Origin of the sequence: Staphylococcus auricularis, assembly GCF_001500315.1 — a bacterium.
GTDB lineage: Bacteria > Bacillota > Bacilli > Staphylococcales > Staphylococcaceae > Staphylococcus > Staphylococcus auricularis.
This window is the reverse complement of sequence record NZ_LLER01000004.1, coordinates 1-57671: the sequence shown is the minus strand read 5'-3', so window position 1 is coordinate 57671 and position 57671 is coordinate 1. Positions and strand designations below refer to the sequence as shown.

Sequence of the window (57671 nt, the reverse complement as noted above, 5' to 3'; positions counted from 1 at the left end):
GATTCATGTCAAATGGCTCACCGAACACAAAGATACCAAGCACGAACATAATGGTCGGACCTATGTATTGGATGAACCCCATCAATGATAATGGAATCCGACGTGCACCAGCCGAAAACAAAATGAGTGGTATCGCTGTTAACGCACCTGAAAATAAGAGTAAAAACGTAGACATATTCAGCCCGACAGCACTTTCATGTTGTTGGAATAAATAACTGATATAAATGAGTGCCACAGGTTCTGTTACAATACACTCAATCGTGATACTACTAATCGCATGAATAGGTACAAGCTTTTTAATAAGTCCATAGAGACCAAATGTAAAGGCGAGTAATAAAGAAACGATAGGAAACACGCCGACTTGAATCGTCATATAGAGCACGCCAATTAAAGCTAAGATGATTGCAAGCCATTCAGGTTTATTAAACCGTTCCTTTAAGAAAATGAACGCGAGTACGATATTAACTAATGGGTTAATATAATATCCTAAACTGGTTTGAAGTACGTGACCATTTGTGACTGCCCAAATAAAGGTTCCCCAATTGAGCGTAATGACATAGCCAGCAATAATTAAAGCGAATAGCTTTGTCGGTGTCGTAAATAAAAATCTTACATCTTCAAAAAATGGTCGTCTATAATGACCAATGGATACGACTATGAGCATAAATATCATAGATAAAATAATGCGATAGGCTAAAATTTCAAACGCATCAAATCCATGAATGAGATCCCAGTATATAGGTAAAATTCCCCATAAAACATAGGCAATAATTGAAAACAATATACCAGCTTTCATGTCGTTTGTTTCTTGTTGCATATATCCCATCCCCTTAAATTGTCTTAAAACACAAAATTACTGTGGTCGTTCTCCCCAATATTGATAATACGTACATTCAATATAACCATTAAATAATTTTCTACGTTTCGTTGCTTTACGATTCGCTAAATATTCAAATTCCTTATTGCTCGTTAAGATATAAGCAGATAAATAAGGATGTTGTTTCATCAGTTTGCCGATATAACGATACATTTCGTTAACTTCTTCTCGATCCCCAATACGCTCACCGTAAGGCGGATTACCGACTAGTGCAATGGCTTGATTATCAGGCAGTGAAAGTGTGTTAACATCTTTAACGCTAAATTGTATGATATCGGACAAGCCAACTTCAGCTGCGTTGCGTTTAGCTATCTCTACCATTTCAGGATCGATATCAGATGCATAAACTTCAATCGGTTTGTCATATTCTGCTTGTTGATCAGCTTCATCTCTTAAATCTTCATATAAATTTTCAGGCATGATATCCCACGCTTCTGAAACAAAGTCACGGTTAAAACCAGGTGCGATATTTTGTGCAATAAGGCAAGCTTCAATTGCAATTGTTCCTGAACCGCAGAATGGATCAATCAATGGTGTATTGCCTGTCCAGTTTGCAAGGCGAATTAAACTTGCTGCAAGAGTCTCTTTGATAGGTGCTTCCCCTTGTGCGATACGATAACCTCTCTTGTTTAAGCCTGAACCAGATGTATCTATTGTAAGTAGCGCTTGATCTTTATGAATCGCTACTTCAACAGGATATTTCGCTCCTGTTTCTTCTAACCAACCGGAAACTTGATAGTTACGTTTAAGGCGTTCTACGATAGCTTTTTTGACGATCGACTGACAATCAGGAACACTATACAATTTAGATTTCACACTGCGCCCTTGCACGGGGAACTGACCATCTTCCGCGATGATGCTTTCCCAAGGTAAGGCCAATGTTTGTTCAAATAAATCATCAAATGAAGTCGTATGAAATTGCCCGAGTACGATTCTTACACGGTCTGCTGTTCTGAGCCATAAATTGGCTTTTGCGATCGCAGTTTCATCACCTTCAAAGAAAATTCTGCCGTTTTCGATTGTAGTTTCATATCCTAATGATTGGACTTCCTTTGCTACGACTGCTTCTAGACCCATAGGGCATACTGCTAATAATTGAAACATTAAACTTTCTCCTTTTATTACTACTGCTTACTTATTTATAATACTAAACTTTACTCTTTAAATGTGAAGAATTTTAGAAAATCACATAAATACTTTTTGCTATTTATGGTTGAAATTGTAACACGTCTATTCAAATAAAAAAGCTCTCCTATTTAGGAGAGCTTGTAACTAGTAATGATGTTTATGTAAGCCATGTTCTGTTCCATTGTACTGCGAACGTGTCCTAGCTACACTCGTACGCTGGTGGTAATCATCTGTCTACGCTATTTCGTTACGTTAAAATAACGTCTTGTTTATACGTTGAATTCCGCTAAACAAGTGCTCCTACCTAATTTGGATTGCTCACTCGAGGGGTTTACCGCGTTCCACCTTTTACGTTTCCGCAAAAGCTACGTCACTGTGGCACTTTCAAACGATTTTAACCATATTAATTAAACTTAGGTTATTTCGTTGCCGTCATTGATATGCCTTGACTTATTGTTTCGTCAAGCACGAACACTACAGTCATCTCAGACTGTGTGAGCATGGACTTTCCTCTATATTGCTATAGCGATTACCCAAAACACCATCTTTTAAATTATAGCACTATTTTACTTCATGTACAAATCAAATATAAGCTCAATGCTTATACTTTTCATCACAAACATTGAGCCTAATTAAGTATTTGAGCTTTCATTATATACAAATTTCACTTATGCAATGTATTTATTATTATTGTTGTTTACCGAAAACTGCTTTTTCAAGATTTGAAATACGTTTCAAGATATCTACATTGCTTGAATTAGAAGAGAAGTTTTTGTTTTCTTGTGGGCGTGATGATGCGACACGTAAGCGTAAATCTTCAACTTCTTTTTTTAATTTTTTATTTTCTTCAGAGAGTTTTACAACTTCACTATTTAAATCTGCCATTTTTTGATAGTCAGCTATAATTTCATCAAGAAATGCGTCGACTTCTTCTTTACGATAGCCACGCGTAACGGTCTTTTCAAAATCTTTTTCATAGATTTCTTTAGCTGATAATTTTAATGAAACATCTGCCATTATTTTCACCTCATTCGAAACTTTGTTCTTGAGACCATTGTAAATCATTGATGAATTCAGTCAGTTCATCAAATTCCACATTGTCACAAGTATAATTTGTTTTATCCATAAAATCAAATAACTTCCTTTTGAAGTATTTTGGACTACCCTCTTGCTCTTCATCGTAAATCAAGATAGTCATATCAGTGTGATCTAACATGAATTGGTCTGTGCGTTGAAATTGAAATGAACCTTGATACTCACTGTGGTACACACTATCTACAAAATCAGCTTGTTTTTCAAGCGCGACGTATTTAGCTTGGTTATTTTCGTTCCAGCGTCCAGTATGATTTAAAAATGGTGTGATGATACCGAGTTTTAAATCAGGATATTGTGCTTTCAGTTCTACTACAACTTCCCCAGCCCACATTTCAACTCCGATTTGACCTTGGATTAACACCCATTCCAAGCCTTCATCTATGAGTTGTTCTATTTTATGCTTAATAAATTGCTTTAAATAATAGACTTGAGGGGCATCATCTTTAAAAATATTCAATTCATATGATTTATAACCTGTAATATAAATTGTTTTTACCATACTATAACTCGTTTCTTTTAATATAGTTTAAATCATAATGGGTCGCTTTGAGTTTTTCTGTAAATAATTTACGACTAGTGCGTTGAAAATGACATTCGACAGAGAGTGCTTTCATGTTTTCTATCAATAAGTCAAATTTGGTTTGATTCATATAAGGTAAGCGAACAACTTCCTTATTAAATGTTTTAAACTGATCTAGTGTTTGATCTACTTTTTCTGCAAAAGGTTGCACCACTTCGAAGAAATCAAAGTCGCCTTCTTTTTTCGCTCTTTCATACGTTTGGGACATGGTTGTTAATAATGCGAGCAGTTGATCTAAGGTTTCAATCATAGTTTACCTCCATGCATAATGTATCACAATGTGTGTTGGAGCAAAATTGTTTTGTTCTCATATCGGAGTTGAGGAATTGGTTAATATCGGGCTTAAAGTGGTATCATGTTAGTATTGTGTAAAAGATGGTGCACATGCAATATTACAATAATGTAAGGTCACAGAACACATGTGTATGTTATATTACTCAGGAACCTTGTTTCTAAGTGTTGGCACGCACGTGAAACATTGTTTATTTACACAAATCGCGTTAAAATAACGTTAAGGTGAATTCGTTTTCCTTTTATCAAAATGAGAAAACCGATATCAATGGTTGGAAATTTTACTCATTTTAGGTATAATTAATGAGGTTTTTACATCCAAACAAAAGTGGTGACATTTATGAATTATCCGAATGGCAAACCATTTAAAAGAAATAAGTCTCAAGTCCGACGTACAAAGGATGATGAATCTAGTAAGATAGATCATGGTGGCCGTGGTATGTCACTAGAATCTGATTTAGAACAGTCTAATGCACACTACTTACGGAATAATATAGCGGTTATACATAAAAAACCAACGCCCGTTCAAATCGTGAATGTGCATTATCCAAAACGAAGTAAAGCTGTCATCAATGAGGCTTATTTTCGAACACCTTCAACCACTGATTACAATGGGATTTATAAAGGATATTACATTGATTTTGAGGCAAAAGAGACGAAAAATAAAACGTCTTTTCCTTTAAATAATATCCACGATCACCAAGTAGAACACATGGATGCTTGCTACGAACAGGCAGGTATCGTTTTTCTTGTGATACACCTTAAATCATTAGATGAGGTTTACTTACTTCCCTATTCAAATTTTAAATATTTTTGGCAAAGACACAAAAATAATGTTAAAAAGTCAATTACGGTTGAAGAATTAAGAAAAAATGGTTACTATATTCCTTATCAATATCAACCACGATTGAATTACCTCAAGGCCGTTGATAAGTTGATATTAGATGAAAGTGAGGACCGCGTATGACGGAAAGTAAAGGGGCTTCTCGTAATAACAACGGAAAGTCCAATAAAAAAAAAAATAGAAATGTCAAGCGTACAATAATTAAAATTATTGGCTTTATCTTAATCGCTTGTATCATTTTAGCTTTGGTAGGAATACTCTTATTTGCATATTATGCGTGGAAAGCACCAGCATTTAATGAGTCGAAACTCAAAGACCCTATTCCAGCAAAGATATATGACAAGGATGGAGAATTAGTTAAGACGATGGACAAAGGACAGCGTCGGGAACACGTAGAAATTGACGACGTCCCTAAAACAATGAAAGAAGCCGTCTTAGCTACAGAAGATAATGGTTTCTATAACCATGGTGCGCTGGACTACAAACGTTTAGCCGGTGCGGTAGTTAAAAACGTAACTGGTGGTTTTGGTTCACAAGGTGCATCAACGCTGACACAACAAGTTGTTAAACGTTCGTTCTTAACTGATAAGAAATCGATAGCGCGTAAAGCACAAGAAGCTTACCTATCATATCGTTTAGAACAAGAATATAGTAAAGATGAAATCTTTGAAATGTATCTCAACAAGATCTACTATTCTGATGGCGTTTATGGTGTAAAAGCCGCAGCTAAATACTATTTCGATAAAGATCTTAAAGATTTAAATCTTGCAGAAAGTGCTTATTTAGCCGGACTTCCACAAGTGCCTGAAGTAAACAATGTTTATAACAATCCAGAAAAAGCAGAATCTCGTAAAGATACAGTACTATATTTAATGAACAAACATGATAGAATCACTGACAAACAGAAAAAAGAAGCGCAAGATACACCTATCGAAGAAAATCTAGTTGATCGAACTCAGGAAGAACGACAAATTTCACCTGAAGATGAAAATCCTGAATATGCGTCATATGTCAACTTTGTAAAATCTGAACTCATGAACAACAAAGAATTTAAAGGCCAAGACTTAGCCGATGTACTTAACAGTGGTATTAAGATTTATACAAACATGGACAAAGACGTGCAAGAAACACTACAATATCGTATAGACAATGGTAGTTATTATAAAAATGATGACCAACAAGTCGGTGCGACAATTGTAGATAGTAAGTCAGGATCACTTGTAGCCATTTCTGGTGGTAGAAATTATAAAGATGTGGTTACGCGTAACCAAGCCACTGACCCACATCCAACAGGTTCTACCTTGAAACCATTCCTTGCATATGGACCAGCAATTGAAAATATGCAATGGGCTACAAACCATGCCATTCAAGATGAATCTGCTTATCAAGTTGACGGTGTGACATTCCGAAACTATGACCAAAAAGGTCACGGTACGGTAAAAATTTATGACGCCTTACGTCAAAGTTTCAATATCCCTGCACTTAAAACATGGCAACAAACACGTGAAAATGCAGGTAATGATGCACCGAAAGATTTCGCTAAAAAAGTAGGTTTAGAATATGAAGGAGATATTGGCCCTTCTGAAGTTCTCGGTGGTTCATCTTCTGAATTCTCACCTACTCAATTAGCATCAGCATTTGCGGCTATCGCAAACGGCGGTGAATATAACAACGCACATTCTATTAAAAAAGTTGTTAAAGATGATGGCGAAACAATCGAATACGACCATACAAGTCATAAAGCGATGGAAGATTATACTGCTTACATGTTAGCTGAAATCTTAAAAGGTACATTTGAGCCTTATGGTTCAGCTTACGGCCATGACATTGATGGTGTTAATGTGGCAGCCAAAACAGGTACTGGTACTTACGGTGACGAAACTTATCAAGAATATAACTTGCCAGACAGCGCAGCCAAAGATGTTTGGATCAGCGGTTTCACACCTAAATACAGTATGGCAATATGGATGGGCTTCAGTTCTGTTAAAGAAGGCGGAACAAACTCATTCGTAGGTCACCAAGAACAAGACTTCCCACAATTCTTATTTGATGATGTCATGACACAGATTTCACCTAGAGACAATGCAGACTTCAAGAAACCAGATTCTGTAAATGGTAGCAGCAAAGATAGTTTATCTGTTTCAGGTCATTCAGATAATAACACAACAACTAGTACACCAAATGGTCAACCAAGCAGCAGTTCATCAAACAGTAGTTCATCATCAAATTCATCTTCAAGCAATAGCAATAACAATCAACAAGGTACACAGCAAAATAATCAACAAAATGGTCAAGGCCAACAAAATGGTAATCAACAGCAGCAACAACAAAATGGTAATTCCATAACTGGTACTTTAGGTAGATTGTTTAATGTGAATATGATATTTGATGATCAACAAGCTTCATAAATTTAATGAGCACAAACAAAACCCTCTCTATAGCATTCAACACTATAGAGAGGGTTATTTGTGTACAAAAAAGCTCTCCACCATTTATGATATATTAATATCAATATTTATTAAGTGGTGTTCTATAGATTGCTTACCTGTCCTCGCTTTCCTAGGCGCCTCACTTCAACTAATTTTGGCTAATAAAAATACCTTTAATTACTACATGTATTTGGCCAAAATGGATTTTCAGTTTCGGCTAGATGCCTCAGGAGTCTCGGACGGTGATGCAATCTAAAAAAGAGCGACTTTACCTTTTTTAGTGGAGTCGCTATTTCTTATTTCGTTTATAAAGTCTAAAGATAATAAAAGTCTTACTTTTAAATATATTAAATTTATGATAACCGTAGTATACCTGCTTAATCAACTTAATTTTATGATTGATTACTTCTATTGCCCGTTATTCAAACTTTGATAATCCATCGTATTATCTATAATTTGTTGATGCTTTTTATAAAATCTGACGATTTTTATATGTCAGATATCACTTAATTATTATTAATTGAATGGAGTGTGTTTAGAAACTTTAACTTGTCTGAAGGCTTTAAACCGACTTCAAATCAAAAACAACTTTATAAGTAACACTAAAAAGGATGACGTTTCGTCACCCTATCCTAATTATTCACTTTATGAACGTTTTTGTTGATGTTTCGTACGTATTAAATAAGCAGCGTTCATTTTAATCAATTCATTCTTCATCGTTTGCATTTGTTTAAATCCCATAAAATGATATTTGCGTTGAAGGATGTAGTCATAGCGTTCTTTAAAGTTCATCGGTACAACCGGTAACGTATCTAGTGTGTCCTCAGATAAGTTACTTAACGCTTTCTCTTCGATATGATTACATTGTTTAAAAAACTGTTCGATTGCTGACCAATATTGATCGAGCAATGCATGTGCTTCCTTTGATTTTAATTTTCGCTTTTGAACATATGGCATGATTTGTTGTTCTAAATCATTTAATGTGTCTTTTGTGATCAAGTTCTCACGCTTCTTTCAGTTGAGCACGATATCGTTTTTGTCCTTCTCTACAATCGTCTAATAACGGACAAACATCACATTTAGGTGAACGTGCTAAACAGTGATATCTCCCAAAGAATATAAGTTGGTGATGTGTTTTACTCCAACGTTCTTTCGGTACTACTTTTTTCAATTTATCTTCTACTTGCCCTACATTATCTTTCCAGCGACAAATACCTAAGCGTTTGGATACACGTTCCACATGTGTGTCTACAGCGAGTGAGGGTTCGTTGAATGCGACACTCATCACGACATTAGCTGTTTTACGTCCTACACCTGCGAGACTTTCTAATTCTTTATGTGTAGAAGGCACTTGACCGTCAAATTTATCTAAGAGTGAACGACATAATTTCATGATATTTTTCGCTTTATTTCGATAGAGACCAATTTGTTTAATGTCATTTTCGAGTTCTTCTTGTGAGACAGCTAAATAATCTTCAGGCGTCTTATATTTTGAGAATAAATGTTTGGTTAGCTTGTTTACAGAACGGTCAGTGGTTTGCGCTGAAAGTAACACTGCGATCGTCAGTTCAAACGGATTATCATGCGTTAATTCGCAATGTGCATCTGGAAACATATCCGCGATGACATCAATCATTTCGAGCGCCTTTTTATTACTTACCATCTGTTGTGTCACCTCCATTTAGCCAATCAATTTTAGGTACATGTGTCACTTGTTGGGTTTTTTTCGGTTGTTTATGATCAAATTTTTCACGAATTGGTTTAGCTTCTTCGACTGTTTTAACATTATGTTTCTTCCAGTTGAGCAAGATACGATCAATGTATTTCATGCTGAGTTTATCATTACTTTCTGCTTCATTAAGCGCCGCTTGTATCAATGAAAAATCAAGTTGATCCACGTCTATCCAATGATTTAAGGTTTCAATTTCATAAGGAGATAATGTACGACCAAATGTCTGTTCAATTTGTTGGAATAGCTGCTTAAATTCTAATTGTTGTTGTTCATTATCATTTTGCTTATCTAAATGTGTAAGGATATCATTAAATTGTTCGTAAAAAGGATCTAAATCCATGTATTCTGTAAATTTGCCTTCTTCATCCTTTTTGACTTGAAGATGAAGCAAATCTCGCTGGATTAAATTTTGTATAATGATTGAAATATCGCGTGCATCTAACGTACTACCTTGTTGAAGTGATTCAATTGAAGGTTGCTTGTTAGATTGTTCAGAGGCATAAATCAGTTTAATTAAGATAACCAGTTCCGTTTCATTGATGCCTAACTCACTATAATGATCTAACAGAGATTTGTGTAGTACGACTGGTCGTTGCTTTAACTGCTCGATATTCATATACGTTCGCCTCCTACTTTTTTGAATCATGCATTCTCGTTTTCAATATTTTATACAACTCGGACTATGATTTTAAACTATCGAGTTTCATAGTTTCAATAATTAAGCTTTTCTTTCATAACTGTATATCTTTATAAAGCAAGAGAGGCTGAGACAATAAGTCGCCTCAGCCTTCGAACGTGCTTTTTCTTAAAATGAAGATATTAAGGATATAAACGATTTAATAAACGTGGGAATGGTGATGTTTCACGTACGTGTTCTACACCTGAAATCCAAGCTACGGTACGTTCTAATCCAAGACCAAAACCACTGTGAGGTACACTACCATAACGACGAAGGTCTAAGTAGTAATCGTAACTATCGGCATCTAAACCGTATTCATCGATGCGTTGTTCAAGTAGTGATAAATCGTTGATACGTTCAGAACCACCGATGATTTCACCATAACCTTCAGGGGCAATCAAGTCAGCACAGAGTACTGTGTCTTCATTTTCAGGGTTAGGTTGCATATAGAATGGTTTAATTTTTGTTGGATAGTTCGTAATAAATACTGGTAAATCAAAGTGATTTGCGATTGTTGTTTCATGAGGCGCACCGAAATCTTCGCCCCATTCAATATCTTCAAATCTTTGTTCTTTTAAGAATTCAACGGCATCATCATATGTGATACGTGGGAATGGTGTCGCAACTTTTTCTAAGTTTGTCGTATCTCTATCTAATGCTTTTAATTCTAATTCACAATTTTTAAGTACAGATTGTACGATATGAGTTACATATTGTTCTTGTACTTCTAAGCTTTCTTCATGGTTACAGAAAGCCATTTCTGGTTCAATCATCCAGAATTCGATTAAGTGACGACGTGTTTTAGATTTTTCAGCACGGAATGTAGGCCCAAATGAGAATACTTTATTATATGCCATTGCCGCTGCTTCCATGTATAATTGACCACTTTGAGATAAGTAAGCATCTTGGTCAAAATATTGTGTTTGGAAGAGTTCACTTGTGCCTTCTGGTGCACTCGCAGTTAAAATTGGCGGATCAATTTTTGTGAAACCATGTTCATTAAAGAATTCATATGTTGCACGAATGATTTCATTTCTGATAATCATCACTGCGTGTTGTTTTCTAGAACGAAGCCATAAGTGACGATGATCCATTAAGAATTCAGTACCGTGATCTTTTGGTGTGATTGGATAGTCGTGTGATTCACTGATGACTTCAATAGATTTAACTTGCATTTCGTATCCAATATCTGAACGATCATCTTCCGTAATTGTACCTGTGATATAGAATGATGTTTCTTGAGTTAAATCTTTCGCAAGTTGGAATGTTTCTTCATCAAGTTCTGATTTTACAGCGACCCCTTGCATAAATCCAGTACCATCTCTAAGTTGTAGGAAAGCAATTTTACCGCTGGAACGTTTATTATGTAACCAAGCGCCAATTGTGACTTCTTGGCCAATATGTTGTTTTGCTTGTTTTATCGTTGTTTTCATAACCATACTCCTATTAATTATTATATAGTAATGTAATCCCTTATTATTTTAACAAACTAGAGATCTAACTTCTAGAGACTAAGAAAGAATCATCATGCTTGTGTTGCCTCTTCAAAAATATTATTTCTCTTTTTTTAATTTCTGTAACGTATGTCGAAATTGTTTAATATTCCCTTTTTGTCGTTTGAATTGTTCTAATGTTTGCGTGAAGAATTGTTTATATTGGCTATGAATGAGTCGATCGTCGAATGAAACAATAATACCTTTATCATTTTCATTTCGAATTAAGCGACCTAACCCTTGTCTAAAACGCGTCACTGCATCGGGTAGTACATATTCTTTGAAAGGATTATCGAATTCTGACTGCATTAAACAATATTTCGTATTATTTTGATTCATGAATGGTAGTTTTGCGATCATGACACATTTAATACCGTTGGATTGAAAATCAAAACCTTCAAAGAATGTACCCGTACCTAGTAAGATTGCTTTATCGAAATGGTTAAATTGCTGCACAATTTTATAGTTTTGATTTTGCTGTTGCGTAAGCACAACGTAGTCTTCAAATTCTGGTAAATCATTAATCAATTCCTGTACCATGTACATCATTTTATAACTTGTGAAAAGCATTAAACATTTAGATTCGACTTCATTTATATAAGCAATTAAATAATTAACGATGCTGTTTACATATTCTGTGATGTTCTTATAATTATATGCCTCGATGTCGTTTGGCGTGAATACGGTCGTTTGATTTGAAGACATCGGTGGACTATCAATTTTTACTGTGTTGAATTTAGTATCTTTATTAAACCAATTTTTAAAGTAATCAAAGGAATGATTAAACGTCAATGTGCCGGAGATAAATGTCAGTGCATTGAACTTATCTAGCACTTGAGTCGTCAGTACATCTTTCACATCGTAGTCTTTGACGTGGAGTTTAATCGTTGATTGTTGATTTAAATTTTTAATAGATAGATAGCACATATGACCCGCTAATAAACTTTGTTCAATCGCTTTAAATGAATCATTGATATAGAGCAATTGTTTACGAATTGTTTTAACTGTTTTATGACTCATGCCATTAAAATATTCTAACGTGATATTGAGTTTATGAATAATTGATTTTATGTTTGCAATAATGTCATCTGTCTCAAATTGATAGACGAAATGAATTTTCTTCACTTCATCGTCGTGAATCGTTGATTGGTGGATAATATTGAACATCGTATTAAACAGTCTTTCAACATCATCATGGATTTCGTTTACACTTATTTTCACGCCAAAGACGTCTATCGGTGGTATATCTAAGCGTTCTAATATGCGTTGTTGCTCAAGGTGGTCAATGTCATTCAACAGTTTTTCATTTTCTGTTTTTCCAATGAGGCCTAGTTGGTACTTGATATCAGAATAGCTCAATTCGTTTGTCACGCTATTTAACGCATAATCTGGTAAGCGGTGTGCTTCATCAATAATACAGTCATCAAATAGTTGATAAATAGAACTATCGCTAGAAGAATGAATCAAGTGTGCATGGTTGGTAATACCAATTTGTATATTTTGAGCATTCCGTTTTAAGAAATTGTAATAGTGGATATCATTGGGCACAGGCACGTACGTTTCACTTTTTTGTTCAAAGTACATTTTTTGCCCGCCTTTTAAGTTAAGCTCTTGAATATCCCCTGTTTCTGTTTCAGTAAGCCAGATAAGTAGCTGCATTTTTAAAATATTGACTTCGTAATTCGTCGCATCTTCTTTCAATATTTGACTAACGAGGCCTAATGATATGTAATCTTTCTTACTTTTGATCAATGCTGCATTGATTTTTATATTAAGTGCTGATTTTAAAGCTGGTATATCTTTTTCCAATAATTGATTTTGCAGTAATTTCGTATTGGTAGAAATCATCACGTGTTTGCCCGTTTCAATATTATACATTAATGCTGCGAGTAAATAAGAGATAGATTTACCACTACCGAGAGGTGCTTCAATCATTCCTTTCTCACTATGCATTAACTGCTCTAGAATGATTTCAGCAAGATATAATTGTTGAGGACGATATGTTAAATCGAGTGCCTCAGTTAACGTAGTATATAAATCTTTAAGATCTCCATCATATGTTAATGTCGGTGCTTTGAAATCTTTTTGTTTTTTATAAATCAACTGTTCAAAACGACTGAAATTTTTAGGCATGGCATCTCCATCGAAAAGCCGAACCATTTCGAAGAGTACATCTGATAGGTCATATTTAAGTGTTTTACTTAAGTAATATAATTGTTTTAATGTATCTAACGGTAGCGCATTAAATTTATCAAAAGCGAGAATCATGAGTTTAGCGGTCGTCGTCGCATCCTCATCCGCACGATGCGCATTAGTTAAAGGAATTTGGTGTGCAGCTGCTAACTCGCTCAATTGATAACTTTTATCTGTTGGAAATGCGATTTTAAATAGTTCGAGCGTATCGATGACCTTTCTAGGTTCAAAACGAATGTGACAATTGTCGAATGCTTTTTGAATAAAATTGAGATCGAATGCGACATTATGTGCTACGAAAATACAGTCTTTAAGTAAATCGTATAGTTCATCAGCGATTTCATGAAAATATGGCGCCTGTGTGAGCATATTTTCTTCAATTGAAGTTAAGGCTTGAATAAATGGAGGAATTTCGACGTCCGTATTAATCATGGAATGGTAAGAATCAATAATTTGGTTATTCTGGACAAATGTGACACCAATTTGAATAATTTCATCATAATCGATTTGATTACCTGTCGTTTCTAAGTCCACTACTGCATAACAAAGTTTAGACATTTCTTACCCTCCTTTGGTACTATAAATCGATATCCGCACTCATCAATTTTTTTAGTTCACCTGTTTGTTCATTCTCTACGATGAGATAACCGGAATCGTCTATGTCTAATGCTTGGCCTTCAAATTGCGTACCATTTTCAGTAAATCTGAGCTTTCTGTGCCACATGTTTGTAGCGTTTTTGTATTCTTCTTTAATAGTAGAAAAAGGCTGAGTCATAAATTGTTGGTAACGCTTATCGAATTGTTCAATAAGTGTAGCTAAAAAGCTATATCTATTAATCTTTTCATCTGCGTGCAAACGAATACTTGTTGCAATAGATTGCAATGTTTCATCAAAGTCATCAGCTTGGTGATTCATGTTGATACCTATCCCGCATATCACGGCTTCAATACCATCATTATTTGCCACCATCTCTGATAAAAAGCCACACACTTTTTGATCTCCAATGTAAATATCGTTGGGCCATTTCACACTGACTTCGTCATTTGAACATTGTTGAATGGCGTCTCTTATACCTAGTGCAATAAATAAATTGAATTTTGTAATCATATCAAATGATACGTGAGGACGAACGACTAAGGACATCCATAAACCTTTGCCTTTTGCCGAATCCCAAGGACGATTGAAACGTCCCTTTCCTTTAGACTGTTCATTACTCAAAATCAAAAAGTGATCTTGATTACCTACAAGTTTTTGCTTTGCAACTAACTGTGTCGATTCAATCGTATCAAACACTTCAATGTGATTGAAATAGATATCTTCAGGTAACACTGATGTTACGATACCTTGGTACCATTTGTCTGGTAACGATAATAATCTATGGCCCCGTTGATTTAATGATTCGATCTCACAGCCTTCTTCTTTCAACTTATCGATATTTTTCTTCACAGTAGTACGTGAAATATGTAGTTGATTCGCAATAAATTCACCAGAAACATAATCTGGAGCATATTGATAGAGCATTTGTATGACATTATTATTGTATTTCGACATGTTTATCCATCCATTCTAACAATAAATCTTTTGAATTGTGCACTTGATTGTTTATGACTGCGTTTTCCAGTTGGTACAAGACATCTTTGACCCAAGGGCCACCTTTTCGCTCAGTATGATCAAGTAAATCCTTACCTGTAACGACTAAATCTTGACGTTTACTTATTGGTAATTGTGATGATGTTTCCCTTATGATCTGAGTATTGATAATGAGTGTACTCGGCGTTGCAATGTTATTTTTTTCCATCACATCTTCTAAGCTCAACGCATGTAATATTAACTCTTTACCATAATCGTAAACGAAACGTTTTAAGGTTGCTTTTGTAGAAATCTCAGGTAGTTGATTGATTACTTCTACTAAACGATTGATATATTGTTTGTCTTTATTGCTTAATTTTAGCTCGGAAAGTGCAGCAAGTGGTGCTTGTTGTACGAATAAAAGCGCAATAAAATCATTAAATGTAACAGAACGGTCTACTGTGAAGGCGTCCATGTTGAAGTGCTCGAAAAATGGCATATAGTGAAAAGCATTTAGTGTAAGCATGTATTGATAACTTTCTGCTACATGTTTACCCGCTATGAGCTTTTGTAATTCAACGACGATGCGTTCTACTGATAAATAGGCTAATTGATCAATGAGTTGCGCCATGGCTTCATATGTCTCAGGTGCGATTGAAAAACCGAGTTGTGCCTGAAAGCGTAATCCACGTAAGATGCGAAGAGCATCTTCTTCAAACCGTTCTGTCGCTGGGCCTACCGTTTTGATCACACATTGTTCGATGTCTCTTTGACCATGAAAATAATCGTGTAATTGGTAATCGCTATCCATCGCAATCGCATTCATCGTAAAGTCTCTACGTTTCACATCTTCGTATAAATCGCGCACAAAGTATACTTCATTTGGGCGTCGGTGGTCATCATAGTCGCCTTCTGCCCGAAAAGTCGTCACCTCATATTGATCGTCTTCCATCACGACATTTATTGTCCCATGTTCCTTACCTATAGGCACTGTTTTGGGGAAAATGGCTTCAATTTCATCCGGTGTGGCGCTCGTTGTAATATCAACATCATGTATCTCACGTTCCATGAGATAATCTCGTACCGCCCCACCAACAAAATAAGCATCATGTCCATGTTGTTTGATAGTCTCTAGTACAGGTTTAGCTTGTTCAAATAGAGTATTCATCGTGATTACCTTCAATGAGTTTATTATAGTAATATTCATATTGATCAGCAATGAGATCCGAATTAAAGCGTTCAGCAATATCCTCTAACATTGCCTCGCGAAAGCGTTGATATAATTCATCGTCTGTCAGTAAACGAATGGCGTATTGACTCGCCTGATCACTATCACCAACATCGACAATATAGCCTGTTTTGCCATGTTGGATGACTTCTTTAATACCACCTGCATTTGAACCGATAGGAACAACACCTGATTTCATCGCCTCGAGCAATGTTAAGCCAAAGCTTTCCTTTTCACTTAATAATAAGACGAGATCTGACATCTGATAGAATTCGCTCACCCAATCTTGCTTGCCTAAGAATAAGACGTGATCTTCAAGGTTTAAGTTACGTACCTTTTGTTTCATGTCCATGAGCTCTGGTCCATCACCAAGTAAAATGAGCTTCGACGGAATTTCTTGATGCACTTTTTCAAATGTATCGATAATCGTATCAATACGTTTAACCCCACGGAAATTAGAAACATGGATTAATACTTTTTCTTCAGGTTTGATACCATATGTCTCTTTCAGCTTATCATTGCGTTTCGTTGGAAATTCTTGTTCACGCACAAAATTATAAATCGGGATGATTTCTTTAGATGTTTCTATGATTTCATTCGTTTGTTTTGCTAATGAGTGACTCACACTTGTTACGATATCACTTTGCTCTATGCCAAATTTGATTGCGTTTTTAAGTGTGTGATCATAACCGAGGACGGTGATATCTGTACCATGCAGCGTGGTCATAATTTTGATATCGTCATTACCAGAGATTTGTTTTGCTAAAATACCACAAATTGCATGCGGAACTGCATAATGCATATGTAATACATCTAAGTGATGTTCATTGATGACTTCTGCAATTTTCGTACTCAAAGTAATATCATACGGTGGATATTGAAAGACAGCGTACTGATTCACTTCCACTTGATGGTAAAAGATATTCGGCAATGGTTTGCGTATTCTAAAAGGAAGATTAGAGGTAATAAAATGAACTTCGTGCCCGCGTTCAGCTAATTTGATTCCTAATTCAGTTGCAATAATGCCCGAACCTCCCATTGATGGATAACATGTAATTCCTATTTTCATAAGGTGATCAAACCTTTCTAAAAATTGATGTAAGTTATTTACGTTCGAAACGATCCTTATCTCTTGTATTAAATTTGTGCATCGTTTCATCAAAGCTTTCTGTCATATCGATGTCTAATGAATTTGCTATACATAACAGCACAAATAAATTGTCTCCTAATTCTGCTTTGACTGTGTTATGTTCTTCTGAGTCTTTTTTCTTTTTCTCGCCATGATAGTGGTTAATTTCTCTCGCTAGTTCGCCCACTTCTTCAGTCAATCTTGCCAAATTCGCTAAGGGTGAAAAATAACCAGCTTTAAATTGACTGATGTATGCATCGACTTCTTGTTGCATATCAAGCATCGATTTATTTGTTTTTCGTTCCATTTCGTGCCAAGCTCCTTTAACCGATTTCTCATTTAGTATAGCTTAAATTAATACTGTAACAAACTGGTTTGTTTATGCCTTGTCTTGATCATATCTCTCACTCTGATACGATTTTCTATAAATGAAAAACCCTACCGCAATGGGTAGGGTTTAAATCAAAATTAATTATCACTTGATCTAGCGATAAGAATAATACGTGCAAGCTCTGCAAGTGCCACTGCTGTAGAAGCGACATAAGTCATTGCAGCTGCAGATAACACTTTTCTTGCGTGTTTGTGTTCTTTTTCGTTTACAATGTTTAAGCTTTGAATTTGTTTCATCGCTCTGCTACTAGCATCAAACTCAACAGGTAGCGTAACAATAGAGAAAAGAACAGCTAATGAAATTAATCCAGCACCAATCCATAATGCTGTTGAACCGATTGCCATTTGCATTGCAGTCGTAATGATACCAATCATAATGACAATGTAACCTAGAGAACTACCTAAGTTAGCTAACGGTACAAGGGCATTTCTAAATCTTAAGAAGAAATAACCTTCAGCATGTTGGATTGCGTGTCCGACCTCGTGGGCTGCTACTGCAGTACCAGCGACAGATGGACGGTTAAAGTTTGCCGGTGATAGTACAAGGACTTTTTTACTTGGATCGTAGTGGTCAGTTAAGAAACCACGTCCTTCTACAACATCTACATCATAAATACCGTTTGCATGTAGAATTTCTAAGGCAACTTCTTCACCTGTTTTTCCACTTGTAGATCTAACTTGTGCGTATTTTTCGTAGTTAGATCTTACTTTGTGTTGCGCCCACATAGGCAAAATCATCAGGATAACAAAGTATATGACCATAAATATTAAAGACATAAAACACTCTCCTTACTATTACATTTTACTCTGTGCTTCAACGTGGGTCAAATATTTTATTTACATTTAATCGTGCCATTGCATAATAAAGAATTAATGGAATGGCGCTCAACCAAAACGATAAATAAGCGATACTTTCGAGATTTTCTTCGATGATTGGATAATAAGGATATTGAAGGAAAACATAGTCAATGACATCGTTGTGGAAGACCCAAAGCATGGCTACGACAAGACCGATAATAGAAAATTTGAATCTCGGATAAAAGAAAAATGCTTCTATGGCCATGATTCCGTGTGACATAATCAACATTAATCCTGATAATGACACTTGATCCATATCGATAAACATAATGATATTTAAGATGACAGCCCACACACCATACTTCACTAAAGTGACGAACGCTAACGCTTCAATCACAGGCCATTGCTTATTCAATATATAACTTAAGATGACAATGGTTAAAAATAATGAAGCCGTGGGACTATCAGGAACAAATAACCAAAATTGCCAACTTGTTCTTTCTAATTGTCCCCCATACCAAATGAAGCCATAAATTGTGCCGATAAGATTACAAATGAATAAAAACCATAATACCCATTTATGATAAAGTAACATGTGCCATAGGGATTTAATTGTCATAGTGACCCCCGATATCCGATGTATTCATATTTCTCAATTTAAATTGATTAAGGATATGCGATAATTGATAAAATACGGCTCTATCATTCAATTGTAAACTGAGATCGATATTGTCTTTGAGATAATTGATGATAAATTTTTCGTGTTGTGGTGAGAATGTTAAGTCATTAATATCTTGTATATAAGCATTGTAACTTGGGGAATATAATAACTGACTCATCAGTACCTCGTCGTAGCGCATAGGACGTTTCGCTTCTCGATCAAAGTGGATCTTGATATCGAAATCGACATTGTCATTTGCAATTATTTCAAAAATTTCATTACTGTCTATCAATGTATTTCCATTGATCTTAAATACGATACCAATATGATGTGACCATTGTGTCGCAATTTCTAAAGTATTGTGTTCAGGTACAATATGATCGACAAAATAAAGATGTGATAATTTGTCTGGTGAGGCTTTCAACAAGTTCAAAACCCACACACTGATGCGGGATTTGAATTCGTAATGAAATAGTAAGTATTCGATTAAGCTTGTTTTCGCGTTAATTAAATGCTTAGACAATGTCGTGTTCCTCCCACAAAACGAGATTAAAACGTTTGAATCCGTTCATATTCTTCATGCCAAGTTTCGTTGCTTGGATCGATTTCAAGTAATTGATTCAATATTTTTACTGCTTGTTCAACTTGTCCAATTTCAATTAAATAGTAATAGTAATCAGCTAAAAATGCAGATTGTGAACTTAATGTTGGATAAGCGAGTTCAAAGAAATGTTGCGCTTCCTTATCACGTTCTTCTTGACCAAACGCATAAGCGAGATGCCAAGCGAACACTGGATCAATCTCTTCTTCATCCACATATTGTAGAAGTGTGATAAGTGATTCATAATCTTCCTGTTCTCGATAAAATTCACTTAATGTGAGCAGAGGTTGTTGGTAAGAATTGTCAACTTCCAACGCTTGAATTAAGTGTTTCACACCATCACTCGCATCTCCATGTTCAAGCTCAATACTTCCTGTATTTGTCATTAATTCTTTATAAAATTGGTCTAAACGTAAGCCTTCATTACCCATTTCTATAGCTTGATCATATTCTTTTTCATGTACATACAATTGTTGTAAGTAATAATAAGCTTGTATAAAGTCGGGATCTTTAGATAAGAGTGTTCTAAGTAATTTAATTGCTTCTTGCGTTAAATCATTTTTATCATAAGCGATGGCTTTTTTAAAATAATCTTCAGATGTCATTTCTTCTTCACTGATTTCATCGAAAAATTCAACAGCATCTGTGTAATTACCACTTTGCAAACTACAATCTGCAATACGTGAGAATAAGTTTACACCATTCACTTCATATTCCCCAGTATCTAACACAATTTCATATTCGTGTGTCGCACGTAAGTACTGACCATCATAGTATAAAATTTCTGCAAGTGCGAAATGGATAATCGGATCACTTGGATCCATTTGTTTTGCTTCTTCAAGTTTATCAACTGCAACTTCTAACATATTAAGTTGTTGATATAAATCAGCTTCTAACATTAATCGTTCTGGTGAAAGCTCTACATCTGCCAAGTATTCAAGGGCTTCATCTGTTTCATTTTCAGCCATTAAACCTTCAATGAAATAAATGAGCACTTCGCTTTCATCTGGGTATTTTTGATAAAGTGTACGAAACACTTCTAACCCTTGTGGCGTTAAGCCAAAATCATAGAGTGTTTCACCAAGTATGAATAAAGCATCGTCATTTGAGGAGTCTAAAACATCATTCACCCTTGTATCTAGATGATCTAGCTTTTGCATTTTTATATCATCTATTAATTTATAGATATCTTGCATACTAATCTCCTTCATTTGTTAAGTGTTTTAATGTGTTTAAGAATCCAGGAAAAGAAACGTCAACTGCGTCAAATCGTTCAATATCAATTGGTTCTGTCGTTAATAGTGAAGCAACCGCCAGAGTCATCGCAATACGGTGATCAGTGCAACTATCAACAATCGTCACTTCAGTCAATGTTGACGGTTGAATGTGTAAACCATCATGGAGTGGTTCTAACTTGAAACCGAGTTTATTCAACATTTGGGCAGTCGTATCAATGCGGTTCGTCTCTTTTATCTTCAATTCTTCTGCGTCATGAATTGCCGTATCAGAGTTGCCTTGGGTACATAATAATGCAATGACAGGTATTTCATCGATCACTCGAGGAATCAATTTCCCATTTATCAGCATACCGACCAATTGCGGTGAGTATTGGACACGGATAGAAGCAGTCGGTTCAGCACCTGTCGATTTGTTAAATAACGTGATCTTCCCATTCATTTGCTTTACGATATCAATGATACCTGAACGAGTTGGATTGATGCCAACATTGTGTATTGTAATATCGCTATCTGGTGTAATTAAAGCTGCGACAATAAAATAAGCTGCTGAAGAGATATCGCCTGGTACATAAAAATCAGCAGGCTTGATATGTTGAATAGCTTTGGGTGGTATTGTAATTTGATGACCTTCTACTTGAACCGGTACGTGATAATGAGCCAACATCGTTTCAGTGTGATTACGCGTCGTTTCTTTCTCCCTAATACAGGTTTCATCATCCGCAAACAGACCCGCAAAGAGTAAAGCACTCTTAACTTGTGCACTCGCTACCTTCATATTATAGTGAATTCCTTTAATTTTTGAAGGTCGTATGATTAATGGCGTATAGTTACCTTCAATACCAAAAATATCGGCATTCATTAAAGTTAGCGGTTCAATGACACGATTCATAGGTCTTGTACCAATAGAAGCATCTCCAGATAACACACTTTCGATACCTAAGCCAGACATGACGCCTGATAGTAAACGTGTAGTCGTTCCGGAGTTTCCCGTATAAAGCACTTGATGAGGCGTTTTAAATTGTTGATACCCCGGTGAACGCACAACGATTTTATGCTTTTCAATTGTAATATCTACACCCAATGTTCTAAAAATATCTACTGTACGTAAACAATCTTGTCCTAACAAGGGTTCATAAATCGTCGATGTCCCTTTGGCCAATGCACTTAAAATGATTGCACGATGGGTCATCGATTTATCGCCAGGGACAGTTAATTCTCCTTTTAAAGGCCCTTTTAAATCTATCGTTTCAGTTGTGTTCATTTGTAGCACCTACCTTGTTAAGTCATGCGCAAATTGCTCAAAGGCCTGTTGTAAAATATGATTTGGAACATGATACACACCTGGTTCTCCAAGTGCTTTTAACAATACCATTTGGACACCATAATGATCATTTTTCTTATCTTTCATCATTAAGGACAAAATCGTTTCAAAGTCATACGTTGCAACGTTTCTAACTGGATAACCCAATCTGTTGAGATAGTCAATATAATGTTGCGTATCATATTGTGTACCGAGCATCAGATTAGCCACAATAAATTGGTAAATAATGCCAATTGCTACAGCATGTCCGTGTGGAAGTTTGTAATGATACTCAATGGCATGTCCAAATGTATGGCCTAAATTGAGATATTTACGCTGATTTTGCTCCGTTTCGTCTTGAACGATGATAGCTAATTTCGTTTCGATACCTTTAAATAAATAGTGATCTAATCCGCGTAATGAAGCAAGGCGTTGCTGGTTATCAAAGTGTTGTTCTATTGCTTGGGTTTCAGATTCTCCATTTAATAACGCATGTTTATAAACTTCTGCATAACCACTGAGCACTTGTTCATACGATAATGAATTGAGAAAATCTAAGTCATAATACACAGCAGTGGGTCGGTAAAAAGCTCCGATTAAGTTCTTACCATGTTGTGAGTTGATCCCCACTTTACCACCTACGCTTGAGTCATGCGCCAAAATAGTGGTAGGAACTTGTATGAAATCCACACCTCTTAGTAACGTGGCTGCTAAAAAGCCTGTAAAATCTCCAGTCGCCCCGCCCCCTACTGCTACGAGACAAGTTGAACGAGTTAATTGCAGTGATAACAATTGTTCAATGGTTTGTGTATAAAATTCAAGCGTTTTAATTTGTTCACCTGATGGCACAATAAATTGGTGTCCATCAACGTGATTAATGACAGGGTCTAATTTTGATTGCCAATAGTTTGAAACGGTTTCATCTATGACAAAAAAGACATGTTTGTATGCCTTTGTTTTGTCTTTAACATAGTCTAAAGCATCATGTTCTATGATGATTGGGTAATTATCAGATGTATATGTGGTTTCTAATTTCATGTTATCCCCTTTACTGATTCATCGATTAAAATTCTATATTTAGCTGACGGCGTTCTTCAACTTGCTGTTGCAATTGTTCCAAGTGATTCGATTGAAATTCTTCTAACAAGGCACTGGCAATTTCAAATGCGACTACATTTTCTGCAACGACACTTGCCGCAGGTACGGCACAACTGTCAGAACGTTCTACTGACGCTTTAAATGCTTCCTTCGTATTGATGTCCACAGAGTTTAATGGTTTATAAAGTGTAGGAATAGGCTTCATGACCCCGTTGACGATGATTGGCATACCGTTTGACATGCCGCCTTCCAATCCACCTAAATGGTTAGAGCCACGTGTGTAACCTTTGGCTTCATCATATAAAATTTCATCTTGGATTTGACTACCTGGTTTTTCAGCTGCTTTAAATCCTTCTCCAAAGCTTGCCCCTTTGAAGGCATTGATGCTTACGATACCCCTTGCGATACGGCCATCCAGTTTGCGATCGTAATGCACATAACTACCAATACCGACTGGGACACCTTCAACAGCGACTTGTAAAATACCTCCAACAGAATCTCCAGCTTGTTTTGCTTCATCAATTTTGTCTCGCATTTGTTGCGCAATATTCTCATCAATAACACGGACGTCATTTTTATCTACATTCGCTTTAAACGTTTCTAAATCATATAAATCTTGGTCTTTTACGCCTCCAATTTCAACGACTCTGCTGTAGAACTGGATTCCCAGTTGTGCTAATAATATTTTAGATACTGCGCCTACTGCTACGCGTGCTGCCGTTTCACGTGCTGAGGAGCGTTCCAAAACATTACGTAAATCGCGGTGATTGTATTTCATTCCACCAACAAGGTCAGCATGGCCTGGTCGTGGCTTAGTGATTGTTCGTTTCATATTTTCTTGTTCAGATTCGCTGATTGGCGCAATGCCCATAATTTTTTTCCAATGTACGAAATCATCATTTGTTACGATCAAAGTGATAGGACTACCTAGCGTGTATCCGTTACGTACACCTGATACTATTTGTACTGCATCCTTTTCAATTTGCATTCGACGTCCTCTACCATAGCCACCTTGACGTTTAAACATTTCTTTATTAATATCTTCTGCTTTTAAAGTAACGTTTGCTGGTACACCTTCAATGATGATGGTTAATTGTGGACCATGCGATTCGCCAGACGTTAAAAATCTCATCGAACTCACTCCGTTCTCCATGGGTTAAAATCAATTATTTCTATTTTATCACATACCAAGACTTAGCTTAATTAATACAGCGAAAGAATGCGTTTTCACACGTGTTTATTGAGTCATTTACGAATATTTAAATAATGAAAAACAAAAAAGACATCGCGTATTACGACGATGAAATAAGCAGATGTCTAGTTAATATTTAAAACATTCAATTGTTATCTTGTATAGATATGTTGTTCTAAGTTTACAATCGTATCACATTGTTTGGCTATATCTAAATCGTGAGTTGCGATAATAATCACTTTTTGATCAGTTAAACTATCAAGTAATTGATTTAAAATGACCTCACCATTGTCTTTGTCTAGTGAACCAGTCGGCTCATCCGCTAAGATAATCTTAGGCTCTTTCATCAGCATCCGAATGAGAGATAATCGTTGTTGTTCACCACCACTTAACGTAGAAACCTTTCTCTTTAAATCAATATCAGCTAAACCTAATGCTGCTAAATACGATTTTTTCTTAGCCTCTTTTTTAGCTTTAGAACCCTTTTGAAAAGCTAGCCCAATATCTAAATTATGTGAGACGTTTTCGTTATCAATAAGCGCAAAATTCTGGAATAAATAACCTAATATTTTTCTATAATATTGAGTATTGGCATTAAGCTTTTTACCGTTAATCTTAATCTGGCCCCGTTGATACTTCTCGAAACCCGCAATTGCATTAAGTAACGTAGATTTACCACAGCCACTATGACCCATCAATGCATACGATTTACCACTTTCAAACGTATAACTAAAATTTTCAAAAATGAACTTGTCGGATTTTTTAATCGCTAAATTATCAATTTGTATCATATTAATCACCTACATTTTTGGGCATCTTAGATTCATCAATATAAAAAAATTTCTTTTACATATTGACCTTTATGATGAATTTCTACATATTTCTTCGAAGGATCATATCCACCAAATGTTAAAGTATAATTACGTTTCTTCCCATCTTTAGAATAAATCGTAACGTCATCATATTGCTGTGTACCAGTGTCTACAACCGCATAAGAAACTTTTTCTTTCAATACAGGGTTGAAATAGTCTAATACGAAGAATTTATTTACTGTAAGGATACCTATGATGACTAATATTAAAAGGCCAACAGTAATGATTGCTACTAATTTTTTCATTATTCAGTCTCCTTTATTGAAATTAATGACTTTTGCTCAATATAATATATAGAAATAAGTTGAAGGATGAACTGTACTAGTAAGATGATTAAAAATAACATAATTAACATCTCACTACTAAATATAACCGTGAGCATGATACCGATTACAGCTACTAATCCGTTACTGATAAGCAAGTAATAAATATGATTATTAATGATGCTAAATCCATGCATTTTTTGCACTAATAATTTTTTCTTATTTTGCTCAAAATACTGTTGTACATCAAATATGATTGTAAACAGTAATGTTAAAATCCCTAAAAACATGGATAAAGAAACATAGATACTTTTAGTACGTATTTCCTGAAATGTTTTAACAACATGATCTTTATAATTTGTAATGCCACTTATATTATTTTCCAGCTCGAATTGTTTTAAGTTTTCTTTTACCTTTTGAAAATCTTTAAATAAAACTTTGGCTTGTGAAATAGTACTGTAGTGGAAATAATAACCTAAATCTTCAGCTTTAAGTTTGATCACTAAGGGTTTATAACTAAAGCTATTCGTTAATTCTGTTCTTGTATCATAATTATAAATAGAATAATCATCTTTCGCCCGTGTGACATTAAGTGATTTAGATACTGCTCCATTATCTTGTTGAATGTATATCCATTCTTTAATATTATTTTCTATATCATTTTGACTTTCTAACGTTTCAGGGGGGAGTAGAACATCCACCTCATCTTTGCCTGTTGAGTTTAAAGAATATTGGTTAAAAACATCTCCATAAAGTTGCTTAAAATTATCATTAATAACTAAGATATTACCTGTATCTAGATTTAAATCTTCTATTGAGGGGTTACTAATATTGTTCTGATATATCAATAAGCTATTTTCATATTTTTCTGTATGTTGTACCATTTTTTCAAGCTTTTTAGCCATTTCTATTTCTTCATCTTCAGGTAAATGAACCGGAGCAATTTCTAGAATATAGTAATCATCTAGTTTATCCCAATATTTTTCAGTAGACTTTATTTTTTTAATATCATTTGCGAAGCCTATATTTTGAATCAATAATAAACTTAAGATAATAAGAATTATCCCTTTTGTTAACAGAGTGAATAAACGCAATACCATAAAAGGTCTTTTACCTTTAATTATGAGCGGAATATTGGTTTTGATATATAAAATGTATGAACAAAAGTAAATCAAACCATTAATAAATAGATAAATCAGGATTCCAATACTTAAAATTGACAAATAGTATAGTTTACTAAAATGAGGATTAACTACGTACAACACCAAAATAACCAATGGGAAAAATAATAATAAAAGCAGAATATAGTAAACGATTCCTTGTTTCAAACGCTGTAACATAATATCAGTGAATCCATAGCCATGTAATTTCTTTATACCAAAAGACTTATAGTTCATACTTGCGTTATGTAAGTAATAGAAAATATAAATAATAATTAAAGACAAAATAGGAAATATGAGACCTTCATCCGTGATAAACTCTATAAAAGCTAACGGCCTATTCATATGATAAAGTTGTGATTCCACGCCATTCTCTTTTAGTACCTCTACTAGACGACTGTTAACATTATGCTCGCCAGTAATAAAGTAACTTCCTCTCACATCTTTAGATAAGGCATGATCATAACTTACACTTTCTATAAAATCATTTTTAAATACATCAGCTTTATCTTTATTGAAAGCATAAAGATATTTCTTATCATCATTTGTATTTTCATGTATTTCTTTATATATAGAAATATTTTCTTTCTCTCCAATTTCCTTAATTTTTTTAAATATCTCTGCTTTATTCACGCGTTGATCCCAACCATCAATACTTAAGGCAGCATCACTTCCGGAAAGAATTTCCTCAGCCTCTTTAATTGAGTTAACAAAAATAAGCATTGCAATCATCAACAGAGTAACAATGTCTAATACTAATTTAAATATTTTCATATCTCACCTCTTTTAAAATGCGATGTACACTAATAGTGCTCATGCCTCGTCTTATAAAAATATTTAAAAGTATGAAGCGTTTAAAACACTAGTAGTTAAAATTATTATATTATCATTTGTAAACGTTTACAATAGTTTTTTGAATAATCTATAAACATATTTAGCACATCCCTATAAATATAATATGCTATGTGTTTTAGTATAAAGAATTGTAAAAAATGGATATCGATTTCATTTATAAAATTAAATATATGATAATCCAACAATCGTTGACACAAAAATAAAACCGATTGGACAAACTGAATTGTCCAATCGGTTTTGTAAGCTATTGATATACTTTTATAAAAGATGCTGTATTGTTTTATTCATATAACCAAGCATCTTGTGGAGATTCATAATCACTAATTTCATCTTCATTGAACCATAGGTTAATTTCTTTTTCAGCTGATTCAACTGAATCTGAACCGTGAATGATGTTACGTCCTACAGTTAAACCTAAGTCACCACGGATTGTACCTGGTGTTGCTTCTGTAGGATTTGTTTCACCAATGATGTGTCTAGCAACTTTAACCGCATCTTCACCTTCTAAGACCATCGCAAATACAGGTGCTGAAGTAATGAATGATACTAAATCATTATAGAACGGTTTGTCAGTATGTTCAGCATAGTGTTCTTCAGCAAGTGATTTAGGTACTGACATTAATTTACCAGCTACTAATTTTAATCCTTTACGTTCAATGCGTGAAATGATTTCACCTACTAAATTACGTTGAACTGCATCTGGTTTAATCATAACAAATGTTTTTTCCATCGTGTGTTAACCTCCTGAGAATGAATGGAAGCACGTTTTTCATACAACCAGTTTAAAAAACGCTTCCAATGCGTATGTATTAATTAAAGAATACGTTATTATATTACCAATTAATATAACCGCTTTCAATCAATTGGGGTGCTTTATTTATTACGTTTAGCCATTTTGTTGATGATTTTGTTGAATAATTTCTTCGCATCTTCATTACCTAATGATTCAATCAGGTCTAGTGTTTTAGCTAAATAATGATCACTGACGCGTTGTGCTTCTTCAATCACAGAAGATGCTCTAATAATGTTGATGCAATGCTGGAATTCTTCTTTCGGACTATTTGCGTTCAGTTGTTGAATTCGTTGTTTAAACTCTGAATTGTTTCGCATTTCTAATAGGACTGGCAAAGTGATATGACCGTTTAATAAATCACTACCTACAGGTTTACCTAATTGCTTTTCTGTACTAGTGAAATCTAAAATATCATCCATAATCTGGAAACTCATACCGATATAATGACCAATGCGTTTCAACTTATGTACTGTTTTATCATCTGCATCTGCAGTAATCGCACCTACTTCAGTTGATAATTGTATCAATAACGCTGTTTTACGATTGATGCGTCGTAAGTAATTGACTACGTTTTGATTCGCGTTAAATTGATCTTGGAACTGGAATAGCTCGCCCCTACATACGTCGAGGATTGCATGTGATATCACGTGGTGAACGCGCTCGTGTTTCACTGTTGAAATGTGTTCTAGTGCAAGTGCTAACAAGAAATTACCTGTTAGTATCGCAATATCTTGATCCCATTGTTTTGCAATCGTCGGTTTACCACGTCGTTTATCACTTTTATCAATGACATCGTCGTGCACTAAGGTAGCCATATGTATCAATTCTAGTGCTACCGCAATACGATAAGTATCTTCTGTCGTATGTTCACCAAACTGACTACTTAGCACAACAAATGCTGGACGGATACGCTTTCCACCTGACGCTAGTAAATCAAGTGCAGCCTCTTCTATCACGGGGTCATTGCTCACGATGATATCATTGAGTCTTTTTTCTACTTTTTTAATTTCTTGGTTTAAGTTTAACTTTGCCACAGTCATCACCTTTGTGAGTTTCTTATAAATTATTTATAGCCAAGGTGCATCGCTGCAACGCCACCTGTGAAGCTACGTACTTTTACATTTTTAAATCCAGCTGTATTAAACATGCGTTTTAAAGTTTCTTTATCTGGAAAATTAAACGTAGATTGTTGTAACCATTCATACTCTTTTTTGGATTTAGCGAAAATTTTTCCGAAAATAGGCATGATAAATTTGAAATAGAATTTATACAACTGTTTAAATACAGGCATTGTTGGTTGGCTGCTTTCTAAGCAGACAACCATGCCACCTGGTTTGAGTACGCGATGCAATTCTTTTAAGGTTGCGACGTAATCAGGAACATTACGTAAGCCAAAACCAATTGTAACGTAGTCAAATTGATCATCGTCGAATGGCAAGTTCATCGCATCTCCATGTATCAATTCGATGTTCGGCATATCTTTCGTTTTTTCTTCGCCTACTTTAAGCATGTTTTCGCTGAAATCTAAACCGATCACTTTACCCTCGCTACCGACAGCTTTAGATAGAGAGATGGTCCAATCAGCAGTGCCGCAACATACATCTAACGCTTTAGATCCTTGTTCAACTTGCATTTGTTTCATCACTTGTTTACGCCATATCTTATGCTGTTCAAAACTGATGATGTTATTAAGATGATCATATTGTGTTGATATATTTTGAAATACCGTATGTACTTGTTCTTTTTTAGCATTATTTTGAGTCATTTTATTACCTCTTCTTTGTTAATATCATGATTCTTGCTTTAGAAATTGGCGAACTTGCGCCTCAGAGTAATTTTTAAGATATGGCGGATGATGTGTTTCTAGATATGTAAGCAACTGACAATTTAATTGTTTGATGTCTTCAATCTCTGAAAAATGTTGTATCGTTATCAACGGGAAACTGTTTTCGATTTTTATTATTGCTTCACCCATAGAAGATTCAGGTAAGCGATTGGTATGTATTGCAGATTTGAGCTCATTGATTTCTATCACTGCTCTGCTTATTTTCCGTTGATAAGTAGGTTCATTTAATTGAGCAAGTAATGTATAAAAGTGTGCGCTGAGTAAATCTCCTACTAGGATAGATTTTTTAGAAGTATGATCAATTTCAACATTTTCTAAGTGGCGCATCGCAGTATCAATTGTCAAACAGGCTAATTTCGCTATTTGAGGCATATGATAAGCGTCTAACACTTCGCTTAATACATGGTTAATATGTATCGGTTCATAATCATGTATCCCCGATAAACGTTGTTTGATTTGTTCATCTAATAGATTGATTGTCGTTTCCATGTTCTCCACCTCAAGTTAGTATCAATATACATATTAACATTATATGCTGAAAATTAAAATCGCCTAGTATTCTGTTTTTGAAGAAGTTTAAGAGTTAACACGCTCAAATATGTAAAAACATGTGACCTCGTCTAATCGTGTTATCACTCAGCGTGCATATGTATGAAATGTATGTATAAAAAGAAAAAAGCCCCTTTAAACAAGGGCTTCTTACTTAAGTAGTAAAGAATTATTTAACTGCATCTTTCAAGGCTTTACCAGCTTTGAATGCTGGAACTTTGCTTGCAGGAATATCAATTTCTTTACCAGTTTGAGGGTTACGTCCTTTACGTGCAGCACGTTCGCGCACTTCAAAGTTACCGAAACCGATTAATTGAACTTTTTCACCTTTAGAAAGTGATGATTCGATTGATTCAAATACTGCATCAACAGCTGAACCTGCTTCTTTTTTAGTAATATCTGCTTGTTCTGCTACAGCATTAATTAAATCTGTTTTATTCATTTAAAATTCACCTCCCCTAGGATGATAATGATATCTTTATATCATTATGGTATGACTTTAACACAAGGATTACTGACACCGCAACGATTTATATGCAAAATAACGTTGATTTAAAAGGATTTTTATTAAAATCATGTATTATTTTTGCGCTAAAATGTAATAATACATTTTATTCAGCTTTTTTACCTCTTTCCATCAGTTGTTGAATCGTGTCAGGCACGGATTTATTTTCAAATAAAACTCCGTATAAAGCTGTCGCAATTGGCATTTCTACGTTTTGTTGTACCGCTAAATGATAAACAGAATTAGTCGTATATACACCTTCTACCACCATGTTCATTTCAGATAAAGCCGTTTCTAAATCTTTACCTTCTCCCAGTTTATATCCGAGAGTATAGTTTCTAGAATGCGTAGATGTACATGTAACGATGAGATCACCTATACCCGCTAATCCTAGGAATGTCATCGGATCTGCACCGAGCTTTTCACCTAAACGACTTATTTCAGCTAGACCACGTGTCATCAATGCAGCTTTAGCATTATCACCAAATCCCTGACCGGCTACAATTCCACTCGCTACCGCTATGATATTCTTCAGTGCACCGCCGAGTTCCACACCGACCAGATCATCATTCGTATAAACACGTAAGTATTCATTCATAAATAAATCTTGGATGCGCTGACTGATTTCTGGTGATTTAGAGGATGCTGCTACCGTTGTAGGTTGTTTAATCGCGATTTCTTCAGCATGACTTGGACCAGAGAGGACACCGATGCCACCATTGTTTGCTTCATCGATAGAATCCTCGATCATTTCTGAAACACGTTTGAATGTATCATTTTCAATGCCTTTTGCTACATGGATAAACAATTTAGGTTCAGATAAATGTCGGTTAATATCAGCAACGACTTCGCGGATTGCTTTCGTAGGTAGTGCGATGAGAAAGTCATCCGCAAATTGAATGGCTTCTTCTAAATCGGTTGTAGCCTTAATCGTTTCGTTTAATTGCGCGTGATTTAAATATTTATAATTCACATGGTCTTCATTGATGGAGCGAACCGCATCTTCACGTTTGCCCCACATTAACACTGCATGGCCATTTTCTGCTAAGACATTCGCTAAAGCTGTCCCGAAACTCCCCATACCAAAGACTGACACGTTAGTCATACCTTAAAATCCCCTTTCTTTTAATTGCGTTTTCTTGGAATAATGTGTACTGGTGTACCTTCAAAGCCAAATGCAGCTCTGATTTGGTTTTCCAAGTAACGGTTATATGAAAAATGCATAAGCTCTTCGTCGTTGACAAATACAACAAATGTAGGTGGTTCGATCGCTACTTGTGTTGTATAGAATACTTTCAGACGGCGACCTTTGTCTGTAGGTGTTGGATTCATTGAAATAGCATCTGTAATGACTTCGTTGAGTGTTGAACTTTGGACACGTTTTTTATGGTTGTCATTCGCTTCGACGATATATGGGAATAAAGTTCTCAATCTAGAACGATCTTTCGCAGAGACGAATGCAACTTCTGCATAATCTAAAAATTGGAACTGTTGACGAATCTTGTCTTTAAATTTTTTCATCGTGTTGTTTTCTTTTTCAACGGTATCCCATTTATTGACGACAATCACGATAGCTTTCCCTGCTTCGTGTGCATACCCTGCCACACGTTTATCTTGTTCGATAATACCTTCCTCTGCATCGATTACAATGAGCACGACATTCGCACGCTCTATAGCTTTTTGAGCGCGTAGCACGGAATATTTCTCAGTAGATTCATAAACTTTACCGCGTTTACGCATACCTGCAGTGTCGATCAGTACATAATCTTGTCCTTCGTAACTATATTCGGTATCGATTGCATCCCTTGTTGTGCCGGCAACATTTGAAACGATTACCCGGTCTTCGCCTAGTATCGCATTTACAAGACTTGATTTACCGACATTAGGACGGCCGATCACGCAGAGTTTGATTTTACTTTCCTCGTATTCAACGGTTTCAACGTCTTTAAAACGTTCGACGACGGCATCTAATAAGTCACCTAATCCTAAACCATGTGAACCAGAAATCGGATACGAATCACCGAATCCAAGCGCATAAAAGTCATAGATATCGTGACGCATTTCAGGATTGTCAGCTTTATTTACCGCAAGGACTACGGGTTTTTTAGATTTATATAAAATTTGAGCAATTAATTCATCGCCCTGTGTAAGGCCTTCTCTTACATCCACCATGAAGATGATGACATCTGCTTCATCGATGGCCACTTCAGCTTGTGCTCTAATTTGTGTTTGGAACGGCGCATCACTGATTTCTATACCTCCTGTATCGATGATATTAAAATCATGAGTTAACCATTCACCGCTAGAATATATTCTGTCACGTGTGACACCAGGTGTATCCTCAACTATAGATATTCTCTCTCCTACAATACGGTTGAATATTGTAGATTTACCAACATTAGGGCGTCCTACGATGGCCACTATCGGTTTAGTCATACACGAACTTCCTCTCTCATTTAATCTATATTAGTTTATCACAAGGACATTTAAAGCTAAAGCATTATTATAATGTGCAGTGATGACCTTGTTTGATGTATGTACAACGTACATTTTTATGTATTCATCTTTCATCATAACACGATTAGAGTCGGCACAACACACGATGAATTACATATAACCTTTGTCCTACCTATTCGATTGGGAAGAGCGATTTTTGAGATTTTTCAAAATTAAAAACGTTGATTTAATACGTTTTCATACCTTTTCAATTTTCTGGAATTTTAGCTTTTTGACTAAAATGGTATCAAAAATGGTATCAAAAAACCACGCTCTTAACGAACGTGGCTAGTAGAATATAGTATCGATAAGACAGTATCGTTAGCTAGACTATAGTATAAAAATAGCCGTACCAGTTAAGGTACGGTTATCTAGTTATCTTTTCTTCTTGTATTATTAACTGTAGCATTGATCATGCTAGCAACTATATTACCTAGTGATAAAGTACCAATTATACCCGCAGCCCATTTTGGGTGGTTAATGTAGAGATTATAGATCACCACTATAACACTTTACATGCATACTCGTATAGCTTTTCAGTAGTGTTTAAAGTTAAGTTATCAACTTCACGCTTACCCTGTCTTAATTGTGAAAGTACGTATTGTGCTACCCCCAGTTTCTTTGTAAATCTTGTATCCTGTAATGTCGCTTTCGATCAATTCAATTATTTTTAATTTGTAATCGCTCATATTATCTACGCCCATTCTTTTTATCTAAATAATAAAAATGCGTTTTTCTTCCTATGAATAGTAATAATGGTAGGCTTAATATAAACAATGATAAATACATTTGTCCTGTCATAATTGAAAACCTCCAAATCAATGTTATAATATATAAGTGTAAGGAGGAGCCCTAAGGCTCCAAACATAAATTCAATCTTTGTTGTTTGGCTTTCGGTCTAGGTAACCGAGGTGCCATTTTCTAAGTTGTTTTAACACTTCTGGAATTATCAGTACTGCCAATACTGGATGTTCTAGAAGTGTTTTTATTATGTCTAGCATGAGGCTTTCACCCCCTTACACATAAAATGAGGGCAGTCATAATGACCACCCTTATACCACACTTTATGAAATTTCTCTTTCAATTATTTGTTCTCTTTCTATTGGGTCGTTAGTTTCTTCTAACTTTTTATCTATAACGTCAACATCATCTGGTGTTTTATTATTATTCATGTCTAAGTTCCTTTTCATCTGCATACATATTTAACGCATTTTGCATATCTAATCCTGTGTTGTTCCAATCTTTAGCCGTTTGATGCACGTCATTATAAATGTATAGTTTCTGCTTTCTTTTAGCATTTCTTCTTTTACCATAATTACCATTCATATCTCCAGAAATCATATATGCTTTAGCTACTGTTTTCATCAAGTTTTGCATAATGTTTCCTCCTAATTTAGATATACTTAAATATCTTTATGTATTATTTTAATACTTCTCGTTATCGTTTCGCAACAATAAGATAAAAATTCAAGTAATAATTAACATTTAAGAGCAACCCGAAGGTTGCCCTTAAATGTTAAATAAGCGCATAGAAAACACACACGAAAGGGAATCACCCTTAGTATTTTAACTAGGGTAAACTTTACTGTAACATACTTTAATTAATTTGTCCCCATAAACGCCCTACGCCTTGATTTGGTGGTGCTACTCCGTCCCATGTTCGAATAGGAAGATAGTAACGTTTATTATTATGATTATAGCCAACCCATACGTGGCCATCTTGCAACATTACTTCATCATAATCGCAATAACCACCTGGGGTAAAATCATAAGCGTATGGACAACTTCTGAATGGTCCTTGTGTACGAACCATAATAGGCTGATCACCATTTGTAAAACGCGCTTTTTCTTTCATGTAGTAAGTCCCATAGTTATTTCGTTTCCATGCTCCAGCAATCGTCGATGATGTATTGCTAGATGATTTCCCTTTAACAACTTTTGCTGTTGGCACTTTGCCGTCCATGAAAGCTCTAATTTGTTTAATAAAGTAGTCTTTAATTTTTTTCTGTTGTTGTTTAGACAACATGCCTTGTTTTTCTGGATCGTGTCCTGTATGCAACAATGCACTTCTATGCGGACAACTTGTGTTAGTAAATTCAACATGCAATCTTACTGTATTGCGATTCGCTTTTAAGCCCCATTTTTTAAGTAATCGTGCTGCCTCTTGAAAAGCTGCTTGTTCGTTTTTCAAGAATGTTTTATCACTTGCTCCGACGCTTTGGCAGATTTCAATGCCATAATAATTTTTGTTCCCGTTTGAGTTTGCTGTATGCCATGCGATACGTCCTTCTGGTAAAGCTTGCCATACAGTATTACCGCTAATGTAACTGTGCGCTATACCTTGTTCAAGGCGCTCTTGTGAAGCGTTGACAAGTCCTTTATGATAAGCATCAGCTGTGGCACCTGCACTACCCTTATCATTGTGTAAAACTACACCTTTCGGCTTACTCCCTCTCTTATCAGTTTGAGTTTAAACGATGAAAGCATATACCTCATTAAAATATATAACGTGTCTCATATAAATTTAAGAGGCTAGGACTTTCTTCTGTCCCAGCCTCTTCATATCATCATATTTATATAAGACGTTGATCAACGTTAAATTTAAATTCATCCATTAAAATTTAAGGTTTTTCAATTTATCGCCTAATAAGTCACCTAAAGTTGGATTATCTTCGTCATCGTCACCACTTGAATAAGTGTCAGGTGCTTCACTTTCTACATCTTTGACATCTTTGTCAGGGATCGTAGATTTGATAGATAGTGAGATACGTTCGTTTTCTTCATCAATGCCTAAGATTTTAACAGTAACATCTTGGCCTGCTTCTAATACTTCACTTGGTGTACCAATGTGTTTATGACTAATTTCAGAAATATGAACTAAGCCTTGTACACCTGGTTTAATTTCTACAAAAGCACCAAAGTTTACTAAACGAACGACTTTACCTTCGATAACATCGCCAGCGTTAAATTCACCTTTGATAGATTCAAATGGACTAGGCAATGTATCTTTAAGTGAAAGTGAAATGCGTTCACTATCTTTATCGATACCTTTGATTTTCACGTTGACAGTATCACCAATGGTTACAACGTCTTCTGGTGTTTTAACGTGTTCATGAGATAGTTCAGAAATGTGAACTAAACCGTCAATGCCACCTAAATCAACGAATGCACCAAAGTCAGTGAGACGTGCGATTTTACCTTCTACAACGTCACCTTCGTTGAGGTTTTCAAGTAATTCATCTTTTTTAGCAGCGTTTTCTACTTCTTCAATCGCTTTATGGCTTAAGATTACGCGATTATTCGCAGGATCTAATTCTTCAACTTTAAGTTTAAGTACTTCGCCTTCATAATTTGAAAAGTCTTCGATAAAGTCGATTGAAATAAGAGAAGCTGGTACGAAACCACGTTGACCAACATCAACGACTAAGCCACCTTTAACAACTTCAGTGACTTTAGCTTCAATTGTTTCGTTATTATCAAGTTTTTCTTGTAAATATTCATATGATTTTTCAGTTTCAAGTTGACGTTTAGATAAAATGTAAGTACCTGTTTCATTTTCATCGTCAACTTCAATTTTGGTAACGTAAGCTTCGATTTCGTCACCTACTTTTACCGCTTCACTTGGATTATCAATGTGGTGTGTAGAAAGTTGGCTAATTGGAATAATACCATTAAATTTGCCACCATTAACGTGAACAACTACTTGTTTGTCCTCTAATTCGAGCACTTCACCAGTAACTTTGTCACCTTCTTTAATATCATTAATCATTGATTCATTAAATTCTTCAGTCATCTTGTCTGCCTCCTTATACACTACGTAAATATAACATCTTACAATTACATTTGATTGTCAAGATATTCTACTTTTACTAAAGTTTTACAATTAAACTGTGACATAAACGTAAAATACATGCGATGTCATTAACAAAATCGTAAAAATCTTTACGTATCGCTTACATTTTACGAATATTAACGCTTTCAATTGTTTTAATATATACGTTTTACCCAATTACCACCTATATGTAAACGTCAGTTATTAAAAGAGAAATCACTTAAACGTGCATGAGGACAGTATATTTAACGAATTCAGGAAAAATTTAATTAAACAGCAAGCGATATGTTACACAAAAAAGTGCTACATCCTAGGAAACATTTTTCCTAAAGTCATGTAGCACTTTATCCATACTCGATTTATTTCAGCTCTTCTACCATGGAAATGATTTCATCTGTCACGTCTTCGATTGATTTACCTGTTGTATCAAGAGTGATCGCATCTTCTGCTTTTTTCAATGGTGAAATATCTCGATTCATATCATAATGATCTCGATCAGCAATTTCTTGCTTAAGCTGTGTGATATTAGAAGAGATGCCGCGTTCTTCGTTATCTTTTTGTCTCCGTTGTGCTCTTTCATCCACAGAAGCAACCATGTATACTTTCAACTCTGCATCCGGTAGCACGACGGTTCCTATGTCTCTACCATCCATGACAATCCCTTTTTGGTCTGCCAATTCTTTTTGTTTTTGAACCGCAAAGTTTCTCACGACTTGTTTAGATGCTACATAAGAAACATGTGCTGTCACATCATTTTCACGAAGATAATCTGTCACATCTTCACCATCTAAAAGCACACGCTGTCCTGCAGATGCATCATAAGTCAATTGCAGCGTCGTGTGCTTCATCATATGGTCTAAATCTTCAGGTTTACCCTGCTTTAAATATTTATAAGTAATTGCGCGATACATAGCCCCTGTATCGACATATATCATAGATAAGGTCGTTGCAACACGTTTCGCAATCGTGCTTTTACCGGCTGCTGCTGGACCGTCTAAGGCGATATTAATTTGTTCCATTTTCCGCAAACCTTCCTTGTTGATTGTTAAATAATATTTTATCATAGATAGGGAGTGAATGAATAGGAGGAGTACAACGATGAAAAAAATTCTAGTCATCCATACGGGTGGTACGATTAGTATGAGTCAAGATGAGGCTAACAATGTTACGACAAATGATGTTAATCCCATTTCAACCCATCAAGATGTGATTAATCAATATGCTGATGTAACAGAAATATCCCCTTTTAATGTGCCTTCCCCACACATGACGATCAGTTATGTAACTCAATTAAGAGATATCATTGCGCAAGCAGTTGAAGAAGATAGTTATGAAGGATTTGTCATTACACATGGGACTGATACGTTAGAAGAAACAGCGTACTTGCTTGATCTTATCATGGACATTAAACAACCTATTACTATTACAGGTGCAATGCGCTCTTCAAATGAAATTGGTTCAGATGGCTTATATAACTTCATTTCTGCTATCAGAGTCGCGATCAATGATGAAGCTCAGAACAAAGGTGTCATGGTCGTATTTAATGATGAAATACATACAGCACGTAATGTAACTAAGACGCACACTTCAAATACGAATACCTTCCAAAGTCCTAACCACGGCCCGCTCGGCGTGCTGACAAATACCAATGTGCAATTCCACCACAGACCTTATGAACATCTTGTCTTACCGAAAGTCAACGATGCATTGAATATCCTACTCGTAAAAGCGTATATGGGAATGACGAATGATATCTTTGATTTTTACAGCGAACAACACGTAGACGGTATCGTTGTAGAGGCTTTAGGACAAGGTAACTTACCTCCAACATGTATCGATGGCCTTAAAAAATGTCTTGAGCTACACATTCCTATTGTCTTAGTCTCACGTTCATTTAATGGTATTGTGGGTCCCATATATGATTATAAAGGTGGCGGCGTGCAACTTTACAAACAAGGTGTCATCTTCTCAAATGGCTTGAATGGTCCGAAAGCGCGGTTAAAATTACTTGTCGGATTAAGCAACCAATTAGACGATAGTCAATTAAAAGCTTACTTTGAAAAACCATTATAAACTTTTTAACTAAAGCAAAAACCCTTAGCAACGACTTATCATTTAAAGTCGATGTTAAGGGTTTTTATGTTAACTGATCGTATTCTGCAAGACTAAATAACACAATTTCTAGCTTTCTAAAGGCGTTTGTTTTTTAGAAAGAATGCTTTGAGTGATGATGCCACCATGATATTTACCATTTTCGATAAAGATTGTATTAGCATCATTACCTGCAGCAATGACACCAGCGATATAGCAGTTTTCGATATTTGTTTCGTAAGTTTCTTTATTGTACACCGGTGCAGTACCGTACTCGTTTTCGTTGATGTCGATACCGATAGATTCTAAGAAGTCATAATCAGGATGATAACCAATCATCGCGAAGACATAGTCATTTGGAATCTCAATCGTATCGTCTTCGTGTTGATAAGTCACAGTATCCTCAGTAATTTGAGTGACGTTCGCGTTAAATACCATATCTATTTTTTCGTGACGAACAAGTGATTCAAAATTAGGTAAAATCCATGGTTTGATCGCTTCTGAATAATGATCTCCACGATATAATACTGTAACGTGGGCGCCAGCTTTTTCTAATTCTAACGCTGCGTCTACTGCTGAATTTTTACCACCTATAATGACAACATTTTGGTCAAAGTAAGGGTGTGCTTCTTTAAAATAATAATTGACTTTGTCTAATTCGGCACCTTCAACTTCTAATGTATTATGTTGTCCATAATAGCCTGTGGCAACAGTTAAAAAACGACATTGGTAAACATCTTTTGTCGTTGTAATCGTAAAACGGTTATTAATTTTTTTAACAGTTAATACTTCTTCAAATGCGTTGACACGTAATTGATGATGTTTAACAACAGCACGGTAGTAGACCAATGCTTGATTTCTACGTGGTTTACTATCTTCGACTATAAACGGGACATCACCGATACTTAATTTATCGCTAGATGAAAAGAATGTTTGATGTGTGGGGTAATGATAGATCGCATCTACGACATTCCCTTTTTCAATAACTAATGTGTCGATACCTTTTTTCTTCTGCTCAATCGCAGCACTTAATCCACAAGGACCCCCACCGATAATAATACTTTCTACTGTTTGCATAAGATGCCCTCCTTTTATCACCCATATATTATAACAGTGATTGATTAAAATCCAAATATTTTTATTGCAAGCACTATACTGTTCGCACTTAATTTGTGAAAATTATTCAAATGCGCAAAAAAGAACCCTCACAGTGCTTACATCAGTTTGAGATAGTCTGTCAGGGTTCAATTGAATAACCATTTTAAACTTCTTATTCTGGAATAACTAATTCTTGACCATTATGAATGTTGTTGCCATTCAAATTGTTTGCTTTACGTATTTTTTCAACGTTTTCTGGTGTACCTTCACCATAATATTGAATAGCGATACGATATAAGTTTTGACCATTTGATACAACTACTTTTTGGTTATCTCCATTTGAAGATTGACCTTGATTATTGTTTTGGCCTTGGTTATTTTGTTGTTGATTTTGGTTATTATTTTGATTGTTGTTTACATCATTAGATGCATTGTTTTGTTGTTGATTTTGCTGTTGGTTTTGTTGTTGATCTTGAGCGTATTGTTGTTCTTGTTGTTGACCTTGGTCAGCTTGATCAGCTTGGTTTTGATCATTATTTTGGTCAGCGTTGTTATCTGATTGTTCACCGTTTTGATTATCATCAGAAGTTGCTGCACTATTATTATCATTATCATTGTCGTTGTCGTTATCTTTATTGGAATCACTATCTGAAGAAGATTTGTCTTTATCGCTGTCTTTGTCGCTATCTTTGTTGCTGTCTTCGTTTGATTTTTTATCTTTGTCAGAAGCGTCATCGCCTGAATTGTCTTTATCTTGTTGAGCGACTTGATCTTCATTTGCTGAATTGTCATCTTGGTGTGTAAGTGCTAAACCAATAAAGATTGCTAATGCAGCTAAGATAAGAATACCTGCAATAATAGGTAGGAGTTTACTCATCATACCTTTTTCGTTGGTATTCCAACTATCATCATCATCTGGATCATGATGTTCGCTGTGATAACCTTCTGCTTGAGCAGATTGAGAAGCAGCAGCACCAGTGGCGCCAGTAGCAGCAGCGGCTCCTGCTTTTTTCGTAGATTGATGGTCATTTTGTTCCTCATCTTGATCGTTTAAATCATCATCTTCAACGTCATTCTCGTCGTTATCGTGATGATTTTTTGCGGCCATAGCCCCAGCGCCTGCAGCGGCAGAACCACCAGCGATAGCAGCACCTGTTTTGTGTGAATCTGAATCATCAGTGTCTTGATCATCTATCTCATATTCTTCTGCACGTTCACTGCGAGTGAAATCTTGATCTGCATCCGCTTCTGTTTCTGGATCATTGGCGAAGATTTCAGCGTCACGTCTGTTATGATCTTCATCATGTGTACCTGAAGTCTCTTCAGCATCTATATTTGACTCAAATTGATCCTCGTCTTCAGAAACAGGTTCAGCAACACGCTGTTGATCTTCTGAGGCTTGATCTTCATGATGTTGGTTAGTTGCTGTATCTCTTCTACGTTGTCTGCGATGCGCATTTCTTGGTGGGAATTGTTGGGTTTCTTGTTGTTCGGTTGTTTCTTCACTTTGATCGAGTTGCTCATCTTCTTGGTCTCTGTGAGCATCTAGATCAATAGATTGACGACTTTTTTCAAATTCGTCTTTATAATTATTAGACATGAAATATCCTCCTCCATATTTAATTGTATTTATGTCGTTTCAGTTTTGTATATACCCGTAAAAAAACGACGTATGTATGATTTTTTCAAACGATGATACATAATGCTATACGTCGTATTATAGCTTTTTTGAAATGTTGAATCAAAATATTTTAGTGCGAAAGGAATAAATTTCCCAATTTCTCAGTATAATCCATCTTCCTTTTGACTTTTTTATGGTTTTTGACGTCAATCTCAGGTGAGTCACTGTCACAATCGCAACAGTATTCAGGTTGTGTGTCCATTGTTTCATTGAAAAATGATAATAAATAATCTCGACGACACCGTTCTAAGTTTTTGTAGCCCAACATCTTAATATAGCCTTGTTGCTTTCGCTCAAACGAGATTTTAAAGATACGTTTTATATCAGAAAACGAATAGTAACTATTTAAAGTTGTGATCACTTCTTCTTTATCGGGTTCAATAAATTGACCAGCTTCATACATTTCGACATCTTCTTCTGTAAGCATATCTGTAAATAGCAAAGTAGAAAGTAAATATTGATCATCAGGTTGATACAAACTGATAGCCTGACTTTGTGCCCCGTCTCTTCCCGCGCGACCTATTTCTTGCATGTAATTCGAAGGACTCGTTGCGAGATGAAAATGGATGACCGTGCGCACATCTTTTTTATTGATCCCCATGCCAAAAGCACTTGTTGCGACAATAATAGGAATTTCATTTTGCACAAATTGTTGCTGAACTGTATAGCGTTCTTGATATGTTAAATCACTATGGTAAATACCTGTTAAGTACCCAGCCTGGTAAATAGCTTCTGCCAAGGTTAAACACATTTTCTTCGAAGACACATAGATGATCGTAGGTCCAGAATGTGAAATAAATGACAATAACCAGTCTATTTTTTCGTCATCATCTTCAAAATTTAAATGTTGTAACGCGATATTAGGTCGATTCATCGTTGTTTTCACAACTTGAAACTGACAGTGCATCATCTGTGATAAATCGTCAGCCAAGTGTGGAGGCGCTGTTGCAGTGAGTGCGAGTAATGTCGCTTCATTAAAATGTTGGGTCACCTTGCCCATCAGTGCATAATGCGGACGAAAATCATAGCCCCACTCAGAAATACAGTGTGCTTCATCTAAGACTATCATCCCAAACGGAATATCTTGAATGCGTGCAAAGTTTTGCGGCTGCAAGATAAACTCAGGGCTCAAGAAAACAAAGCGACTATGCTTGAGCCGTTGTAAGTTATGTTTTTTCTCACTTTCATCCATACCAGAATGGACATGGCATACGGACCGTTCCCCTTGTGCTTTCATTAGCATGACTTGGTCGTCCATGAGTGAAATTAAAGGGGAAATAATCAAAGTAGGTTGTTGTTTAATATATGTAGGTAATTGGTAACATAAGCTTTTCCCGCTTCCTGTAGGCAGAATACCTAATGTGGGTTTCCCAGCGAGCACTTGGTTAATGACATCCTCTTGTCCTGGTTTGAACGAATCAAAGCCAAACCATTTATTCAACGCTTGTTGTAACACCGAGTTCACCTCTTTCTATACCTACAATCAATAATTTAATTTGAAAATAATCCAATTCATCCATCATTTCCTTATATTCTCTTAACCGGAGTGTAGGTTGAGCAAGATAATATGTTTTAAACTTCGTGAGTTGCGCATTGGAAACGAAATGTGTGTAATCTGCGATATAGCCTTTGATAAACAACTCTAAAATATGATCTTCAATAGTATTGATTTTTACGTGTTTATGTCGTGCAATCTGGTCCATCGTCTTACCTTGCTGTAAGTGCACATATGTTTCACTCGTATTATAAGATAGCGGTGGATACACAATCAGTTGATTTAAAATAGGATATCGATCGACATCTTCGAACTCAAACATCATTTCAACTAAGCCATTATATTCCAAACGGAACACTTCTGTTTCATCTAAACCTTCGATCAAACTGATTTGTTGCCGGGTATACATGGCTTCCTCATATCCTTGTAGATAGTAGTGTAATACACTTTGTTCTTGTTGTTCATCCAAGTGTTTAAATAACTGGTACAGTTCATCGATAAAAGCAGTAACTAAATCATTGTTTTGAATATAATAAAATAATTGCTTTACGCCTTTTTGTATTACAGCTTGTTCGGTTAACGGCATAAAAGCTTTATTGTTTCTTTCTACATGAGACACAGTTTGAATAAGTAATTGCAACGCTTTAAAGGTCAATGATAAACTGTCATAACTAAAACGTGGATGCACCTTAATCATTTCAGATGAGTCAGTTGTCTGATGGTGTTGATCTGAAATAATATCTTCAAAAGTCGTGTATTTGAGTTCTGGTAAAATGTGATATAATGACATGAGTCTTTGACTGCACGCATCAAAAAAGGTTTGATGGCTTTTCTTACCATTTACAATATTATAGATACTTTTGTCAGTTTTATATGTATGTGCATGATTGAGTGCATACTGAATAATTGATTCCATGTTCTATTCCCCACTTAAAAACGAAAGCATTGAAAATTTCAAACGGTATAAGTACAATATTATTTGTATCGTTAGTGTAGCATTTTTATCAAAGGAGGCGAAGAAATTGGCTAAATATACAATAGTTGATATGGATACTTGTATCGCTTGCGGTGCTTGTGGCGCAGCAGCCCCAGATATTTATGATTATGACGATGAAGGTATTGCGTATGTTATCTTAGATGATAATGAAGGCACAGCTGAAGTACCCGAAGAACTATATGAAGATTTGGAAGATGCCTCTGAAGGTTGCCCAACAGACTCTATTAAAATTGCAGAAGAACCATTTGATGGTGATGCATTAAAATTTGAATAATCGTGTGTTAACTCCTATTGTAAAACATATTTTAATATAGATGGCATAGTCATTAACCATGCGTTGAATGACTGTGCCTTTTTTATTTTTTCTCTTTTAAATTAGCTCCAATATTAAAAGGCTGGAACCTCTTAGTCCCAGCCTCAATTTCTTCTATATATTTAATACTTTTAATCCAATCCAAGTACTTTAATTTTCATATTAATTACTAATCACGAATAAGTACGTTTTTCAACCGTTTAAATAATAATATAAATACGAGTGATACGAGTAAACCTTTAATCAAGTTAAACGGTACAACACCTGAAACGATGATGACTTTAATATTTTGTACAACATCTGTTAAATTCATAATCATGCCGTATAACGGTAACAGCAAGAAATAATTCAAGATGCTGAGGACGACTGTCATCACAAGTGTACCCGCGATTGCACCTATAATGAGTGATTTAGTTTGTGTTTTATATTTTGTAGCGTAATAAAATGTCACAATAAAGCTCGTTGCGGCTAAGAAGTTCGCAAACGGCCCCACTGGATCTCCTACATTAAATAAAAAATTAAGTAGATTTTTAATAAATGCGACGATGATACCGACCAATGGCCCAAATGTAAAGGTCGCAAAGAGCGCCGGCACATCACTAAAATCCAATGTTAAGTAAGGTGGTAAAAATGGAATAGGGAATTTGATGAACATCAAAATAAACCCTATCGCACTTAACATGCTGATTAGGATAAGTTTTCTTGTTTGTTGTTGCATATTCAATTATCTCCTTCCATTCATCTTACAAAGAATAGGAGGATTCGCCTAATTGATTGCACAACAAAACATCCTCCATCTTCTCCCATCCAGACTATACTGTCGGCTCTAGATTCTCACTAGATCAGCCACAACTCATAAACACGAGTTGCAGGTCGCAGGCTTCATTTACTGCCGGTTGGGACTTGCACCCGACCCCGAAGATGAATTTGTATTAATTTTTAACAAAAAGATTATAGCGCACACTTTACATAAACTCAAAAATATTGCTTAACTGAAACTTTGAAATTGTGGTTATGATTCAGATTGAGGTTTAGGCAATTTAATAATGAATTGCGTTCCTTTACCTCGCTCACTTTTAACATCAATTGTACCCCCATGGCCTTCAATGATCATTTTACAGATGAAAAGACCTAAACCTGTACCTTGTTTGCCACGTTTACGAGATGCATCAACTTTATAGAAACGATCAAAGACGAGTTCTAAGTGCTCAGGTGCGATACCGGTACCTGTGTCTTCAATATATAAGATTTGGTCTTCTTGATTTTCCCCAGTCTTAATCGTGATGGAATCACCAGGCTCTGTATAACGCATTGCATTGTCTATGAGATTTGTGAGGACTTGTTCGAGACGATCCGTATCATAATCCCACAATTCTTGGTTCGTTCCTGGATTTAACTCGAGTTGTAATTCTAAGCTGTCTGCCTGTTGTTGATATTTATGTTGCATTTTCTCGAGTAACGTATCAATAGGCTGTGTTTCTTTTTCTATCGTTAATCCTTCTGCGTCCATCCGAGCAACGTTTAATAACTCATTGACGAGACGATTAAGTCGTTTAGACTCATCTAATACGATAGAAAGTGTATCGTGAATTTCCTCCGGTTCAGTCACAACGCCATCGACAATCGCTTCTGTATAACCTTGTAAGAGAAAAATCGGTGTGCGTAAATCATGAGAGACGTTTGCGATGAAGTCTTTTTTCATTTGATCAACATTATGTTCACTCGTCATGTCACGAATGACCGCAACGATACCACTTTGACCATCAGGTTGAATCTGTTCAATATAACTCATGATAACTACGTAATAGCGCGTGTTAATTTCATATTCTTGGAACTGTGTTTGTTTTAATTGTAACGTGCGTTCATTTTGTTCAATCATTTTTTCAAAGGTATATTCGTCCATGCTTCTGACAATACGTTGTGCCATATCATTAGATAAAATGACTTCTTTATCATCATTGAACCCAACGACGCCTTCTACCATCGAATCGAGAAGTGAATCTCTAATTTTTTTAGATGAAGAGAGCGCTTCGATGTGACGTTGAATTTCAGCGCTCATCGTATTAAATGCACGTGATAATTCACCGATTTCATCTTTCGTGTTAAGCGGCGTCATCTGACTATAATTGCCTAAAGATAAGTTAATTGCCTGTATTCTCAACTGTCTTAAAGGTTTTGTAATTCTTGATGATAAGAAAAAGGCAAATACCGTTGTAATCGCTAAAAAGATAACCGCTGTAATCAAGATAATAATCGTAATGACATTATTCGTTTGTTGAATGTGATTTAAATCTTGATAAATAAACACTGCTTGATGCTCACTATTTGATGTTTTACTTCCTGGATAGCCAACTGTGATGAAGGTGTGTAAATTGCCTTCTTTTTCTACTTGTAAGTGTTCGACGAGTTGTTTACCATCATCGAAAACAGCATCATATTTATCAGATTGTTGAAGCGCCTCTAACATTTTTGATTTCGTTTTGGTGTGGTCATCATCACTTTCTTGATTTTTTCCATCCATGATGATGAGTCCGACTGAACCTTCAATTAACTGGCGGCTCAGTTGAATCGCCGTTTCCTTATCATCAGTTTGTTCGACAACTTGATTGACCCGCTTCGCATCTTCTAATAGATTCTCTTCTGTTTCTTTCGTCAAGTACGATTGTAAGAACGTGATGAGTGCAGCACTTAATAAAATTAAAACTGTCGTTACTATTAAGATAATAGTTAACCACAGTTTATTAACGACATTATTCAGCCGATTAATCATTCGTTGGGACCTCGAATTTATAACCTACGCCCCACACTGTTTGTATCATTTGCGCTGCATCCTCTGACACACGATTTAGCTTTTCACGTAAACGTTTGACATGTGTATCGACAGTTCTTAAATCACCATAAAATTCATAGTGCCAAACTTCTTTTAATAATTGTTCACGATCAAAGACTTTGTTTGGTGTCTTAGCTAAGAAAATGAGTAGCTCGTACTCTTTAGGTGTTAAGTTCACCGTCTCTTCATCTGCGAGCACACGATGCGCATCATTATCGATAGTAAGATGAGGAAACTCGATTAAATCACGTGCATGCGGTTCACTTTGTTCTGTCGAAACCACTTGTGTACGGCGTAGCAGCGCTTTGACTCTCAACACAACCTCACGTGGTGAAAATGGTTTAACAATATAATCATCTGCGCCTGTTTCAAAACCTTTGACGCGATTTGTTTCTTCACCTTTTGCTGTGAGCATAATAATTGGTGTGTCTTTTTGTACACGTAGTTTTGAAGCTACTGAAATGCCGTCTAGTTCAGGTAGCATGAGATCGAGTAAGATACAGTCATAATCTCGTTCCAATGCCATGTCCAGTGCTTCTTTACCATCTTTTGCTTCATGAATTTCAAAAGATTCTCTTTCTAAATATAATTTTAATAATCGTCTGATGCGATCTTCATCATCGACAACTAAAATTTGATTTGGCATGCTGCATACCTCCAAGTTATGTTACATTCTACTTAACACAATTATATCACATGATTTTATTAAAAACTAAAACATTGTATAAAAATAGTTTGTATATACATTATATTTTAAATTTAAATAGTACTAGGCTATTTACCGTTCTCTGCTAAGTGACGTAACACCTTCACCTCATGCGGAGTCAGCACTCTTCCTTGACCCGCATTTAAGCCAGTTAAATCAAGTGGACCAAACTCAGTACGTTGGAGTTTATTCACATGATGACCAAAATATTCGAACATACGTCTTACTTGTCGATTCCGTCCTTCCGAAATCGTAATTTCTACTAGTGTTGTATTCTTTTCTTTATCTTGGTTTTTGATTTTAACTTGTGCTGGTTGTGTAAAACCATCTTCCAATTCAATGCCTTGTTCTAACGCTTTCACTTCTTCTCTCATGAGGTAGCCTTTCAACTTCGCCACATATTTTTTCTTAATCTTGTAACGTGGATGAGTCATCAAATTAGTGAATTCCCCATCATTTGTGAGTAAAAGCAGGCCTGACGTATCATAATCTAAACGACCTACTGGATAAATACGTGTTTCTAAATCATCAAAATAGTCTAGAACCACTTTACGTCCACGGTCATCAGAGACACTTGTGATCACTTGTGCGGGTTTGTAGAACAAGATATAGAGTTTATCTTCTTGTTCGAGTTTCACACCTTCGACTGAAACTTCATCAGAAGGTTTCACTTTTGTACCCAGTTCAGTCACGCGTTCACCGTTGACTTCTACTTTACCTTCACTGATGAGCGTTTCTGCTTTACGTCGTGACGTATAACCACTATTTGCGATCCGCTTCTGTAATCTTTCGAATTCCTTAGCCATTTTCATTGTCTCCTTTTTGATTCACTAAATTATTAAAGAACGCTTCTATCTCTTCATCTTCTTCATCTGTCGTTGGTAGTTCATCTAGTTGTGAAATACCAAATACATTGAGAAAGTGACTTGTGGTATACAGTTGTTGACTGCGAGAAGATGCTTCAGATTTTGCTTCAATCAGTCCTCGTGCAATCAGGGTCTTCACTGCACCATCTGAATTAATACCACGAATCATCTCAATATCACTTCTCGTCACGGGTTGATTATAAGCGATGATGGATAGGGATTCCATCGCTGCTTGGGATAATTTCATTTTACTATTGGATTTAACGAGCTGTTCGATATAAGGCGCTGCTTCTTTTCGTGTCGTCAGCACATATAGCGTACCAAACTGTTGAATCACTAAGCCTCGCGATTGATAGTTTGCGACGTATTGTTGTAGTTCTTCTTCGGAGATTTGTAATGCTTCAGTTAATTGCGCTTGATCTAGTCCTTCATCTCCTGCTGTATACAATAACGCTTCTAGTATCTCATCCGTTTCCAACGCCATAATTCACTCCTCTATATATTTGAATGTCTTCAAAATCTTTAGGTTGTTCTATATTAATGTGACCTGATTTAGCCATTTCTAATATTGCTAAAAAGTGTGTCACTACCATCTCAACGGGTTCATTAAAATGAAACAGACTGAAGAAGTTGAATTCATCGTGGTCAGCTAAACGCTCTGTGACAACATGTGTTGCTTGTTGAATGGTAAAGGTCTCTTTATGTATTTCAACCGCTTTAGGTGTTTGATAATCGACTCTATTTTTTACTTTTTGATAAGCGATGATGAGTTTCGTTAAATCAATCGTTTGGTTCTCATCCCACGTTTCATTGCTTTCTAAATGCGATAAATCCGTTGGGTGTTTCGAAAAATAATGTTCTCTTTCTTCTTTTTTATCGGTCAAAATTTCAGTATAGGCTTTATAATTTTGATACTCGATTAAACGACCGACCAAATCTTCACGTGGATCGTCTTCTACCGGTTCATCTTCCTCGGACTGTGGCAACAACATCTTACTTTTGATCATCAATAATTCAGAAGCCATCACTAAGTATTCACTGGCAATATTAATCTCTAATTGTTTCATTGTGTGGATATATTGCATATATTGTTCAGTGAGTGATTTCATGGGGATATCATAAATATCGATTTCAAATTCTTGAATGAGATGTAATAATAAATCTAACGGTCCATTGAACGCATCTAATTTCACTTCGTACATTTTATCTACCTCGACTTACAAGTTAAGTACGTCGTTCACTCAAGTATTATAGCATGTAATGAATTACATTTAAATTTGGAGAGAAATAAATATGCAAGCAGCTTTACAGCAATTTTACTATTTTTTTAACACACAACAACATTATTTTTTATGTCACGATATTCTAGAAGAAGCTTGGAAGGAAAATCCTAGTTATTCAAAAGAAGATGCAGTCGTCAGTCTTATTTTATTTGCGACTGGTTGTTATCATCATCGACGGAATAACTTTAAAGGTGCACGCAAATCATTTAACAAAGCAAAGCGTGTAATCCAACAACATCAACATCCACAACTCGGATTACATATTGATCACTACATTCGACTTATTGATCAACTTCTCGAACTTGCAGAAGAAGCTAAACCCTTCATACCCGTAGAGCTCCCCATGACTGAGGAAATGAAACAACAGGTCATCGAACGCTATCCTGATTATCAATTTACTAAAGTGATGACTGAAGATCGTTATATCATCGATCATCATTTACTCAGAGACCGTCGTGCAGTATTGGAAGCAAGACTACAAGCTTTAAACAATAAACACAAAAATCACCGCTAAGCATAGCCAAATGCCTAACGGTGATTTTATGCGCGAGGATGATAGGTTTGATACATTTTTCTGATCTGTTGTTTTGACACATGAGTATAAAGTTGTGTCGTAGAAATATCAGAGTGACCTAACATTTCTTGGACTGCACGTAAATCAGCCCCATTTTCTAATAAGTGTGTTGCAAATGAATGTCGCAACGTATGTGGGGTTAGTTTTTTATTGATTTGAGCTTCTATACCATATTGCTTAATCATCTTCCAAATGCCTTGGCGTGATAAAGGCTTACCATGCAAGTTTAAGAACAACGTATCTGTCACGGTATGTTTTAGTATTTGAGGACGAATGTCATCGATATAGGTTTGTAGATAATCGATGACCGTTTCACCTAACGGAATAATCCGTTCTTTATCCCCTTTACCATAAACACGAACGAAGCCCATAATGAGATTGACATCTTCGACTTCTAAGTCAATGAGCTCAGTCACCCTCATGCCCGTCGCATAGAGTAACTCTAACATCGTACGGTCACGAAACCCTTTCTTTTTGTTCGTATCAGGGGTTTCTAATAACCGAACGACCTCATCTACTTCTAACACATCAGGTAATCGGCGTTCATATTTGGGTGTTTCTATCAGGACCGTTGGATCTTTCGCAGCGTATTTTTCGCGTAAAGCGAATTGATGAAAGCTGCGAATTGTGGAGATGAAGCGGGCAATCGACTTAGCAGAAGCCCCTTCGTCGTGTAGTTCTCCTAAACATTGTTGTATCGTTGTTCGATCAACGAAATCGATATGGTTGATATGATGATTTGTTAAATACGTTTGGTATTTATTTAAATCTCGTCGATACGCGCCAATGGTATTCTCACTTAACCCTTTTTCTAGCTGAATGAATTTTAAATATTCCTCGATAATTGTATCCATAGCTGAGCCTCTTTCTACAAGCTATTCACTTCATCATTTCCCTTTAGCGATACATTCAGAGCAGACACCATGAAATGTGAGGCGGTGGTCAGATATTCTAAAATTGAAATCATTTTCTACTTTTTCTTCAACTTGTGGTAACAAGTCTTCTTCAATCTCTTCTACTTTTCCACATTCCATGCATACTAGATGATGATGGAAATGCTTTGCTCCCTCTTTACGTAAGTCATAACGAGAAACGCCATCACCAAAGTTGATTTTATCAACGACTCTAAGTTCTGATAATAATTCTAATGTACGATAGACAGTTGCCAAGCCTATTTCTGGCGCTTTATCTTTCACTTTTAAGTAGACATCTTCAGCACTAAGATGGTCTTTTTCATTCTCAATGAGTACTCGCAAAGTGGCTTCTCGTTGTGGAGTCAATTTATAAGAATACTGTTGTAATTGCTGTTTGACGCGATTTAATCTTTCTTCCACGGAAGACACACTCCTCTTATCGGATTATAATCATTTTAATTTGCCTTAATGATTTATCTCTAAAATAACAGTAATTGATAAAATTAGCAAGTAGATTCGCTCGCTTAATTAGAATCATTATAATTAAGTAATAAGTATTGAAGAGCGATAATCGTTTTCGCATCTTCAAGTTCATTATTTTGAAGCATTCGCTTAATCTCAGCTATGGAGTAGCTTTTCACTTCTAAAAATTCATCATCATCGAGATGCATTTCACCTTCTTTGAGATCATCAGCGAAATAGATAGAAGTCTTTTCACTTGAGAATCCAGGTGACCCATACATCTCTGTAATCAATTTTAAATGATCAGCAATATAACCTGTCTCTTCTTCTAATTCTCTTTTTGCAGCTGATTCACGTTCTTCTCCAGCTTCGAGTTTCCCAGCTGGAATTTCTAGTAATGTTTTTTCTGCTGGTTTTCGAAACTGTTCGACGAGTAGGACCCGTTTCTCAGGTGTGATTGCACAAACACATACGGCACCGTTGTGGAAAACGAGTTCACGTTTCGAAGTTTCTCCGTTTTGTAATTCGACATCATGTACTTCAACATCGATGATTTTTCCGTTATAAATCGTTTCTTTAGAAATTGTAGGTTCATTATAATTCATAAAATGACTTCCTTCCTTTTTATATAAAAGCGTTATTTTGATCTATCTTCGCTTTATAAGTTATGGTTAATGATAGCTTATGTGATCTATGTTTTAATGAGTATAGTAGCGTAGAAATATAAGATATATATTATGAAGCAAACTAACCGATATATTAATTTTAGTGTATCGAAAGGAGAAAAGACATGCAAAAGAATATCTTGAAAAGTGGCATTGAATTATCTGAATTAGGATTGGGTTGTATGAGTTTAGGTACAGAATACGATCATGCTGAATCCATTATCGAACGTGCACTTGAACACGGCATTACTTATTTTGATACAGCAGATATGTACGATAAAGGTCAAAATGAAGAAATCGTGGGTAAAGCGTTGAAAAAATATCAAGATAGAGGCGATATTGTTATCGGCACAAAAGTCGGTAATCATCTTAAAGATGATGGTTCTACATTTTGGGATCCTTCTAAAAAATACATCAAATCACAGGTTAAAACGTCATTACAACAACTTGGCGTAGAGCATTTAGACTTGTATCAATTACACGGTGGTACCATTGATGATCCTTTAGACGAAACCATCAGTGCTTTTGACGAATTAAAACAAGAAGGCATCATTCGTGCCTATGGTATTTCTTCTATTCGACCTAATGTCATTAATTATTATTTAGAACATAGTGACATAGAAACACTCATGTCTCAGTTTAATTTAATTGATAATCGTCCTGAAACACTCATCGATCGCGTGCATCAAGAAGGTGTGAAAATGCTTGCGAGAGGCCCAGTATTTAAAGGGTTATTAACATCAAATAGTAACAATGCTTTAGATCAAAAATTCTCAGAAGGTATTTTCGATTATTCATACCAAGAACTCGGTGAAACGATCGCTTCTATTAAAGAAATAGACAACAACTTAACCGCACTCACATTTAACTATTTAATGTCACATGATGCACTTGGTTCTATTATCGTCGGTGCAAGCTCAGTCGAACAATTAGATGAAAATGTTAAAAACTTTAATTATGCGAAAGACATCAGCTTAGATGTGACTAAAGCTGCTCGTGAACGCGTAAAAGATTTAGAATATACAGCACACGTAGATTAATGAGCGTGTCCGCTGTACTTCAATATAAATCAATATGAAATGATTAAAGCACCGTAGCAAACGTTTGCTACGGTGCTTTTTTGGCTCCCCACCATATATGGTGGTTAAATGTAACTATATTAAGCGGTGTTCTACAGATTGCTTACCTGCCCTCGCTTTCCTAGGCGCCTTACTTCAACTAATTTTGGCTAATAAATAACACTTTAAATTACTACATGAATTTAGCCAAAATGGATTTTCAGTTTCGGCTAGATGCCTCAGGAGTCTCGGACGGTGATGCAATCTTTCTAAGCGACTTTATCCGATGTTTCGGGTGGAGTCGCCTTTTTCTTATCTCGTTTATAAAGTCTGAAGATAATAAAAATACTATTTTTAAAGCGTCTTCATCTTTTGTATATAAGAGAAGGATATCTCAATCATGCTTTATTATTGAAGAGTTTCGGACATAACTTTTCTATCCATCTCGGCGCAAGTTGATATCCTTTCAATAAAATATGCATCCATTTCGGTTGATTGATCTCCTCTACTCCGTTGATTATCCCTTTAATAATACGTTGAGCTAAGTCATCGGGATCTAACATAATCCCTTTCACACTTTTAGCGTAAGCCAAAGTTGGGTCTGCTTTTTGATGAAATGGTGTTGCAATGGGACCTGTATTTACCGTCATCACGTGATATGAAGGACGCTCTAACCGTAATGCGTTCAGTGTTTGAATAAATGCCGCTTTACTTGCTCCATAGTGTGAAGCATAAGCTTGTGTCACATGCGCTGCTTGACTACCAATCCCTACAATCGTTGGACGTTCAACGAGATGCGGCTCGACCATACGTAGTAATAGATTAAAATGAACGACATTGAGCATGTAGGTTTGTTTCATTTCTGCAAAGTCGTGGTCTGCCATACTTTTGAAGTAACCCATACCTGCACAATAAATTAAGCCGTGATAGGTATGGTGTTTCAATTGCGGTTCTAACTCCAAAATATCAGCTTCGTTTTGTAAATCACACATGATGAGATGCAGCTGATGACAATCTATATAGGTTTGAAAAGCGGATAAATTTTCAGGATGTCTGACAAGTGCAGTAACAGTCACTCGTTTTTGCAGTAACAGTGTTAATAACGAACGACCTAAACCACTTGTTGCGCCAGTTAAAATAAAATGTTGTCCAATCATTGAAAACAGCCCTCCTTTGACACTTGTATTGCGAGAAAACGTTCATATTTTTATAAAACGCTACGTTTTCATTCTGTTTTATATCTAATCCCTGGGTTTAACCTGGAGTTGAACGTATTTTGTGTTAAGATAAAACCATAATCAAAATAGGATGTGAAGCGATATGAAAATTGTATTTTATGGTGCAGGTAATATGGCTCATGCTATTTTTACAGGAATTATCAATTCCAAAGTGACCGCACCCGAAGACATTTATTTGACCAATCGTTCTAATGAAGATAGATTAAAAAAATATGCTGAAGAACTGAACGTCAATTATAGATACGATGATGACGCATTATTGAAAAATGCAGATTATGTGTTTATAGGTACAAAGCCTTATGATTTTGACGCACTTGCAGACAGAATCGCCCCGCACATCAAAGATGATAACCGTTTCATCTCTATCATGGCAGGCTTACCGATTGACTATATTAAAGATAAATTAAATACAACGAACCCCATTGCACGTATTATGCCAAACACGAATGCACAAGTAGGTCATTCAGTGACAGGCATCAGCTTCTCAAGTAATTTTGGTCCGAAAGCCAAAGATGAAGTAAATGAATTAATTCACGCATTTGGTTCAATCTTAGAAGTTTCAGAAGATCACTTACACCAAGTCACTGCGATTACAGGTAGTGGCCCTGCTTTCTTATATCACGTATTTGAACAATATGTATCAGCAGGTACAAAACTCGGACTCGATAAATCGGAAGTTGAAGAATCTATTCGTAACTTAATCATCGGTACCAGCAAAATGATCGAACGTTCTGATTTAAGTATGGAACAATTACGTAAAAATATCACTTCTAAAGGTGGTACCACTCAAGCTGGTCTAGATGTTTTATCAACATATGACATCGAACACATTTTTGAAAAAAGTTTAAAAGCTGCCGTCAATCGAAGTATTGAACTATCTGCACAAGATAATGACGAAGATGACGATGATTGATAGATTTAAAGGCAACACTGCGTAGTGACTGTGTTTACCGCACCACTACATGGTGTTGCCTTTTTAATTAAAATTGATAACTGTCAAAGTCATTCACAATTTGATATGACGGTGTTTCGTCTGATGCATCAAAAGCTTCACACAGCGCTTCGATATCTTCTAACGTATACCGATTACTGATATGCGTGATTAAACTATGTTTCACATGAGCCTCTCTCGCAAGTTTAAACACATCACTAATGTGACTGTGATGATAGTTGTTCGCAAGTGTTTTATCGCCTTCTAAAAAGGTGCTCTCATGCACCATGACATCCACATCTTGAGCGATGCTATATTCATTTTTACATGGCATCGTATCTCCAAATATTGCGACGCGCTGACCTTGTCTCGTTTCGCCTTTAAAATCATGAGAATTATAAATAAGACCATTATATTCAAATGTATCGTTATCTTTGACTTCTTGATATTTTGGACCTGGTTCTAGTCCGATTTGTTTTAATGCTTGCACATCTATTTTACCTGGTGTGTTTGGCGCCTCAATACGATAGCCAAACGATACAATACCGTGATTTAACAATGCGGCTGTGACCGTAAATCCATCTGCATGATAAGACAGTTCATTTTCAATCTCAATATATGTAATCGGATAATTTAGATGAGACTCTGATAAATGTAATGTTGTTTCTACAAACTGTTGAATCCCTTTAGGTCCAATGATGGTTAAAGGTTTATGTTCCCCACCTTGAAAAGATCGGCTCGTTAGTAGACCG

56 protein-coding genes, 1 other RNA gene, 4 pseudogenes and 1 riboswitch (1 of these 62 running past the window's edge) are annotated in these 57671 nt (G+C 35.8%); of the genes and pseudogenes, 7 read left to right on the top strand and 54 right to left on the bottom strand.

All coding sequences use genetic code 11. The annotated features are described in order from the left end of the window. From rarD to APS80_RS02840, 6 genes and pseudogenes are all read right to left on the bottom strand, one after another. Nucleotides 1–817: pseudogene (gene rarD / locus APS80_RS02860) on the bottom strand (EamA family transporter RarD); its annotated part reaches 23 nt to the left of the window's first position; the annotation flags it as partial. Between the two features lie 36 nt (nucleotides 818–853). Further along, entirely contained in the window at nucleotides 854–1981 is a 1128-nt protein-coding gene (locus APS80_RS02855) for a THUMP domain-containing class I SAM-dependent RNA methyltransferase (RefSeq protein WP_059106782.1), read from the bottom strand. Nucleotides 1982–2162: 181 nt separating this feature from the next. Then, an RNA gene (rnpB, locus tag APS80_RS10550) (RNase P RNA component class B) lies at nucleotides 2163–2546 on the bottom strand. Between the two features lie 146 nt (nucleotides 2547–2692). Further along, entirely contained in the window at nucleotides 2693–3022 is a 330-nt protein-coding gene (gpsB, locus tag APS80_RS02850) for a cell division regulator GpsB (RefSeq protein ID WP_059106781.1), read from the bottom strand. Nucleotides 3023–3032: 10 nt separating this feature from the next. Continuing rightward, a complete protein-coding gene (locus APS80_RS02845; protein ID WP_059106780.1) occupies nucleotides 3033–3599 on the bottom strand; it encodes an SLOG family protein in 567 nt (188 codons plus the stop codon). 1 nt (nucleotide 3600) lies between these two features. Beyond that, on the bottom strand, nucleotides 3601–3930 hold the full coding sequence (locus APS80_RS02840) for a DUF1798 family protein (RefSeq protein ID WP_059106779.1): 330 nt from the start codon (nucleotides 3928–3930) through the stop codon (nucleotides 3601–3603). A gap of 381 nt (nucleotides 3931–4311) precedes the next feature. Between APS80_RS02840 and recU the strand changes: the two genes are divergently transcribed. Continuing rightward, nucleotides 4312–4938, top strand: a complete 627-nt coding sequence (gene recU, locus APS80_RS02835) for a Holliday junction resolvase RecU (protein ID WP_059106778.1) — start codon at nucleotides 4312–4314, stop codon at nucleotides 4936–4938. Further along, nucleotides 4935–7223, top strand: a complete 2289-nt coding sequence (locus APS80_RS02830; RefSeq protein ID WP_059106777.1) for a transglycosylase domain-containing protein — start codon at nucleotides 4935–4937, stop codon at nucleotides 7221–7223. The genes recU and APS80_RS02830 overlap by 4 nt, the downstream gene beginning before the upstream one ends. Before the next feature lie 666 nt (nucleotides 7224–7889). Here the strand turns inward: APS80_RS02830 and APS80_RS02820 are convergent. From APS80_RS02820 to cmk, 33 genes and pseudogenes are all read right to left on the bottom strand, one after another. Continuing rightward, nucleotides 7890–8243: a YpoC family protein gene (locus APS80_RS02820; protein WP_059106775.1), complete on the bottom strand. Its 354-nt coding sequence runs from the start codon at nucleotides 8241–8243 to the stop codon at nucleotides 7890–7892. A 4-nt stretch (nucleotides 8244–8247) separates the two neighbouring features. Further along, nucleotides 8248–8907 (bottom strand): endonuclease III, encoded by a 660-nt coding sequence (nth, locus tag APS80_RS02815; protein ID WP_059106774.1) that lies wholly within the window; start codon nucleotides 8905–8907, stop codon nucleotides 8248–8250. Then, nucleotides 8897–9592 carry a DnaD domain-containing protein gene (locus APS80_RS02810; RefSeq protein WP_059106773.1) on the bottom strand — a complete coding sequence of 232 codons (696 nt, stop codon included), beginning with the start codon at nucleotides 9590–9592 and terminating at the stop codon, nucleotides 8897–8899. The genes nth and APS80_RS02810 overlap by 11 nt, the downstream gene beginning before the upstream one ends. Before the next feature lie 203 nt (nucleotides 9593–9795). Next, entirely contained in the window at nucleotides 9796–11088 is a 1293-nt protein-coding gene (asnS, locus tag APS80_RS02805; RefSeq protein WP_059106772.1) for an asparagine--tRNA ligase, read from the bottom strand. Between the two features lie 120 nt (nucleotides 11089–11208). Then, complete coding sequence (locus tag APS80_RS02800; RefSeq protein WP_059106771.1) at nucleotides 11209–13899, bottom strand: helicase C-terminal domain-containing protein; 2691 nt, start codon at nucleotides 13897–13899, stop codon at nucleotides 11209–11211. Nucleotides 13900–13918: 19 nt separating this feature from the next. Then, nucleotides 13919–14893 (bottom strand): biotin--[acetyl-CoA-carboxylase] ligase, encoded by a 975-nt coding sequence (locus APS80_RS02795; RefSeq protein WP_059106770.1) that lies wholly within the window; start codon nucleotides 14891–14893, stop codon nucleotides 13919–13921. Beyond that, on the bottom strand, nucleotides 14877–16079 hold the full coding sequence (locus APS80_RS02790; RefSeq protein ID WP_059106769.1) for a CCA tRNA nucleotidyltransferase: 1203 nt from the start codon (nucleotides 16077–16079) through the stop codon (nucleotides 14877–14879). Before APS80_RS02790 ends, APS80_RS02795 begins: the two co-directional genes overlap by 17 nt. Next, nucleotides 16063–17208: an N-acetyl-alpha-D-glucosaminyl L-malate synthase BshA gene (gene bshA / locus APS80_RS02785; protein ID WP_059106768.1), complete on the bottom strand. Its 1146-nt coding sequence runs from the start codon at nucleotides 17206–17208 to the stop codon at nucleotides 16063–16065. Before bshA ends, APS80_RS02790 begins: the two co-directional genes overlap by 17 nt. Nucleotides 17209–17242: 34 nt before the next feature. Continuing rightward, nucleotides 17243–17575, bottom strand: a complete 333-nt coding sequence (locus APS80_RS02780; protein ID WP_059106767.1) for a nucleotide pyrophosphohydrolase — start codon at nucleotides 17573–17575, stop codon at nucleotides 17243–17245. 161 nt (nucleotides 17576–17736) lie between these two features. After that, nucleotides 17737–18435, bottom strand: a complete 699-nt coding sequence (locus APS80_RS02775; RefSeq protein WP_059106766.1) for a zinc metallopeptidase — start codon at nucleotides 18433–18435, stop codon at nucleotides 17737–17739. 37 nt (nucleotides 18436–18472) lie between these two features. Beyond that, complete coding sequence (locus APS80_RS02770) at nucleotides 18473–19075, bottom strand: DUF1405 domain-containing protein (RefSeq protein ID WP_059106765.1); 603 nt, start codon at nucleotides 19073–19075, stop codon at nucleotides 18473–18475. Next, nucleotides 19065–19640, bottom strand: coding sequence for a YpiB family protein (locus APS80_RS02765; protein WP_059106764.1), 576 nt, complete (start codon nucleotides 19638–19640; stop codon nucleotides 19065–19067). The genes APS80_RS02770 and APS80_RS02765 overlap by 11 nt, the downstream gene beginning before the upstream one ends. 26 nt (nucleotides 19641–19666) lie before the next feature. Then, on the bottom strand, nucleotides 19667–20914 hold the full coding sequence (locus APS80_RS02760) for a tetratricopeptide repeat protein (RefSeq protein ID WP_059106763.1): 1248 nt from the start codon (nucleotides 20912–20914) through the stop codon (nucleotides 19667–19669). Between the two features lies 1 nt (nucleotide 20915). Beyond that, nucleotides 20916–22217 (bottom strand): 3-phosphoshikimate 1-carboxyvinyltransferase, encoded by a 1302-nt coding sequence (aroA, locus tag APS80_RS02755; RefSeq protein WP_059106762.1) that lies wholly within the window; start codon nucleotides 22215–22217, stop codon nucleotides 20916–20918. A gap of 9 nt (nucleotides 22218–22226) precedes the next feature. Then, nucleotides 22227–23294 (bottom strand): 3-dehydroquinate synthase, encoded by a 1068-nt coding sequence (gene aroB / locus APS80_RS02750; protein ID WP_059106761.1) that lies wholly within the window; start codon nucleotides 23292–23294, stop codon nucleotides 22227–22229. Nucleotides 23295–23319: 25 nt separating this feature from the next. Then, a complete protein-coding gene (gene aroC, locus APS80_RS02745; RefSeq protein WP_059106760.1) occupies nucleotides 23320–24486 on the bottom strand; it encodes a chorismate synthase in 1167 nt (388 codons plus the stop codon). Between the two features lie 212 nt (nucleotides 24487–24698). Then, a complete protein-coding gene (locus APS80_RS02740; protein ID WP_059106759.1) occupies nucleotides 24699–25337 on the bottom strand; it encodes an ATP-binding cassette domain-containing protein in 639 nt (212 codons plus the stop codon). Between the two features lie 35 nt (nucleotides 25338–25372). Beyond that, entirely contained in the window at nucleotides 25373–25663 is a 291-nt protein-coding gene (locus tag APS80_RS02735; protein WP_059106758.1) for a YxeA family protein, read from the bottom strand. Next, nucleotides 25663–27615, bottom strand: a complete 1953-nt coding sequence (locus APS80_RS02730; protein WP_059106757.1) for a DUF1430 domain-containing protein — start codon at nucleotides 27613–27615, stop codon at nucleotides 25663–25665. Before APS80_RS02730 ends, APS80_RS02735 begins: the two co-directional genes overlap by 1 nt. Before the next feature lie 361 nt (nucleotides 27616–27976). Next, nucleotides 27977–28426, bottom strand: coding sequence for a nucleoside-diphosphate kinase (ndk, locus tag APS80_RS02725; protein ID WP_059106756.1), 450 nt, complete (start codon nucleotides 28424–28426; stop codon nucleotides 27977–27979). Nucleotides 28427–28569: 143 nt separating this feature from the next. After that, complete coding sequence (locus APS80_RS02720; RefSeq protein WP_059106755.1) at nucleotides 28570–29523, bottom strand: polyprenyl synthetase family protein; 954 nt, start codon at nucleotides 29521–29523, stop codon at nucleotides 28570–28572. 29 nt (nucleotides 29524–29552) lie between these two features. Continuing rightward, nucleotides 29553–30254, bottom strand: coding sequence for a demethylmenaquinone methyltransferase (locus APS80_RS02715; protein WP_059106754.1), 702 nt, complete (start codon nucleotides 30252–30254; stop codon nucleotides 29553–29555). A gap of 24 nt (nucleotides 30255–30278) precedes the next feature. Next, nucleotides 30279–30824, bottom strand: coding sequence for a heptaprenyl diphosphate synthase component 1 (locus tag APS80_RS02710; RefSeq protein WP_059106753.1), 546 nt, complete (start codon nucleotides 30822–30824; stop codon nucleotides 30279–30281). Nucleotides 30825–31053: 229 nt separating this feature from the next. Continuing rightward, a complete protein-coding gene (locus tag APS80_RS02705; RefSeq protein WP_059106752.1) occupies nucleotides 31054–31326 on the bottom strand; it encodes an HU family DNA-binding protein in 273 nt (90 codons plus the stop codon). A 169-nt stretch (nucleotides 31327–31495) separates the two neighbouring features. Further along, nucleotides 31496–32494 carry an NAD(P)H-dependent glycerol-3-phosphate dehydrogenase gene (locus APS80_RS02700; protein ID WP_059106751.1) on the bottom strand — a complete coding sequence of 333 codons (999 nt, stop codon included), beginning with the start codon at nucleotides 32492–32494 and terminating at the stop codon, nucleotides 31496–31498. A 20-nt stretch (nucleotides 32495–32514) separates the two neighbouring features. Beyond that, the gene (gene der, locus APS80_RS02695; RefSeq protein ID WP_059106750.1) at nucleotides 32515–33825 is read right to left on the bottom strand and encodes a ribosome biogenesis GTPase Der; all 1311 of its coding nucleotides are present in this window, start codon (nucleotides 33823–33825) and stop codon (nucleotides 32515–32517) included. A gap of 562 nt (nucleotides 33826–34387) precedes the next feature. Beyond that, nucleotides 34388–34574: pseudogene (locus APS80_RS10545) on the bottom strand (hypothetical protein). Nucleotide 34575: 1 nt separating this feature from the next. After that, nucleotides 34576–34686, bottom strand: coding sequence for a hypothetical protein (locus APS80_RS10700; RefSeq protein ID WP_087671645.1), 111 nt, complete (start codon nucleotides 34684–34686; stop codon nucleotides 34576–34578). Nucleotides 34687–34757: 71 nt separating this feature from the next. Next, nucleotides 34758–34909, bottom strand: a pseudogene (locus APS80_RS10695) (hypothetical protein). Between the two features lie 140 nt (nucleotides 34910–35049). Further along, nucleotides 35050–35262, bottom strand: a complete 213-nt coding sequence (locus tag APS80_RS02690) for a hypothetical protein (RefSeq protein WP_059106749.1) — start codon at nucleotides 35260–35262, stop codon at nucleotides 35050–35052. Between the two features lie 220 nt (nucleotides 35263–35482). Beyond that, nucleotides 35483–36343: pseudogene (locus APS80_RS02685) on the bottom strand (SH3 domain-containing protein); the annotation flags it as partial. 156 nt (nucleotides 36344–36499) lie between these two features. Further along, nucleotides 36500–37678: a 30S ribosomal protein S1 gene (gene rpsA, locus APS80_RS02680; protein ID WP_059106747.1), complete on the bottom strand. Its 1179-nt coding sequence runs from the start codon at nucleotides 37676–37678 to the stop codon at nucleotides 36500–36502. A gap of 398 nt (nucleotides 37679–38076) precedes the next feature. Beyond that, nucleotides 38077–38736 carry a (d)CMP kinase gene (cmk, locus tag APS80_RS02675; RefSeq protein WP_059106746.1) on the bottom strand — a complete coding sequence of 220 codons (660 nt, stop codon included), beginning with the start codon at nucleotides 38734–38736 and terminating at the stop codon, nucleotides 38077–38079. A gap of 79 nt (nucleotides 38737–38815) precedes the next feature. On the opposite strand from cmk, the gene APS80_RS02670 reads away from it, so the two are divergent. Next, nucleotides 38816–39790, top strand: a complete 975-nt coding sequence (locus APS80_RS02670; protein WP_059106745.1) for an asparaginase — start codon at nucleotides 38816–38818, stop codon at nucleotides 39788–39790. Nucleotides 39791–39898: 108 nt separating this feature from the next. Here the strand turns inward: APS80_RS02670 and ypdA are convergent, their stop codons facing one another. The 4 genes from ypdA to APS80_RS02650 form a co-directional block, all read right to left on the bottom strand. Further along, nucleotides 39899–40885 carry a bacillithiol disulfide reductase YpdA gene (gene ypdA, locus APS80_RS02665; RefSeq protein ID WP_059106744.1) on the bottom strand — a complete coding sequence of 329 codons (987 nt, stop codon included), beginning with the start codon at nucleotides 40883–40885 and terminating at the stop codon, nucleotides 39899–39901. Between the two features lie 193 nt (nucleotides 40886–41078). Beyond that, on the bottom strand, nucleotides 41079–42506 hold the full coding sequence (locus APS80_RS02660; RefSeq protein ID WP_059106743.1) for a LysM peptidoglycan-binding domain-containing protein: 1428 nt from the start codon (nucleotides 42504–42506) through the stop codon (nucleotides 41079–41081). Nucleotides 42507–42657: 151 nt separating this feature from the next. Further along, complete coding sequence (locus tag APS80_RS02655; RefSeq protein WP_059106742.1) at nucleotides 42658–44043, bottom strand: RecQ family ATP-dependent DNA helicase; 1386 nt, start codon at nucleotides 44041–44043, stop codon at nucleotides 42658–42660. Further along, nucleotides 44021–44998, bottom strand: coding sequence for a YpbB family protein (locus APS80_RS02650; RefSeq protein WP_059106741.1), 978 nt, complete (start codon nucleotides 44996–44998; stop codon nucleotides 44021–44023). The genes APS80_RS02655 and APS80_RS02650 overlap by 23 nt, the downstream gene beginning before the upstream one ends. Nucleotides 44999–45104: 106 nt before the next feature. Between APS80_RS02650 and APS80_RS02645 the strand changes: the two genes are divergently transcribed. Next, nucleotides 45105–45353 carry a ferredoxin gene (locus APS80_RS02645; RefSeq protein ID WP_059106740.1) on the top strand — a complete coding sequence of 83 codons (249 nt, stop codon included), beginning with the start codon at nucleotides 45105–45107 and terminating at the stop codon, nucleotides 45351–45353. A gap of 208 nt (nucleotides 45354–45561) precedes the next feature. On the opposite strand, the gene APS80_RS02640 is transcribed toward APS80_RS02645, so the two are convergent. The 6 genes from APS80_RS02640 to APS80_RS02615 all read right to left on the bottom strand — a co-directional run bounded on the left by APS80_RS02640 (nucleotide 45562) and on the right by APS80_RS02615 (nucleotide 50996). Beyond that, entirely contained in the window at nucleotides 45562–46110 is a 549-nt protein-coding gene (locus APS80_RS02640; RefSeq protein ID WP_059106739.1) for an ECF transporter S component, read from the bottom strand. A 73-nt stretch (nucleotides 46111–46183) separates the two neighbouring features. Beyond that, a riboswitch (FMN riboswitch) is annotated at nucleotides 46184–46319 on the bottom strand. A gap of 85 nt (nucleotides 46320–46404) precedes the next feature. Beyond that, nucleotides 46405–48162 (bottom strand): ATP-binding protein, encoded by a 1758-nt coding sequence (locus tag APS80_RS02635; RefSeq protein WP_059106738.1) that lies wholly within the window; start codon nucleotides 48160–48162, stop codon nucleotides 46405–46407. Then, on the bottom strand, nucleotides 48155–48868 hold the full coding sequence (locus APS80_RS02630; RefSeq protein ID WP_059106737.1) for a response regulator: 714 nt from the start codon (nucleotides 48866–48868) through the stop codon (nucleotides 48155–48157). The genes APS80_RS02635 and APS80_RS02630 overlap by 8 nt, the downstream gene beginning before the upstream one ends. Before the next feature lie 128 nt (nucleotides 48869–48996). Beyond that, entirely contained in the window at nucleotides 48997–49734 is a 738-nt protein-coding gene (locus APS80_RS02625; protein ID WP_059106736.1) for a pseudouridine synthase, read from the bottom strand. Then, nucleotides 49727–50278 carry an SMC-Scp complex subunit ScpB gene (gene scpB, locus APS80_RS02620; protein ID WP_059106735.1) on the bottom strand — a complete coding sequence of 184 codons (552 nt, stop codon included), beginning with the start codon at nucleotides 50276–50278 and terminating at the stop codon, nucleotides 49727–49729. Before scpB ends, APS80_RS02625 begins: the two co-directional genes overlap by 8 nt. Next, nucleotides 50259–50996, bottom strand: coding sequence for a segregation and condensation protein A (locus tag APS80_RS02615; RefSeq protein WP_059106734.1), 738 nt, complete (start codon nucleotides 50994–50996; stop codon nucleotides 50259–50261). Before APS80_RS02615 ends, scpB begins: the two co-directional genes overlap by 20 nt. A 91-nt stretch (nucleotides 50997–51087) precedes the next feature. Here APS80_RS02615 and APS80_RS02610 point away from each other — a divergent pair, with 91 nt between their 5' ends. Further along, nucleotides 51088–51591, top strand: coding sequence for a DUF309 domain-containing protein (locus tag APS80_RS02610; RefSeq protein ID WP_059106733.1), 504 nt, complete (start codon nucleotides 51088–51090; stop codon nucleotides 51589–51591). A 26-nt stretch (nucleotides 51592–51617) separates the two neighbouring features. Here the strand turns inward: APS80_RS02610 and xerD are convergent, their stop codons facing one another. The 3 genes from xerD to APS80_RS02595 form a co-directional block, all read right to left on the bottom strand. Further along, nucleotides 51618–52505, bottom strand: a complete 888-nt coding sequence (gene xerD / locus APS80_RS02605) for a site-specific tyrosine recombinase XerD (protein WP_059106732.1) — start codon at nucleotides 52503–52505, stop codon at nucleotides 51618–51620. 33 nt (nucleotides 52506–52538) lie between these two features. Then, complete coding sequence (gene fur, locus APS80_RS02600; protein WP_059106731.1) at nucleotides 52539–52985, bottom strand: ferric iron uptake transcriptional regulator; 447 nt, start codon at nucleotides 52983–52985, stop codon at nucleotides 52539–52541. Nucleotides 52986–53089: 104 nt separating this feature from the next. After that, nucleotides 53090–53632, bottom strand: a complete 543-nt coding sequence (locus APS80_RS02595; RefSeq protein ID WP_059106730.1) for an NUDIX hydrolase — start codon at nucleotides 53630–53632, stop codon at nucleotides 53090–53092. 185 nt (nucleotides 53633–53817) lie between these two features. Here APS80_RS02595 and APS80_RS02590 point away from each other — a divergent pair, with 185 nt between their 5' ends. After that, nucleotides 53818–54732: an aldo/keto reductase gene (locus APS80_RS02590; protein WP_059106729.1), complete on the top strand. Its 915-nt coding sequence runs from the start codon at nucleotides 53818–53820 to the stop codon at nucleotides 54730–54732. Nucleotides 54733–55148: 416 nt separating this feature from the next. Here APS80_RS02590 and APS80_RS02585 read toward each other — a convergent pair whose 3' ends face one another. Continuing rightward, nucleotides 55149–55907 carry an SDR family NAD(P)-dependent oxidoreductase gene (locus APS80_RS02585; protein ID WP_059106728.1) on the bottom strand — a complete coding sequence of 253 codons (759 nt, stop codon included), beginning with the start codon at nucleotides 55905–55907 and terminating at the stop codon, nucleotides 55149–55151. Nucleotides 55908–56070: 163 nt separating this feature from the next. On the opposite strand from APS80_RS02585, the gene proC reads away from it, so the two are divergent. Beyond that, nucleotides 56071–56901, top strand: a complete 831-nt coding sequence (gene proC / locus APS80_RS02580; RefSeq protein ID WP_059106727.1) for a pyrroline-5-carboxylate reductase — start codon at nucleotides 56071–56073, stop codon at nucleotides 56899–56901. A 67-nt stretch (nucleotides 56902–56968) separates the two neighbouring features. Here the strand turns inward: proC and APS80_RS10805 are convergent. Continuing rightward, on the bottom strand, nucleotides 56969–57671 hold a 703-nt coding region (locus APS80_RS10805), incomplete at its 5' end, for an MBL fold metallo-hydrolase (RefSeq protein WP_059106726.1).

What these genes read in the sequence shown, in the direction of transcription:
- APS80_RS02830 (WP_059106777.1), top strand. Translation starts at nt 4,935, where the DNA reads ATGACGGAAAGTAAAGGGGCTTCTCGTAATAACAACGGAAAGTCCAAT.
- recU (WP_059106778.1), top strand. Translation starts at nt 4,312, where the DNA reads ATGAATTATCCGAATGGCAAACCATTTAAAAGAAATAAGTCTCAAGTC.
- ndk (WP_059106756.1), bottom strand. Translation starts at nt 28,426, where the DNA reads ATGGAAAAAACATTTGTTATGATTAAACCAGATGCAGTTCAACGTAAT.
- APS80_RS02595 (WP_059106730.1), bottom strand. Translation starts at nt 53,632, where the DNA reads ATGAATTATAATGAACCTACAATTTCTAAAGAAACGATTTATAACGGA.
- APS80_RS02660 (WP_059106743.1), bottom strand. Translation starts at nt 42,506, where the DNA reads ATGTCTAATAATTATAAAGACGAATTTGAAAAAAGTCGTCAATCTATT.
- APS80_RS02855 (WP_059106782.1), bottom strand. Translation starts at nt 1,981, where the DNA reads ATGTTTCAATTATTAGCAGTATGCCCTATGGGTCTAGAAGCAGTCGTA.
- nth (WP_059106774.1), bottom strand. Translation starts at nt 8,907, where the DNA reads ATGGTAAGTAATAAAAAGGCGCTCGAAATGATTGATGTCATCGCGGAT.
- APS80_RS02790 (WP_059106769.1), bottom strand. Translation starts at nt 16,079, where the DNA reads ATGAATACTCTATTTGAACAAGCTAAACCTGTACTAGAGACTATCAAA.
- APS80_RS02610 (WP_059106733.1), top strand. Translation starts at nt 51,088, where the DNA reads ATGCAAGCAGCTTTACAGCAATTTTACTATTTTTTTAACACACAACAA.
- APS80_RS02640 (WP_059106739.1), bottom strand. Translation starts at nt 46,110, where the DNA reads ATGCAACAACAAACAAGAAAACTTATCCTAATCAGCATGTTAAGTGCG.
- APS80_RS02795 (WP_059106770.1), bottom strand. Translation starts at nt 14,893, where the DNA reads ATGTCGAAATACAATAATAATGTCATACAAATGCTCTATCAATATGCT.
- ypdA (WP_059106744.1), bottom strand. Translation starts at nt 40,885, where the DNA reads ATGCAAACAGTAGAAAGTATTATTATCGGTGGGGGTCCTTGTGGATTA.
- APS80_RS02705 (WP_059106752.1), bottom strand. Translation starts at nt 31,326, where the DNA reads ATGAATAAAACAGATTTAATTAATGCTGTAGCAGAACAAGCAGATATT.
- APS80_RS02810 (WP_059106773.1), bottom strand. Translation starts at nt 9,592, where the DNA reads ATGAATATCGAGCAGTTAAAGCAACGACCAGTCGTACTACACAAATCT.
- proC (WP_059106727.1), top strand. Translation starts at nt 56,071, where the DNA reads ATGAAAATTGTATTTTATGGTGCAGGTAATATGGCTCATGCTATTTTT.
- cmk (WP_059106746.1), bottom strand. Translation starts at nt 38,736, where the DNA reads ATGGAACAAATTAATATCGCCTTAGACGGTCCAGCAGCAGCCGGTAAA.
- bshA (WP_059106768.1), bottom strand. Translation starts at nt 17,208, where the DNA reads ATGAAAATAGGAATTACATGTTATCCATCAATGGGAGGTTCGGGCATT.
- gpsB (WP_059106781.1), bottom strand. Translation starts at nt 3,022, where the DNA reads ATGGCAGATGTTTCATTAAAATTATCAGCTAAAGAAATCTATGAAAAA.
- APS80_RS02735 (WP_059106758.1), bottom strand. Translation starts at nt 25,663, where the DNA reads ATGAAAAAATTAGTAGCAATCATTACTGTTGGCCTTTTAATATTAGTC.
- APS80_RS02780 (WP_059106767.1), bottom strand. Translation starts at nt 17,575, where the DNA reads ATGGAACGAAAAACAAATAAATCGATGCTTGATATGCAACAAGAAGTC.
- APS80_RS02770 (WP_059106765.1), bottom strand. Translation starts at nt 19,075, where the DNA reads ATGACAATTAAATCCCTATGGCACATGTTACTTTATCATAAATGGGTA.
- APS80_RS02635 (WP_059106738.1), bottom strand. Translation starts at nt 48,162, where the DNA reads ATGATTAATCGGCTGAATAATGTCGTTAATAAACTGTGGTTAACTATT.
- APS80_RS02775 (WP_059106766.1), bottom strand. Translation starts at nt 18,435, where the DNA reads ATGTCTTTAATATTTATGGTCATATACTTTGTTATCCTGATGATTTTG.
- APS80_RS02710 (WP_059106753.1), bottom strand. Translation starts at nt 30,824, where the DNA reads ATGGAAACGACAATCAATCTATTAGATGAACAAATCAAACAACGTTTA.
- xerD (WP_059106732.1), bottom strand. Translation starts at nt 52,505, where the DNA reads ATGGATACAATTATCGAGGAATATTTAAAATTCATTCAGCTAGAAAAA.
- rpsA (WP_059106747.1), bottom strand. Translation starts at nt 37,678, where the DNA reads ATGACTGAAGAATTTAATGAATCAATGATTAATGATATTAAAGAAGGT.
- APS80_RS02590 (WP_059106729.1), top strand. Translation starts at nt 53,818, where the DNA reads ATGCAAAAGAATATCTTGAAAAGTGGCATTGAATTATCTGAATTAGGA.
- APS80_RS02650 (WP_059106741.1), bottom strand. Translation starts at nt 44,998, where the DNA reads ATGGAATCAATTATTCAGTATGCACTCAATCATGCACATACATATAAA.
- aroB (WP_059106761.1), bottom strand. Translation starts at nt 23,294, where the DNA reads ATGAAATTAGAAACCACATATACATCTGATAATTACCCAATCATCATA.
- APS80_RS02760 (WP_059106763.1), bottom strand. Translation starts at nt 20,914, where the DNA reads ATGCAAGATATCTATAAATTAATAGATGATATAAAAATGCAAAAGCTA.
- APS80_RS02845 (WP_059106780.1), bottom strand. Translation starts at nt 3,599, where the DNA reads ATGGTAAAAACAATTTATATTACAGGTTATAAATCATATGAATTGAAT.
- APS80_RS02715 (WP_059106754.1), bottom strand. Translation starts at nt 30,254, where the DNA reads ATGACTCAAAATAATGCTAAAAAAGAACAAGTACATACGGTATTTCAA.
- APS80_RS10700 (WP_087671645.1), bottom strand. Translation starts at nt 34,686, where the DNA reads ATGACAGGACAAATGTATTTATCATTGTTTATATTAAGCCTACCATTA.
- APS80_RS02585 (WP_059106728.1), bottom strand. Translation starts at nt 55,907, where the DNA reads ATGATTGGACAACATTTTATTTTAACTGGCGCAACAAGTGGTTTAGGT.
- APS80_RS02670 (WP_059106745.1), top strand. Translation starts at nt 38,816, where the DNA reads ATGAAAAAAATTCTAGTCATCCATACGGGTGGTACGATTAGTATGAGT.
- APS80_RS02630 (WP_059106737.1), bottom strand. Translation starts at nt 48,868, where the DNA reads ATGCCAAATCAAATTTTAGTTGTCGATGATGAAGATCGCATCAGACGA.
- APS80_RS02625 (WP_059106736.1), bottom strand. Translation starts at nt 49,734, where the DNA reads ATGGCTAAGGAATTCGAAAGATTACAGAAGCGGATCGCAAATAGTGGT.
- scpB (WP_059106735.1), bottom strand. Translation starts at nt 50,278, where the DNA reads ATGGCGTTGGAAACGGATGAGATACTAGAAGCGTTATTGTATACAGCA.
- APS80_RS02700 (WP_059106751.1), bottom strand. Translation starts at nt 32,494, where the DNA reads ATGACTAACGTGTCAGTCTTTGGTATGGGGAGTTTCGGGACAGCTTTA.
- aroC (WP_059106760.1), bottom strand. Translation starts at nt 24,486, where the DNA reads ATGAGATTTTTAACGTCTGGCGAATCGCATGGTCCACAATTAACCATC.
- APS80_RS02740 (WP_059106759.1), bottom strand. Translation starts at nt 25,337, where the DNA reads ATGATACAAATTGATAATTTAGCGATTAAAAAATCCGACAAGTTCATT.
- aroA (WP_059106762.1), bottom strand. Translation starts at nt 22,217, where the DNA reads ATGAACACAACTGAAACGATAGATTTAAAAGGGCCTTTAAAAGGAGAA.
- APS80_RS02800 (WP_059106771.1), bottom strand. Translation starts at nt 13,899, where the DNA reads ATGTCTAAACTTTGTTATGCAGTAGTGGACTTAGAAACGACAGGTAAT.
- APS80_RS02730 (WP_059106757.1), bottom strand. Translation starts at nt 27,615, where the DNA reads ATGAAAATATTTAAATTAGTATTAGACATTGTTACTCTGTTGATGATT.
- asnS (WP_059106772.1), bottom strand. Translation starts at nt 11,088, where the DNA reads ATGAAAACAACGATAAAACAAGCAAAACAACATATTGGCCAAGAAGTC.
- APS80_RS02615 (WP_059106734.1), bottom strand. Translation starts at nt 50,996, where the DNA reads ATGTACGAAGTGAAATTAGATGCGTTCAATGGACCGTTAGATTTATTA.
- der (WP_059106750.1), bottom strand. Translation starts at nt 33,825, where the DNA reads ATGACTAAACCGATAGTGGCCATCGTAGGACGCCCTAATGTTGGTAAA.
- APS80_RS02840 (WP_059106779.1), bottom strand. Translation starts at nt 3,930, where the DNA reads ATGATTGAAACCTTAGATCAACTGCTCGCATTATTAACAACCATGTCC.
- APS80_RS02690 (WP_059106749.1), bottom strand. Translation starts at nt 35,262, where the DNA reads ATGCAAAACTTGATGAAAACAGTAGCTAAAGCATATATGATTTCTGGA.